Source organism: Olleya namhaensis, from assembly GCF_900114005.1.
Classification (GTDB): domain Bacteria; phylum Bacteroidota; class Bacteroidia; order Flavobacteriales; family Flavobacteriaceae; genus Olleya; species Olleya namhaensis.
Genome location: NZ_FORM01000012.1, coordinates 1 through 52593, shown reverse-complemented (window position 1 = coordinate 52593; position 52593 = coordinate 1). Strand labels below are relative to the sequence as shown.

The 52593-nt window shown below is 32.0% G+C and carries 46 protein-coding genes and 1 other RNA gene; 19 read left to right on the top strand and 28 right to left on the bottom strand.

Going from position 1 to position 52593, the window contains the following annotated elements:
* Positions 1–8309, bottom strand: an 8309-nt coding sequence (locus BMZ09_RS15280; protein ID WP_143067842.1) for an Ig-like domain-containing protein, incomplete at its 3' end; no start/stop codon positions are given.
* A gap of 393 nt (positions 8310–8702) precedes the next feature.
* Here BMZ09_RS15280 and BMZ09_RS15275 point away from each other — a divergent pair.
* The 4 genes from BMZ09_RS15275 (at position 8703) to BMZ09_RS15260 (ending at position 12828) form a co-directional block, all read left to right on the top strand.
* Positions 8703–9191, top strand: a complete 489-nt coding sequence (locus BMZ09_RS15275; RefSeq protein WP_245741156.1) for a SixA phosphatase family protein — start codon at positions 8703–8705, stop codon at positions 9189–9191.
* A gap of 40 nt (positions 9192–9231) precedes the next feature.
* Positions 9232–11292 carry a polyphosphate kinase 1 gene (gene ppk1 / locus BMZ09_RS15270; RefSeq protein WP_090842234.1) on the top strand — a complete coding sequence of 687 codons (2061 nt, stop codon included), beginning with the start codon at positions 9232–9234 and terminating at the stop codon, positions 11290–11292.
* Positions 11285–12196, top strand: a complete 912-nt coding sequence (locus BMZ09_RS15265; RefSeq protein WP_090842232.1) for a Ppx/GppA phosphatase family protein — start codon at positions 11285–11287, stop codon at positions 12194–12196. Before ppk1 ends, BMZ09_RS15265 begins: the two co-directional genes overlap by 8 nt.
* Positions 12197–12291: 95 nt before the next feature.
* Positions 12292–12828 (top strand): porin family protein, encoded by a 537-nt coding sequence (locus tag BMZ09_RS15260; protein ID WP_090842231.1) that lies wholly within the window; start codon positions 12292–12294, stop codon positions 12826–12828.
* Between the two features lie 67 nt (positions 12829–12895).
* On the opposite strand, the gene miaE is transcribed toward BMZ09_RS15260, so the two are convergent.
* Genes miaE through dnaX form a run of 3 tightly spaced genes read right to left on the bottom strand, consistent with a single transcriptional unit; the run spans position 12896 to position 15743 of the window.
* Positions 12896–13477, bottom strand: coding sequence for a MiaE family protein (gene miaE / locus BMZ09_RS15255; protein ID WP_090842229.1), 582 nt, complete (start codon positions 13475–13477; stop codon positions 12896–12898).
* Between the two features lie 17 nt (positions 13478–13494).
* On the bottom strand, positions 13495–14031 hold the full coding sequence (locus tag BMZ09_RS15250; protein ID WP_090842227.1) for a hypothetical protein: 537 nt from the start codon (positions 14029–14031) through the stop codon (positions 13495–13497).
* Positions 14032–14033: 2 nt separating this feature from the next.
* The gene (gene dnaX / locus BMZ09_RS15245) at positions 14034–15743 is read right to left on the bottom strand and encodes a DNA polymerase III subunit gamma/tau (protein WP_090842225.1); all 1710 of its coding nucleotides are present in this window, start codon (positions 15741–15743) and stop codon (positions 14034–14036) included.
* A 193-nt stretch (positions 15744–15936) separates the two neighbouring features.
* Between dnaX and rnpB the strand changes: the two genes are divergently transcribed.
* Positions 15937–16244: RNase P RNA component class A (rnpB, locus tag BMZ09_RS15240), an RNA gene on the top strand.
* Between the two features lie 36 nt (positions 16245–16280).
* Here the strand turns inward: rnpB and BMZ09_RS15235 are convergent.
* From BMZ09_RS15235 to BMZ09_RS15225, 3 genes are read right to left on the bottom strand one after another with little or no spacing between them, the layout of a single operon-like run.
* Complete coding sequence (locus tag BMZ09_RS15235; RefSeq protein WP_090842223.1) at positions 16281–16838, bottom strand: RsmD family RNA methyltransferase; 558 nt, start codon at positions 16836–16838, stop codon at positions 16281–16283.
* The gene (locus BMZ09_RS15230) at positions 16838–17659 is read right to left on the bottom strand and encodes a DUF3822 family protein (protein WP_090842221.1); all 822 of its coding nucleotides are present in this window, start codon (positions 17657–17659) and stop codon (positions 16838–16840) included. Before BMZ09_RS15230 ends, BMZ09_RS15235 begins: the two co-directional genes overlap by 1 nt.
* Positions 17643–18386 (bottom strand): hypothetical protein, encoded by a 744-nt coding sequence (locus tag BMZ09_RS15225; RefSeq protein WP_090842219.1) that lies wholly within the window; start codon positions 18384–18386, stop codon positions 17643–17645. Before BMZ09_RS15225 ends, BMZ09_RS15230 begins: the two co-directional genes overlap by 17 nt.
* Positions 18387–18509: 123 nt before the next feature.
* On the opposite strand from BMZ09_RS15225, the gene BMZ09_RS15220 reads away from it, so the two are divergent.
* Genes BMZ09_RS15220 through BMZ09_RS15195 form a run of 6 tightly spaced genes read left to right on the top strand, consistent with a single transcriptional unit; the run spans position 18510 to position 23680 of the window.
* Positions 18510–19940, top strand: coding sequence for an ATP-dependent DNA helicase (locus tag BMZ09_RS15220; protein ID WP_090842216.1), 1431 nt, complete (start codon positions 18510–18512; stop codon positions 19938–19940).
* 35 nt (positions 19941–19975) lie between these two features.
* The gene (kdsB, locus tag BMZ09_RS15215; protein WP_090842214.1) at positions 19976–20704 is read left to right on the top strand and encodes a 3-deoxy-manno-octulosonate cytidylyltransferase; all 729 of its coding nucleotides are present in this window, start codon (positions 19976–19978) and stop codon (positions 20702–20704) included.
* Positions 20695–21399 (top strand): HAD family hydrolase, encoded by a 705-nt coding sequence (locus BMZ09_RS15210; protein WP_090842213.1) that lies wholly within the window; start codon positions 20695–20697, stop codon positions 21397–21399. Before kdsB ends, BMZ09_RS15210 begins: the two co-directional genes overlap by 10 nt.
* 2 nt (positions 21400–21401) lie before the next feature.
* Entirely contained in the window at positions 21402–22019 is a 618-nt protein-coding gene (locus tag BMZ09_RS15205; protein ID WP_090842212.1) for a CatA-like O-acetyltransferase, read from the top strand.
* A 28-nt stretch (positions 22020–22047) separates the two neighbouring features.
* Positions 22048–23130 (top strand): iron-containing alcohol dehydrogenase family protein, encoded by a 1083-nt coding sequence (locus BMZ09_RS15200; protein WP_090842210.1) that lies wholly within the window; start codon positions 22048–22050, stop codon positions 23128–23130.
* 1 nt (position 23131) lies between these two features.
* Entirely contained in the window at positions 23132–23680 is a 549-nt protein-coding gene (locus BMZ09_RS15195) for a 1-acyl-sn-glycerol-3-phosphate acyltransferase (protein ID WP_090842208.1), read from the top strand.
* 188 nt (positions 23681–23868) lie between these two features.
* Here the strand turns inward: BMZ09_RS15195 and BMZ09_RS15190 are convergent, their stop codons facing one another.
* A complete protein-coding gene (locus BMZ09_RS15190) occupies positions 23869–25323 on the bottom strand; it encodes a nicotinate-nucleotide adenylyltransferase (RefSeq protein WP_090842206.1) in 1455 nt (484 codons plus the stop codon).
* 93 nt (positions 25324–25416) lie between these two features.
* Between BMZ09_RS15190 and BMZ09_RS15185 the strand changes: the two genes are divergently transcribed.
* The gene (locus BMZ09_RS15185; protein WP_090842204.1) at positions 25417–26178 is read left to right on the top strand and encodes an MBL fold metallo-hydrolase; all 762 of its coding nucleotides are present in this window, start codon (positions 25417–25419) and stop codon (positions 26176–26178) included.
* A gap of 12 nt (positions 26179–26190) precedes the next feature.
* A complete protein-coding gene (locus BMZ09_RS15180; RefSeq protein ID WP_143067841.1) occupies positions 26191–26688 on the top strand; it encodes a hydrolase in 498 nt (165 codons plus the stop codon).
* Between the two features lie 15 nt (positions 26689–26703).
* Here BMZ09_RS15180 and BMZ09_RS15175 read toward each other — a convergent pair whose 3' ends face one another.
* From BMZ09_RS15175 to BMZ09_RS15155, 5 genes are all read right to left on the bottom strand, one after another.
* Positions 26704–27333, bottom strand: a complete 630-nt coding sequence (locus tag BMZ09_RS15175) for an FEKKY domain-containing protein (RefSeq protein ID WP_090842200.1) — start codon at positions 27331–27333, stop codon at positions 26704–26706.
* 114 nt (positions 27334–27447) lie between these two features.
* Positions 27448–28095, bottom strand: a complete 648-nt coding sequence (locus tag BMZ09_RS15170) for an alpha/beta hydrolase (RefSeq protein WP_090842198.1) — start codon at positions 28093–28095, stop codon at positions 27448–27450.
* A gap of 2 nt (positions 28096–28097) precedes the next feature.
* On the bottom strand, positions 28098–28427 hold the full coding sequence (locus BMZ09_RS15165) for a hypothetical protein (RefSeq protein ID WP_090842196.1): 330 nt from the start codon (positions 28425–28427) through the stop codon (positions 28098–28100).
* A gap of 4 nt (positions 28428–28431) precedes the next feature.
* Positions 28432–29682 carry a dihydroorotase gene (locus BMZ09_RS15160; RefSeq protein ID WP_090842239.1) on the bottom strand — a complete coding sequence of 417 codons (1251 nt, stop codon included), beginning with the start codon at positions 29680–29682 and terminating at the stop codon, positions 28432–28434.
* Positions 29679–31607: a vWA domain-containing protein gene (locus BMZ09_RS15155; RefSeq protein ID WP_090842194.1), complete on the bottom strand. Its 1929-nt coding sequence runs from the start codon at positions 31605–31607 to the stop codon at positions 29679–29681. The genes BMZ09_RS15160 and BMZ09_RS15155 overlap by 4 nt, the downstream gene beginning before the upstream one ends.
* A gap of 153 nt (positions 31608–31760) precedes the next feature.
* Here BMZ09_RS15155 and BMZ09_RS15150 point away from each other — a divergent pair, with 153 nt between their 5' ends.
* Both BMZ09_RS15150 and BMZ09_RS15145 read left to right on the top strand, forming a co-directional pair.
* Positions 31761–33650, top strand: a complete 1890-nt coding sequence (locus BMZ09_RS15150; protein ID WP_090842192.1) for a M61 family metallopeptidase — start codon at positions 31761–31763, stop codon at positions 33648–33650.
* A 104-nt stretch (positions 33651–33754) separates the two neighbouring features.
* Positions 33755–34078, top strand: coding sequence for a DUF6799 domain-containing protein (locus BMZ09_RS15145; RefSeq protein ID WP_090842190.1), 324 nt, complete (start codon positions 33755–33757; stop codon positions 34076–34078).
* A 50-nt stretch (positions 34079–34128) separates the two neighbouring features.
* Here the strand turns inward: BMZ09_RS15145 and BMZ09_RS15140 are convergent, their stop codons facing one another.
* From BMZ09_RS15140 to BMZ09_RS15115, 6 genes are all read right to left on the bottom strand, one after another.
* Positions 34129–35325: a sensor histidine kinase gene (locus BMZ09_RS15140; RefSeq protein ID WP_090842189.1), complete on the bottom strand. Its 1197-nt coding sequence runs from the start codon at positions 35323–35325 to the stop codon at positions 34129–34131.
* Between the two features lie 60 nt (positions 35326–35385).
* Entirely contained in the window at positions 35386–36150 is a 765-nt protein-coding gene (locus tag BMZ09_RS15135; protein ID WP_090842187.1) for a TIGR02757 family protein, read from the bottom strand.
* 5 nt (positions 36151–36155) lie between these two features.
* A complete protein-coding gene (locus BMZ09_RS15130) occupies positions 36156–36728 on the bottom strand; it encodes a hypothetical protein (RefSeq protein WP_143067840.1) in 573 nt (190 codons plus the stop codon).
* Between the two features lie 62 nt (positions 36729–36790).
* Positions 36791–37336 (bottom strand): CPBP family intramembrane glutamic endopeptidase, encoded by a 546-nt coding sequence (locus tag BMZ09_RS15125; RefSeq protein ID WP_090842183.1) that lies wholly within the window; start codon positions 37334–37336, stop codon positions 36791–36793.
* Positions 37337–37339: 3 nt separating this feature from the next.
* Positions 37340–37999 carry an ABC transporter ATP-binding protein gene (locus BMZ09_RS15120; protein WP_090842181.1) on the bottom strand — a complete coding sequence of 220 codons (660 nt, stop codon included), beginning with the start codon at positions 37997–37999 and terminating at the stop codon, positions 37340–37342.
* Positions 38000–38050: 51 nt separating this feature from the next.
* Positions 38051–40513, bottom strand: coding sequence for a DUF5916 domain-containing protein (locus BMZ09_RS15115; RefSeq protein ID WP_090842179.1), 2463 nt, complete (start codon positions 40511–40513; stop codon positions 38051–38053).
* Positions 40514–40686: 173 nt separating this feature from the next.
* Between BMZ09_RS15115 and msrA the strand changes: the two genes are divergently transcribed.
* The 3 genes from msrA to BMZ09_RS15100 are packed head-to-tail and all read left to right on the top strand — an operon-like array spanning position 40687 to position 42194.
* Entirely contained in the window at positions 40687–41253 is a 567-nt protein-coding gene (gene msrA / locus BMZ09_RS15110) for a peptide-methionine (S)-S-oxide reductase MsrA (RefSeq protein ID WP_090842177.1), read from the top strand.
* Positions 41243–41839: a GTP cyclohydrolase I FolE gene (folE, locus tag BMZ09_RS15105; RefSeq protein ID WP_090842175.1), complete on the top strand. Its 597-nt coding sequence runs from the start codon at positions 41243–41245 to the stop codon at positions 41837–41839. Before msrA ends, folE begins: the two co-directional genes overlap by 11 nt.
* A gap of 52 nt (positions 41840–41891) precedes the next feature.
* Positions 41892–42194 carry a hypothetical protein gene (locus BMZ09_RS15100; RefSeq protein ID WP_090842173.1) on the top strand — a complete coding sequence of 101 codons (303 nt, stop codon included), beginning with the start codon at positions 41892–41894 and terminating at the stop codon, positions 42192–42194.
* A 46-nt stretch (positions 42195–42240) separates the two neighbouring features.
* Here BMZ09_RS15100 and BMZ09_RS15095 read toward each other — a convergent pair whose 3' ends face one another.
* Positions 42241–43008, bottom strand: a complete 768-nt coding sequence (locus BMZ09_RS15095; RefSeq protein WP_090842171.1) for a CDP-alcohol phosphatidyltransferase family protein — start codon at positions 43006–43008, stop codon at positions 42241–42243.
* A gap of 293 nt (positions 43009–43301) precedes the next feature.
* Positions 43302–44018, bottom strand: a complete 717-nt coding sequence (locus tag BMZ09_RS15090) for a LamG domain-containing protein (RefSeq protein WP_177183552.1) — start codon at positions 44016–44018, stop codon at positions 43302–43304.
* Between the two features lie 169 nt (positions 44019–44187).
* Here BMZ09_RS15090 and BMZ09_RS15085 point away from each other — a divergent pair, with 169 nt between their 5' ends.
* Complete coding sequence (locus tag BMZ09_RS15085; RefSeq protein ID WP_090842167.1) at positions 44188–45393, top strand: MalY/PatB family protein; 1206 nt, start codon at positions 44188–44190, stop codon at positions 45391–45393.
* Between the two features lie 40 nt (positions 45394–45433).
* Here BMZ09_RS15085 and BMZ09_RS15080 read toward each other — a convergent pair whose 3' ends face one another.
* The 7 genes from BMZ09_RS15080 to BMZ09_RS15050 form a co-directional block, all read right to left on the bottom strand.
* Positions 45434–46147, bottom strand: coding sequence for a DUF2071 domain-containing protein (locus BMZ09_RS15080; protein ID WP_090842165.1), 714 nt, complete (start codon positions 46145–46147; stop codon positions 45434–45436).
* A gap of 207 nt (positions 46148–46354) precedes the next feature.
* Entirely contained in the window at positions 46355–47053 is a 699-nt protein-coding gene (locus BMZ09_RS15075) for a hypothetical protein (protein ID WP_090842162.1), read from the bottom strand.
* Between the two features lie 141 nt (positions 47054–47194).
* Positions 47195–48280, bottom strand: a complete 1086-nt coding sequence (locus BMZ09_RS15070; RefSeq protein WP_090842160.1) for a WG repeat-containing protein — start codon at positions 48278–48280, stop codon at positions 47195–47197.
* Positions 48281–48400: 120 nt separating this feature from the next.
* Positions 48401–48925: a hypothetical protein gene (locus BMZ09_RS15065; protein WP_090842158.1), complete on the bottom strand. Its 525-nt coding sequence runs from the start codon at positions 48923–48925 to the stop codon at positions 48401–48403.
* A gap of 2 nt (positions 48926–48927) precedes the next feature.
* A complete protein-coding gene (locus BMZ09_RS15060) occupies positions 48928–49410 on the bottom strand; it encodes a hypothetical protein (RefSeq protein ID WP_143067838.1) in 483 nt (160 codons plus the stop codon).
* A gap of 146 nt (positions 49411–49556) precedes the next feature.
* The gene (locus tag BMZ09_RS15055) at positions 49557–51305 is read right to left on the bottom strand and encodes a DUF4209 domain-containing protein (RefSeq protein ID WP_090842154.1); all 1749 of its coding nucleotides are present in this window, start codon (positions 51303–51305) and stop codon (positions 49557–49559) included.
* A 139-nt stretch (positions 51306–51444) separates the two neighbouring features.
* Positions 51445–52062, bottom strand: a complete 618-nt coding sequence (locus tag BMZ09_RS15050; protein WP_143067837.1) for a hypothetical protein — start codon at positions 52060–52062, stop codon at positions 51445–51447.
* Positions 52063–52593: the final 531 nt, after the last annotated feature.

The window sequence follows — 52593 nt, the reverse complement described above, 5'->3', positions numbered from 1 at the left end:
AAAGCATCTGTAATAGTTATTGAGTTAACCGATACTGTACCCGTATTAGTTACAGTGAAAGTATATGTTACTTCGCTACCAACTACTAAACACGCTTCACCGTTTGCAATTGCAGCCGACTTAACAATGTTTAAACCATTAGTAGGCGTACAGAAAGTTAACTCTGTGTTGTTTTCATCAATTACGTATGTATCATTTGCTTCTATGCTTGTTGTTCCGTCAGGCTCTAATCCACTTACTGTAACACTGTTCGTGATTATACCGGTATCAACGTCCTCTTGTGTTACGGTATAATTTGGAGCTGTATAAACCCAAGTTTCAGAAGGATCAAGTAAACCATCGTTATTGGTGTCTCCTGTCAAAGTTACATCAGCAGTAATATCACCACCTAATAACGTATCAGCAATTGTTATAGAGTTAATAAGTAAATCACCAGGATTTGTAACTGTGAATATGTATGTTACTAAATCTCCAGCTACAATACAGTCATTTCCATTAGCATTAACCGCAGATTTCACAACATTTAATCCTGCTAAACCATCAATTGTAATATAAACTGTAGCTGTATCACAAGCTTGGTCAGCATTATCATCACAAATAGTATAAGTGAAAGAATCCGTACCAGAAAACCCTGGGTTAGGAGTATAAGTAAAGTCACCATTTTCTTCTATAGTCACTATTCCATTAGTAGGGTCTGTATTAGCAGTTACTATTTGAGTATCACCTTCAATATCATTATCATTTACTAATACATTAGCTACTAAATCAGTTGTTGGTGTTGTAAAGTAGGCATCATCATTAGCATTAGTTGTATTAGGCGAATCAGTAGGTTGTACAGTTACTGTTACAGTTGCAGTATCACAAAGTGCAGGATTAGCATCATCACATATAGTGTAAGTAAAAGTATCCTCACCAATAAATCCATCATTAGGAGTATAGATAATTTCACCTGTAGGACTAATAGTAACTGTTCCGTTATCCGGAGTAGTCGTATTAGTTACAGTAATTGTATCACCATCAGGATCAAAATCGTTAGAAATTACAGGAATAGTAATCGGTGTTCCTTCTGGAGTTGTCGCAGTATCAGCGTTAGCGATAGGCGCTTCATTTTCAGGACCACTTACAGGTAATACTTCAATGTATACAGTAGCTGTATCACATGCTTGTGGGTTACCATCATCACAGATTGTGTATGTGAAAGTATCCTCACCAGTAAATCCAGCGTTAGGAGTATAAGTATAGTTACCAGCAGCATCAATAGTTACTGTTCCGTTAGCAGGATCAGTATTAGCAGTTACTGTTTGGTTATCACCTTCAAAATCTTCATCATTAGTTAATACATTACCAGTTACTGGTTGGTCTTGGAATGTATTATTAATATCTGCGATAGCATCAGTAGTATTAGCAATACCACCCACTGTAATATAAACTGTAGCTGTATCACAAGCTTGGTCAGCATTATCATCACAAATAGTATAAGTGAAAGAATCTGCACCAGTATACCCAGGGTTAGGCGTATAAGTAAAGTCACCAGAAGGAGACATTGTTACAGTACCATTAGTTGGGTTTGTATTAGCAGTTACTGTTTGATTATCACCTTCAATATCATTATCATTTACTAATACGTTTTCTGTTACATCAGCTCCAGGAGTTGTAGTATAGGCATCATCATTAGCATTAGTTGTGTTAGGCGAATCAGTAGGTTGTACAGTTACTGTTACAGTTGCAGTATCACAAAGTGCAGGATTAGCATCATCACATATAGTGTAAGTAAAAGTATCCTCACCAATAAACCCATCATTAGGAGTATAGATAATTTCACCTGTAGGACTAATAGTAACTGTTCCGTTATCCGGAGTAGTCGTATTAGTTACAGTAATTGTATCACCATCAGGATCAAAATCGTTAGAAATTACAGGAATAGTAATCGGTGTTCCTTCTGGAGTTGTCGCAGTATCAGCGTTAGCGATAGGTGCTTCATTTTCAGGACCACTTACAGGTAATACTTCAATGTATACAGTAGCTGTATCACATGCTTGTGGGTTACCATCATCACAGATTGTGTATGTGAAAGTGTCTTCACCAGTAAATCCAGCGGTAGGAGTATAAGTATAGTTACCAGCAGCATCAATAGTTACTGTTCCGTTAGCAGGATCAGTATTAGCAGTTACTGTTTGGTTATCACCTTCAAAATCTTCATCATTAGTTAATACATTACCAGTTACCGGTTGGTCTTGGAATGTATTATTAATATCTGCGATAGCATCAGTACAGTTAATAAGTATTTCAGTAGTTACTGTTGTTGTACATCCATTTGCATCTACTACTGTTATTGTGTAGTTAGCTTCAGGTAAGCTAGCAAATGTACCATCTGTTTGGTAGTTAGCTCCACCGTCTATAGAATAGGAGTAAGGAGCAATACCTCCGGCACCTTCTATTATAATTGTACCTAAACCTTCACAAACAATATCTGTTTGAGTTGTAATAGTTGCAGAAACACTAGTTGCGGGTTCTAATATTGTTGCTGATTGTGTTGTTTCACAACCTTTAGAATCCGTAATAGTTACAGTATAAGTACCAGCAACTACATTAATTAAATCTTCAGTAGTTGAAGCGTTAGTGTCATTCCATAAAAAAGTATAACCTCCATTACCACCATTAACCGCTAAGTCTAAAGAGCCAGTAGCATCATCCTTACATAGTATGTTAGAAACAGCAATAGCAGAACTTAAGATGTTTGGTTCGTTAATTGTTATCGTTGTACTTGTAGTACATTGTGTTACAGTATCCGTTACTGTTATAGTATAATCTCCAGCAGGTAAATTGCTAACAGAAGTTGTCGTATTAGGAATAGTATCCCAACTATAATTAAAGTTTCCAGATCCACCAGTTACTGTAGCTGTTATACTTCCATTGCTTTCGCCAAAACATATTGCAGGATTAGAAGCACCTGTTACAGATAGATTATTACAAGTCCCCGGGTTAACAGTTACTGTAGTAGAATCTGTACAACCGTTAGCATCTGTTACAGTTATAGTATAATCTCCAGCACTTAATCCTGAGATTGCATCTGTAGTTTCTCCTCCAGGAGACCAAGAATAACTATAAGGTTCAACACCTCCAGTAACCACAGCTGTCGCTGTACCGTCACCTGTGGTTGGTCCAGACTCATCCGTTGTTGTAGCTGTTACGTCTAGCGCATTACTTGGTTCTGTAATAGCAATTGTTTCTTCCACCGCTTGACATACGGTTCCATCAATCGTTACACTTACAGAATATACACCTGAAGATAAACTAGCTAATGTACTAGATGTTACAGCTGTATCAGTTTGTATGTCAGAAACCCCATCGTTCCAAACAAAAGTAAAAGTAGCACTTGGATTAGCATCAGAGTTAGCTGTTACCGTTCCAGAACCAGTTGTGTCACCTGTACAAAGTACATCGGTAACATTTGTAATTGCAATTTCTGCATCACAAGTATTAACACATTCAATTACTATACTTTGAGTTATTGTACAATTATTAGCGTCCGTTATAGTTACACTGTGAGTTCCATCAGATAATCCTGTAGCATTTGCAGTCGTTTGACTTCCAGCAGAAGCACTCCATAGGTATGTGTAATTTGCTGTACCACCAGATACTATGGCAGTAGCTTCACCGTTAGAACAACCTTGTGCAGTTGTCGCATCTACTTTAGTTATATTTAAACTTAAAGCAGAAGTAGGTTCAGTAATTGTAGCGCCAATAGATGTAGTACAGTCGTTAGCATCTGTAATAGTTACATTATATGCACCAGCTATTACATTTGATAAATCTTGACTAGTTGAATTACTTACATCATTCCAAACATATGTATAAGGAGCTGTTCCTCCTGTTACTGTAATATTAATACTTCCGGTTGCTTCACTGTTACATAATACATTTGTAACACTTGTTATTGAAGCTTCTAAAGCAGCTGTAGGTTCTGTTATTGTAATCGGTTGATTAAATGTACATCCATTTGCATCTAATACGATAACAGTATAATTTCCTTCTGAAAGATCATTAAAAGTTCCTGAAGTCACATAATTAACACCATTATCTATAGAGTAGGTGTAAGGCGTAATACCACCAGCACCTTCAACAGTTACTGTTGCAGAATTAGTACCAAAGCAATCTACGTTAGTTTGACTTGTAATTGAAGCTGAAACAACAGCAGCAGGTTCTAATATTGTTGCTGAGTTTATTGTTTCACAACCTTTAGAATCCGTAATAGTTACAGTATAAGTACCAGCAACTACATTAATTAAATCTTCAGTAGTTGAAGCATTAGTGTCATTCCATAAAAATGTATAACCACCATTACCACCATTAACAGCTAAATCAAGAGATCCAGTAGTGTCACCTTTACATAATATATTAGTAACTGCTATTGCCGAACTTAAAACATTAGGTTCGTTTATTGTTATAGTTGTGTTTGTAGTACATAGAGTTACATTATCTGTAACTGTAATAGTATAATCTCCAGCAGGTAAATTGCTAACAGAAGTCGTCGTATTAGAAATAGTATCCCAAGAGTAACTAAAGTTTCCAGATCCACCAGTTACAGTAGCTGTTATACTACCATTACTTTCGCCAAAACATATTGCAGGATTAGAAGATCCTGTTACAGATAGATTATTACAAGACCCTGGGTTTACAGTTACACATGTAGTATCTGTACAACCATTAGCATCGGTTACAGTTACACAGTATTCTGCTGCACTAAGCCCTGTAAGAGCATCAGTAGTTTCTCCATTAGGAGTCCAAGAATAAGTATAAGGGGCTACACCGCCAGTTACTATTGCAGTAGCAGTACCATCACCAGTGGTAGGACCAGATTCGTCAGTAGTTGTAGCAGTAACATTTAAAGCATTACTAGGTTCTGTAATAGAAATAGTTTTAGCAACAGCTTGACAAACTGTTCCATCAATTGTTACGCTTACAGAATATACACCAGCAGATAAATTGGCTAATGTACTAGAAGTTACAGCTGTATCAGTTTGTACGTCAGAATTTCCATCGTTCCAAACAAAAGTAAAAGTAGCACTTGGATTAGCATCAGAGTTAGCTGTTACCGTTCCTGTACCAGTTGTGTCACCTGTACAAAGTACATCGGTAACATTTGTAATTGCAATTTCTGCATCACATGTATTAACACATTCTATTACTATACTTTGAGTTATAGTACAATTATTAGCATCTGTAACAGTTACACTATGCGTTCCATCAGATAATCCTGTTACTGAAGCAGTAGTTGCACTACCTGCAGATGCACTCCATAAATAAGTGTAATTTGCTGTACCACCAGATACAATTGCAGTAGCTTGTCCATTTGCACAACCTTGGGCAGTTGTAGCATCTACTTTTGTTATGTTTAAACTAAGAGGACTAGAAGGTTCAGAGATTGTAGCTCCAACACTTGTAGTACATCCATTGTCGTCTGTAATTGTTACATTATATGCACCAGCTAAAACATTTGATAAATCTTGACTAGTTGAATTACTTACATCATTCCAAACATATGTATAAGGAGCTGTTCCTCCTGTTACTGTAATATCAATACTTCCGGTTGCTTCACTGTTACATAATACATTTGTTACAGTTGCGATAGTAGCTCCTAAAACAGGTTGTGTTACGGTTAACGTTTGTATGTGCTCTGTTGTAAGATTACATTCATCAGTAGCAATCCAAGTCCTTGTAATTGTTATTGTTCCAGTACAAATATCACCCGTAGTAGTTTCACTAAAAGTAACATTAGCATCTCCGCAATTATCTGTAGCAGTTAATGTTGGAGCATTAGGAATAGCATCATAATCTACAGTATCATTAGCAGGTAAATTTTCATTAAAAGTAGGAGGGGTCGTATCTTCTATAGTTAATATTCCTGTTATTAGTGTAATATTTCCACAATCATCAATTACGGAGTATTCAGCTTCTATTGTCCCACCTCCACAAGCGTTAGCTACAAAATCAGAATAATTAAAATCTGAAGTTACATTGTTTGCAGAGTCCGTGTTACAATCATCAGTACCACAGATTCTTAATGCTGCTATGTTAGCATTATTCCATTGGAAAGCTTCAGATTGATTTGAAACATTATCACATTCTATAGTCTTATTAATGTCTGCGCAATTAGCTAAATCTGGACCTGTAGTGTCTTCTATTGTTATTGTTGCACTTGTTGTTGATGTATTATTACATTCATCTTTAACAGTATAAGTTACAGTTATACTACCACTAGTTCCACAGTCATATATAAAATTAGAGTAAACATAGTTAGATGTTACCACTAGGTCTGCAGAGTCAGTACAATTATCGGTACTACAATTTTGTAATAAGTTAATATTATCAGTATTCCAAGTATCTATTATAGTTTTGTTATCAGAACTTGAGCACTCTTCGTTTGTTTGTGCAATTAGGTTACAACTAGATAAATTAGGTGCGGTAGTATCCTTAATTGTAATTGTAGTAATAGCAGTTGAAGTATTACCACAATCATCTGTTGCAGTAAAAGTTCTACGAACTACTATAGTACAATTAGCGTTAGATGTTATAGTATCTATATAGGTTACAGATTGTACTTGTGTATCATCTGATGTATTATAATTTGAAAGTGTACCAAAAGTAGTAAGGACATTATTAGAAACTGAAGTACTATAATTAAACTCAGTATTAGCAGCTGTTATATCGTTTGCATTACAACCTTCTATACTTAATGTACTAGGTACTGTAATTACAGGGTTAGCATTGTCTTGAGAACCAACAATAATATTATCCATGTAAGCCTCGCAGCCATTAGCGTCTGTTACTAAAACACTATAGGTTCCGGTTGGAACGTTATTTAGGTCTTGTGTTAGAGCACTGTTACTCCATGCGTAAGTATATGGACTTGTACCACCAGAAATTGTAATGTCAATAGCTCCGGTATTTCCTGTATCACATGCAGCATTAGTTAAGGCAACATTAGATATCTCTAAGGCACTATTAATTGTTGTAGATGTAAAGCTAGTACACCCAAGTGTGTTAGAGACTAATACAGTATAACTTCCTGAGGCTAAATTATTAAATGTTGGAGAACTTTGATAAGGACTTCCATTAATAGAGTAGGTGTATTGACTTCCAACAGGGGACGTTACCGTAATTGTACTAGTATCATTAGTATTATTACAACTTATATCTAAAACTGGACTAGCAGGTAAAGGTTGATAATTTAACGTAACTGTTGCTACATCACAAACGGATTGGTTTGGTGAAGGTAGACATACTTGATATTGAAAAGTAACAGTTCCTGTAAAACCAGGTGTTGGTACATAACTGTAATTTCCGTTTGAGGCTAAAGAAAAAGATTGCCCAGCTGGACTAGGTCCAGATACTAAACTGTATGTAGAGTTATCTGGTGCAGTTGCTATTTCGCTTAATTCACCTCTAGCGGTATCATTTACACACTCTTCGAAATCGCCATCAAGCGCATATTTTTGAAGTAGAAAAAATTTACCATCACCATGATCTCGTGTTGCAGCAACAAATTCTATCTTAGTAATTTTAGATCCTGTAGGAGCAATAGAGTTTAAATAAAATAATCCAATACCAATAGTTTGTCCGTTTTCATTACAACGTCCAGATTTCCAATAATCGGTATTAATGTTTATTGGCGGTCCAAAAGAACAATTATCTCTATAATCACCAGAATTTCTAACAAATGTATTTCCTAATTGTTGCTCCGGACCTCCACCAACTGGTGTACCCCATACTTCAACATAAAAACAGTTGTTTCCACCTCTTTCTGTAACCGCTAAAATACCACCTTGATTAGATGGTATAGGATTACTATAAAAAATAGTTTGTCTTTGTGCATTGGAGATTTCTGCTTTGGTAAAGTTACCACACATATTTTCTCCATTTGGATTGGCAGTAAAATAATGATTTAAGTTTTTGTCTTGAAAAGCACTCAAAGCTTTAGTGTTCCAGTTTGGATCACTACTTGCATTTGCCAAAAGAGCTCCGTTTTCAAGAATTTTGTTTGGCGAGTGGCCATCAGGACCTAGAATTGTCATCTCATAAGATGTCGGTACAACAAACGTATTATATACGTCTCCGTTTACAGTAACAGAATTTATTGTAGCAGGATTATTAAGGTTCCCATTTTGGGCATCCGACCACTGGAAGGTAACACCAGTTCGGATAGAAGGCGATTGCGTTTGCGCAAATGCAAAACAACTAAACATCAATCCGATTAGCATAGCTAACACTGATTTTGAATATTTCAAATTATTTTCTATTTTTCTCAAAATTTATAATTTTTTAACTTATATCTTATTTTTTTTGTAAAATCTATAACAAACACAAAACCACCTACCGCATTAAGCTGTAAGTGTATTACGATTAAATAGTAAAAGAGAATGTTGTATTCCCATAACATTATATGTCTTTACTGCGTTATATTATATATTTTTAACTAATCATTTCAGCCAAAATATGCTACAGTTTAAGGGAGGTGCCACATAGTGACAAACGTAGGTATTCTGTAATTACTTAGATTCAGGGACAAATTTAACTAATTCTTTAACAAAAGAAAGCTGATTTAGGTGCCTAATCAAATATATATGTTATAGCACATATAAAACCGATAAAAGGTATTACTTAAATCGGTAAACGTAAAAATACGTATTTTAACGACAACTATGAGTAAAATTTTACAATTTATTAGACACTCTAAATCTTCTTGGCAATTTCAAGTGGATGATCATGACAGACCATTAAAAAAAAGAGGAGTAAATGATGCGATTTTAGTCTCTAAACACTTAAAAACTATTCTTTTAAAGCCAGACGTAATTTTTTGTAGTTCTGCACAAAGAACAAAATCGACAGCAACGTTGTTCGTCGATATATTGGAATTGAAAAACGTCAATTTTGAGGTGAAAAAAGCACTTTATGACTTCTCAGGACCATCGGTTTTAGACGCTATTAAAACATGCGATGATTCTGTTACCGTTTTAATGCTTTTTGGACATAATTATGCTTTAACAAATTTATGTAACTCTCTAGGAAACATAAGTATTGACAACGTAACAACGTCAGGTTTTGTACAAATAGAATTTGATCAAAACTCATGGAAAAATATACAAAATGGTAAAACTACAAAAATTGTATTTCCAAAACATTTAAAATAGACAATCTAATTAGATATATTTGTAGTAAATTCTGAAAATAATGACTAACCATATTATCGATAATAAATATGTAAACAGAGAATTAAGTTGGTTACAATTTAATCATCGTGTGCTTCAAGAGGCTGCAGACGAGTCTGTTCCATTAATAGAGAGACTCCGTTTTTTAGGTATTTTCTCTAATAATTTAGACGAATTTTTTAAAGTACGTTATGCAACTGTCAAACGTATTGATTATGCAGGAAAAGCTGGTAAAAGTCAGTTAGGTGGTATTAAGGCTTCAGAGCTTTTGGATATTATAACAAACACGGTTATTAAACATCAAACCGAAAGTCTGAAAATATTACATGATATTCAGAAAAAATTAGAAGCAGAAAATATTTTCATTTTAAGAGAAACTAAAATCTCAAAAACTCAAAAGCAATACCTTAGAAGTTACTTTTTAGAAAAAGTGAGTCCTGCGTTAGTTACTATTGTTTTAAATTCTGAAATAAAACTACCAAATCTTAAAGACAGTGCAGCTTATCTTGCTGTTAATATGTATATGGAAGATGGTAGTAATCAATATGCTTTAATAGAAATTTCAAAAAGCATGGATCGTTTTGTTGTATTACCCAAAAACGGGGATACAGACAATATTATAATGTTGGATGATTTGTTACGTTTATTTTTAGACGATATATTTAACATTTTTGATTACAAAAAAATTACAGCTCACATGATTAAAATTACTAGAGATGCCGAGTTGGATCTAGATAGTGATTTGACCAAGAGTTTTATGGAAAAAATCAGTGACAGTGTAAAGGATAGACAAGAAGGAGAGCCGGTTAGATTTGTTTACGATAAAACCATTGATAAACCTACATTAGCATTTTTAATGGATAAAATGGGGATTGATAATACGGATAGTATTATTCCTGGAGGTAGATACCATAATCGCAGAGATTATATGGGGTTTCCTAGTTTAGGACGTAAAGATTTATTGTACGAAAAAATTGTGCCATTAAAAGTAAAAGGATTGAGTCTAGAAGGTAGTATTTTTGAGGCAATTGCTAAAAAAGATTATTTGCAATATGCGCCTTATCATACCTTTTCTTATGTGGTTAAATTTTTAAGAGAAGCTGCTTTAGATCCTAAAGTAAAAGCAATTAAAATTACTATATATAGATTAGCTCAAATTAGTCATGTTGCAAGTTCTTTAATTAATGCAGCAAAAAACGGTAAAAAAGTGACGGTTTCTATGGAGATTCAAGCACGTTTTGACGAAGAAGCTAATATCGCTTACGCGGAACAAATGCAGCGGGAAGGGGTTAATTTAATCTTTGGTGTGCAAGGATTAAAAGTGCACAGTAAAATGTGTTTGATAGAAAGAGAAGAAGATAATAAATTAAAACGTTATGGTTTTATAAGTACTGGAAATTTTAACGAATCTACAGCAAAAATTTATACAGATTACACCTTGTTTACTGCTAATCAAAAGATTTTAAAAGACGTAAATAAAGTGTTTAACTTTTTTGAAGTCAATTATAAAATTTACAGATTTAAACATATAATAACGTCTCCTCATTATACAAAAAATAAGTTTTTTCAACTAATTGACACCGAGATCAAAAATGTAAAAGAAGGAAAACCTGCCTACATTAAATTAAAAATGAATAGTATTTCTAGTTACCAAATGGTAGACAAGTTATACGAAGCAAGTCAAGCAGGTGTTAAGATACAGATGATTGTTAGAGGTATTTGCTGTTTGGTTCCTGGTGTAAAAGGGATTAGCGAAAATATTGAGGTTATTAGTATTGTAGATAAGTTTTTAGAGCACACAAGATTATATGTATTTTGTAATGATAATGCACCTAAAGTGTATATTTCTTCTGCAGATTGGATGACTAGAAATATTGAAAATAGAGTAGAAGTAAGTTGTCCTATTTATGACGAAGAAATTAAGGAAGAATTGATAGATACCTTCCACATTTGTTGGAAGGATAATGTAAAAGCTAGGATTTTAAACAAAGCACAAAACAATACTTATAAAAGAAATAACGAACCTAAATGTAGGTCTCAATTTGAAGCTTACACCTATTTAAAAAATAAATTAGATGCTTAATATTCAAAAATATGCAGCTATAGATATTGGGTCCAATGCCGTTAGATTACTTATATCTAATATAGTCGAAGAAAGAGATAAGCCAACGCGTTTTAAAAAAAGCTCGTTAGTTAGGGTTCCGGTGCGTTTGGGTGCAGATGTGTTTATTAAAGAGCAGATTTCAGAATACAACGTTAATCGTATGTTGGATACCATTCATGCGTTTAAATTGTTAATGAAAACGCACGGTGTTGTAAAGTATAAAGCATGTGCAACATCAGCAATGAGAGAAGCAAATAATGGAAGAGAAGTTGCTAAGTTTATAAAACAAAAAACAGGAATTCAAATAGATATTATTGAAGGCGAAGAGGAGGCTGCCATAATTGCAGCTACAGATTTGCAGTCGTATATAGATATTAATAAAACCTATCTTTATGTAGACGTTGGTGGAGGAAGCACGGAGTTTTCTGTAATTGATAAAGGTCAAAAAACAGCATCCAAATCGTTTAAAATCGGAACCGTCCGTTTATTAAACGATATGGTGAAAAAAGAAGCTTGGTTAGAACTTGAAAACTGGATTAAATCTGAGACTGTAAAACATGAGAAAATAGAGGTTATTGGATCCGGAGGAAACATAAATAAAATATTTAAAGTCTCTGGTAAAGCCATGGGAAAACCATTGTCTTATTTTTACTTAACCTCTTATTATAACATGCTTCAAACGTATTCTTACGAGGAGCGTATCTCTATTTTAGATTTAAATCAAGATAGGGCAGATGTTATTATTCCAGCAACACGTATTTATCTGTCAGCAATGAAATGGTGTGGTGCAAAAGATATTTATGTACCCAAAATTGGACTTGCAGATGGTATCATAAAAAGTATGTATAATGATACTGTTTCTAGTCATACAAAGTTAAAATAATACATTTTATCTATTTAATGTATCATATTATTGAAAAAAATATATCTTTACTTCTACAATCAAGTATTAAATAAACCAATTTAAGTTTTCAAAACATGAAAAAAACTATTTTACTATTAACTTTTGTTTTAGCCTCGTTTTATGGGTATGCACAAGACGCGTTATACGGTGTAAGAGCTGGATATAATATTTCTAATTTAGATTTTGATCCTAGTGTTCCTGCTGGAGTTGCAAATGCACATAGAAATGGATTTGCTATTGGTTTTTTTGGCGAATATAGTTTAACGGATGCATTTTCTTTTGCACCAGAAGTTCAGTTTTCTGCAGAAGGAGCAAAAGATCAAGAGTTACGTATCAATTATATTCAAGTGCCATTATTTTTTAAATATAAAATAGACTCAGCTTTATCTGTTGGTTTAGGTCCTCAAGCGGCTTTAAAAGGGCATTCTTATGAAGACGGATTGAGAAATTTAGGTTTTTCGGTATTAGGAGGTTTAGAGTATTTAATTACTGACGAGTTTTTTATCGATTTTAGATATTCGTATGGATTATCTAATGTTTTAGATGATAATGATGCTGGTTTAGAAGCAAAAAACACAAACATGCAAATAGGTTTTGGAGTAAAATTCTAAACATAATATATTATAATAAAAAAGCCCATTCTAATTTAGAATGGGCTTTTTTATTTAGCAATTTTATTTATCCGTGTATGGTTTCTTTTTTACTTAAATCTTGCATTATTTGTGCTTCATATTCTAGTAAATCATTCCATTTTTTATCAACTTCTGTACGATCTCCATATTGTCTTGCAAATCCTAAAAACATGGTGTAATGGTTAGCCTCACTAACCATTAATTTACGATAAAACTCAGCTAAAGATTTATCCTCTAATTCTTCAGACAATAATCTAAAGCGTTCACAACTTCTAGCTTCTATCAATGCAGCATATAAAAGTCTATGCACTAACTGTGTTGTTCTACTTCCTCCTTTAGGAAAAAAGGTAATCAATCTTAAAACGTAATCGTCCTTGCGGTCACGACCTAAAATCCAACCGTTTTCTATTATCAAATCATGTACCATTTTAAAGTGGCTAATCTCTTCTTTAACCAAAGCAACCATTTCTTGTACTAGATCCGTATATTCAGGAAAACTAACTATTAAGGAGATTGCTGTACTTGTTGCTTTTTGCTCGCAGTAAGCATGATCTGTTAAGATTTCTTCTATGTTTTTTTCTACTATATTTACCCAACGTGGATCTGTTGGTAATTTAAGTCCTAGCATGTCTTAGGTGTTAAAAGTTAACTCTGTTTTGTTATGTTGTAATCCCCATTTGCTTCAATAGTTAAATTGTATGTTGGGCAATTTTTTGATCTAGGAATACACTGGGATGCAATAATGTGTACAGTGTTTGTTTCCAAGCTTTTTTGTTGGTCTATATAAATCTCTGTGCTTACGTAGTCGCTAACTTTTTCAGACAGAAAATTGTCATCAATGACTTGCTTAAATATTGGTCTATCATCTTTGAAAACTTCAATTTCAGAGACAAATTCTCTATAGTAATTATTGTTAGTTATATAGTCTTCTTCAAAAGATTGTAACACAGCTTTAGTCATGTCTGTGTAACTTTTTATTGTAACTCTGTAACCATTGCTTAAAATGGTATCTGTGCTTGTTTCAGTATAGCTTTCTGGGAAGTATTGTGTCTGTTCTGCAAAGGATTGATATAGGTTTTTTTCAATAAGAATATCCCTTGGTTTTTTATTAACATGATGACGACCATCACAACTTAATAAAACAAGGATCAGCGCAAATAGTAAAAAAGCAAATTTGTTCATAGTTAAACATCTAAATCAAAGGTTTTACGCAATAGCTCTAAATTAGGATTTTTCTCCTTTAATTTTTCGTATTTTTCAAGAGGCGTATAGGCATATTTAGTATCTAATTCTTCATTAATAGTTATATCTAATGTGATATCGTAATTTTTTAAGTTTTTACGTAAATAAGACATAAGATCAAAAGACTGACGCTCCACTTCAACTTTGTTTGTAGCGTTTGGAAACGTTAGTTGAATAGAAAATCCATCAGGAGCCAAAGTAGGCTTGTCAATAGATAAGATAGAGGCTAAGTTAAATTTACCTTCGCCTTCAATTTTAGTTACAAAAGCATTCCAAACCTCAGTTAATTCATCCTGATTAAATGGTTCTCTTGGTAAGTTTTCTTCGTCTACAACAACATCTAATTGTCTAATTTGATGTTCCTTTTTGGCTCTGATACTTTTTAAAGATAAACCAGAAGTACGTTTTGTTTTAGAGGCTATTCCGTTTTCTAAAACAATTTTAGGTGTTACAGGTTTAGCTGGTTCTTGCGGTGTGGGGGTTGCTTTTACAACAGGTACAGCAGCTTGTGGTACATTAACCTTTACAGGAGTAATGCCTATTTTTTTAAAGTAAGATGGCGGAATTATGAACCGACTACTATTTTTTTTTTCTCCATCAAAAGTGATAGAGGCAAGTTGCATTAAAGTTAATTCGACTAAGAGTCGTTGGTTTTTACTACTCTTATATTTTAAGTCACAGTCGTTAGCTAAGTTAATTCCTTTTATTAAAAAGTCTTGACTTGCTTTTTGAGATTGTTCTAAGTATTTGTTTTTGGTGTCTTCACCAACTTCTAAGAGCTCTATAGTAGTTGGGTTTTTGCAAACCAGCAAATCTCTAAAGTGAGAGGCTAATCCAGCGATATAGTGATGACCATCAAAACCTTTTGCTAATGTTTTATTAAATTGTATCAACAGTTCAGGGATCTTATTTTCTAAGATATACTCTGTGCTTTCAAAATAGGTTTCGTAGTCTAAAACGTTTAAGTTTTCAGTTACAGCTTGCCTTGTAAGTTCTTTACCTGCAAAACTTACAACTCTATCAAATATAGATAGGGCATCACGCATGGCACCATCAGCCTTTTGAGCGATGATATGTAAGGCGTCATCCTCAGCATTTACACCTTGTTCTTTAGCAATATATTTTAAGTAGTTTTTAGCGTCTTTAACAGTAATACGTTTGAAATCAAAAATCTGACAACGTGATAAAATGGTTGGAATTATCTTATGCTTTTCTGTAGTTGCTAAAATAAAAATACAATGTTTTGGTGGCTCTTCTAACGTTTTTAAAAAGGCATTAAAGGCAGCTTGAGATAACATGTGGACCTCGTCAATAATATAGACTTTATATTTTCCCACTTGTGGTGGTATACGGACCTGGTCTGTTAAATTTCTAATATCATCAACCGAGTTGTTTGATGCGGCATCTAGTTCAAAAATATTAAAGGCGTAATCTTCCTCTCCAGTTTCGTTACCGTCACTGTTAATCATTTTTGCTAAAATACGTGCACAACTTGTTTTACCAACCCCACGAGGACCCGTAAATAATAAAGCTTGTGCTAGGTGATTGTTTTCAATAGCATTAAGTAGTGTATTGGTAATAGCAGATTGTCCAACAACATCCTTAAAGGTTTGTGGTCTGTATTTTCTTGCCGATACTACAAAGTGTTCCAATGCTACAAAATTTATTTTAGCGTCTTTTTGATGCTATTATTAAGATGTAACAAATTTAAAAAATAGAAGGCTAATTAAGAAGTCTAAACTGTGATTTTATTTATAGTTATCAACAAATCAGTATTAATCCTTAAAGTGGAAACAATTTAAAGATTATAGCTTTAAAAATGTCTAGTTTATTGTAGTTTTGCATTCAGTAAATTGCCTTATCGCTTTAAATTTATTTTAAAGAGGAAAGTCCGGACACCGTAGTGTAATCATAGTGGTTAACAGCCATCCGCCGAGAGGTGAGGAAAAGTGCAACAGAAAGAATGTACAGGTCATGCTGTAGTGAAACCAGGTAAACTCTATGAGGTGCAATACCATGTATACTAACGTTTGAGCGTACACGCGCGATTGTTAGAGGGTAGGTAGCTAAAGCGTGTTGGTAACAGCAAGCTCAGATAAATGATAGGGGCTTCTTAGGAAGTACAAAATCCGGCTTATAGATTTACTTACTTATAAAAAAAACCATCTAGAAATAGATGGTTTTTTGTTTTATTCTTCTTCGTCTGAAGTTGTATTTTCAAAAAAGCTAAAGGTGTTTCCGCCATAACTTTTAGAGTGACTATAATTTGATATGCCTGATAGGTCTGTATATTTAGAGTGTTCTACAATAAGTAAACCGTCAGTTTCTAAAAGATTATTAGCAAATATTAAATCTGGAATTTTAGTGAAATCTTCAACAGAAAAATCATAAGGCGGATCCGCAAAAATAATAGTATGTTGTTGTTTGCTTCGTTCTAAAAATTTAAATACATCACTTTTTATAGTTTGTATGTCCATTTCAAAGCTAGCAGCGGTCTCGTTAATAAACTTAATGCAACCATGATCTTGATCTACACTTAAAATATTTTCTGTACCTCTAGAGGCAAACTCGTAGCTTATGTTTCCTGTTCCTGCAAATAAATCCAATACAGAAATGTCATCTAAATAATATTGGTTATTTAAAATGTTAAACAAGGCTTCTTTGGCCATGTCTGTTGTAGGTCTTACGGGTAGCTTTTTTGGAGCAGTGATTCTTCTTCCTTTAAATTGTCCTGATACAATGCGCATTATAAGCTTTTTAGTAATGTGAAATTTGAGTGATTGTGTGTTGGTTTTTCCGCGAAAGCGTAAGTGTCCATTCTATTGCCAAAAGACACGTGTCTGATGTATTTATAAGCTATTTCAAACAACGGACTGTCCTTGGTTACTTCACCTAAAAACAATACTTCTATGGTTTCTGGGTTAAGCTGTAATTGCTCTAAGGTAAACAATAAATAATAAATAAAATCTTCTTTTGTTTGGTGTTCAAACGTATTGTACAGCGTTAGCTTTCCTTTATTGATAACAATAATTTCAAAATTTGTGTCTGACACATGGACATAAACTTTTGGAGTATTACTGTGTTTTTCAAAGGTCAATAATTGTTCTATTAAAATAGTAGAAAAATGATTGTAAGTAAAGCTGCCAAATTGATCAAATATAAAGTTATTAATATTAGTAAAAGGCACGTAAACATTAACACTGTCGTTTGGATGGATGTCATCAAACGTTATAAAATCAGTTTTTAAAATTTTAGTATTAAATTTTAAATAATCGGCTAAAGTGTCTTCATTAAATAATGGTTTTGGAACAACTGTGGACCAATCATTAACATGTATGACATTTATAGCTTTAAAAGGCTGTTTTAATACAGTTTCTGTATTAAAAAGATGTTTGATAGCATCTAATAATTCTGATGGCGTTTTCTTAACAGAAAAGCGTTCAGATTTAAGTGTAACTATAGTTTTTGTATTTGTATCTAAAACACAAAAAGAATGTCCACTCAAACTAATTTGAATGGACAATTCTAAGTTGGTTAATTCGTTATTATTACTATTCGTTACTGCCATAAGTTTTTGGCCAGTTTCCGATAGTTTTAACTTCATCCATAGATCCTACACGTAGTGCATCTCCATTTACTCCTTCAACAGATATTACTTGACTTTCTTTAAGTACTAAGTTTTTATCTTGATCAAATAAAATGTCTGATTTTTTTACAAAAGCTTCAAATACAGGAATTTTATTTCCTTTCTCGTCTTCAATCTCTCCAGCGTTCATTGTAAATTTAGTTCCTTCTTTTCCAAGAGGTACATTCATCATTTGCTTATATCTATCAGTACCTTTGAACAAACGATTTTTTACAGGTTCAAATCCGATAGTATCTGTTATAACAATTTCCTTAGTTGTTGTTACACCACCATAACGTTTTGTAGCTTCAACATCAATAACTGTTGAATCTCTTCTGTCTATTAATGTGAATTTACCGTTTTCAATAAATTTAATTAAAGTATCATAACTTTTTGTAAACTTACCTGTAACAGTTCTGTGTGCTAATTGAGAATCTCTAATGTCTACTAAACGTTCAATTGCAGCTCTGTATCTTTTTTCTTTTAATTGGTTAAACTTAATTTCTCCATATACAGAGTTAAAAGTTAAGTATCCTAAATAAGCAATAAGTGCCCAAAGTGCGATGGTAATAAATGGTTTTGCTTTTGTTGGAATAAATTTGTCAATAAGCCAAACAATCAAAATTGTAAGTAAAATTGCTCCAAGTATAATAAGTGCTAATTTTATCATAAGTATTTTATTAAATTTAATTAAGGTCTGTGACAAATCTACAATTTTTTTTTATTCGTAAAAACCATTGTTGGTAAAAATGATTTATATATTTGATAAAAAGTTTTCAATCCACACTATTTAATGACCAGTTCTCAATTTTATTCCCTTATAAGACAGCATTTTCCGTTCAATCCAACCTCAAAACAAGATATTTTACTTTTACAACTTTCTGAGTTTATTTTAAATGATAAAGAAAATGGCGTGTTTTTGTTAAAAGGTTACGCTGGTACTGGTAAAACCACCATTATTGGTACGATTGTGACAAATTTGTGGCACGCAAAAAAAAGTGCAGTTTTGATGGCTCCAACGGGTCGAGCAGCTAAAGTTATCTCCAATTATTCTAAAAAAGAGGCGTTTACTATCCACAAAAAAATATATTTTCCGAAAAAAGAAAAGGGTGGAGGCGTAAAATTTGTGTTACAACCAAATAAACATAAAGACACTATTTTTATTGTTGATGAAGCTTCGATGATACCAGATTCGCCAAGTGATTCTAAACTTTTTGAAAATGGATCGCTATTGGACGACTTAATGCAATATGTGTATCAAGGTCAAAGATGTAAATTACTTTTAATAGGAGATACAGCCCAATTACCTCCAATAAAATTAGATTTAAGTCCTGCATTGGACGAAAACACACTAAGTCTAAATTACAACAAGTCTGTGACTAAAATGGAATTAGATGAAGTTGTAAGGCAAGGTGAAGGCTCTGGTATTTTAGAAAACGCAACTATTTTAAGAGAAACTATCGCCGATGGCTTTTTTGATAGCTTTAAGTTTAATTTAAAGTCTTTTAAGGACATCGTTAGGCTTGTAGATGGTTATGAGATTATGGACGCTATAAATGATGCGTATAGTTCTTTTGGATATGAAGACACAAGTATTATTGTAAGAAGTAATAAACGCGCTAATTTATACAACCAGCAAATACGTAGTCGTATTTTGTTTAGTGAGAACGAATTGTCTTCTGGAGATTATTTAATGGTTGTAAAGAATAATTATTTTTGGTTAAAACCTACATCCGAAGCTGGTTTTATTGCTAACGGAGATATTGTAGAAGTTTTAGAAATTTTTAGCATTAAAGAATTATATGGCTTCAGATTTGCAGAAGTAAAGGTTAGGATGGTTGATTATCCTAAAATGCAACCTTTTGAAACTGTTTTGATGTTAGATACTATTGAGGCAGAAACACCGTCTTTACCTTATGAAGAGTCTAACAGATTATATCAAGAGGTTCAAAAAGATTACGAAGATGAAACCAGTAACTATAAAAAGTTTTTAAAAATAAAGGGCAATAAGTTTTTTAATGCCTTACAAGTAAAGTTTAGTTATGCAATAACATGTCATAAGTCTCAAGGTGGACAATGGAATACTGTTTTTGTAGAACAACCTTATCTTCCTAACGGAATTGATAAAGATTACTTAAGATGGTTGTATACAGCTATAACTAGAGCTAAAGATAAATTGTATTTAATTGGTTTTAAAGACGATTTTTTTGAAGAAGACCATTAAATTATTATATTTTTATGCTCCAATTTAATTCTTAGATGAAAATAATAGCAATGATTCCGGCACGATATAGTGCCTCACGTTTTCCTGGTAAGCTAATGAAAGATTTAGGCGGAAAACCGGTAATTACTCGTACTTATGAAGCTACGGTAGAGACCAAACTATTTGATGACGTTATTGTGGTTACTGATAGTGATATTATTTTTGACGAAATCACTAAAATTGGTGGTCATGTTTTAATGAGTACTAAGCAACACGAATGTGGAAGTGACCGTATTGCAGAAGCAGTAGAGAATTTAGATATAGATGTTGTTGTAAACGTGCAAGGTGACGAGCCATTTACTGATACAGAATCTCTTAAAAAACTAATAAAAGTCTTTAAAGAAGATACAGATAAGCAAGTCGACTTAGCATCATTGATGGTGCATATTACAGATTGGGACGAAATTAAAAACCCTAACACGGTTAAGGTTATTGTTGATCAGCAAAACTTTGCGTTATATTTTTCAAGAAGTCCAATACCGTATCCAAGAGACGAAGCAGTGCCTGTTAAATACTTTAAACATAAAGGCGTTTATGCTTTTAGAAAAGAGGCCTTAATGGATTTTTATAGGTTACCAATGTTGACTTTGGAAGCTTCAGAAAAAATTGAGTGTATAAGATATTTGGAATACGGAAAGCGTATCAAAATGGTAGAAACAGATATTCAAGGTGTAGAAATAGATACTCCTGAAGATTTAGAGCGCGCAAAAAAACTATGGAAGTAGATTACAGAGATATTAAAGTTATTGGTTTTGATGCTGATGACACGCTTTGGGTTAATGAAACCTATTTTAGAGATGCAGAAGTGCAGTTTGCTAAATTGTTAAGCCAATTTGAGACTGAAAACAAAATAGATCAAGAGCTGTTTAAAATGGAGATGAAAAATCTTCCAGTTTATGGTTATGGTGTTAAAGGGTTTGTGCTGTCAATGGTAGAAATGGCTTTGGAACTATCCAACAATACAGTCTCTAATCAAACCATATCTAAAATTTTAGATATTGGTAAAGAAATGATTAATCAAGAGGTAGAGTTGTTAGATGGCGTGGAAGAAGTCTTGAAGCAATTATCTCAAAAATATAAATTAATAGTTGCAACTAAAGGCGATTTATTAGATCAGGAACGTAAACTTGAAAAATCAGGATTATTAGATTATTTCCATCATATTGAGGTTTTAAGCGATAAAAAAGAAGCTAATTACTCTAAATTATTAAATCATTTAGAGATTAAACCTTCAGAGTTTTTAATGGTAGGTAACTCTTTAAAGTCAGATATTTTACCATTAATTAATATCAAGGCAAGTGCAGTACATGTACCTTTTCATACAACTTGGTTGCATGAACAAGTAAATGTAAATCAAGAAGAGTCTAAACAATACAAAACAATAAAAAGTCTTAAAGACTTGCTTAAAATTTTACAGTAAAAGTGAAACTATTAGATATTAATACATGGGACAGAAAGCAACATTTTGATCATTTTTCAAAGCTTAAAGATCCCTATTTTGGTGTTACTATTCCGTTTAATGTGGAACATGCTTATCAGTATGCAAAAGATAATAAAGTAAGCTTTTTTGGTGTGTATTTACATGCTTGTATGACGGCTATTAATGCGGTAGAAAATTTAAAATATAGAATTGTAGATAATACGGTTCAAATTTGTGATACAATACATGCATCGGCAACAATTATGCGATCCAATAATACTTTTGGATTTTCATTTATAGATTATGATAAAGACTTACATGTGTTTTTATCTAATTTATCTGCGGAAAAACGAAGAATAGAGCATACACCGGATCTGTTTCCACCGGTTAATGGTTTAAATTGTATACATTGTTCTGCGTTACCTTGGCTTGATTTTTCAGGTCATAAAGAACCTGTATCGGGTCAAATGGATTCAGTACCAAAATTAGCATTTGGTAAAGCAGTAAAACAACAAAGTAATCTGGTAATGAATGTAGCTATTAATGTTAATCATGCTTTAGTAGATGGTTATCATATTAGTTTATTTTCAGAAATATTTCAGAAAAACTTAAATAAGTAATAAATTTACAATCTAAGACGAAAAGTCAATGAGTTATAAAAATTTTCCAATGGTGTCCAAAGTTATATTTGGACGAGGTAGTTTTAATCAATTAAGCGATATTTTAGAGCCTAATAGGTTAAACACTAGCGCACCATTTATCTTTTTTGTGGATGATGTTTTTAAAGGTAATCCTTGGTTAACCTCGAGAATACCGTTATCCTATCAAGATAAAGTCGTTTATGTTTCAGCTAATGAAGAGCCAAAAACAGAACAAATAGATGCTTACGTAGAAGATATTATTGTTTCCTTTAACGAAAGACCTTCTGGTATTATAGGTATTGGTGGTGGATCTTTATTAGATATCGCTAAAGCTGTTGCTATTATGATTAATAATGATGGTGAAAGTAAAGACTATCAAGGATGGGATATCGTTAAAAATCCAGCGGTATATCATGTTGGTGTACCAACTATTTCAGGAACAGGAGCAGAGGTGTCTAGAACCACTATTTTAACTGGGCCAGAACGTAAACTTGGTATTAATAGTGATTACACACCATTTGACCAAGTGCTTTTAGATCCTGAATTAACAAAAGATGTCCCAAAAGACCAATGGTTTTATACAGGTATGGATTGTTATGTACATTGTATTGAGTCACTTAACGGAACATATCTTAATGCATTTAGCCAATCTTATGGCGAAAAAGCGTTAGAATTATGTGAAGAGATATTTTTAAATGATGATTTACCATCTGAAGAATCTCAAGATAAATTAATGATGGCTAGTTGGCACGGTGGGATGAGTATTGCTTATTCTCAAGTAGGTGTTGCACACGCTATGAGTTATGGTTTGGGATATTTATTAGGTGTTAAACATGGTATCGGTAATTGTATTGTTTTTGATCATTTAGAAGCGTATTATCCAGAAGGTGTTGCTGTTTTTAAGCAAATGAAAGCAAAACATAATATAACGTTACCGCAAGGTATTTGTGCAGATTTATCTGATAAGGATTTTGATATTATGATTAATGTCGCTCTTAGTTTAGAGCCACTTTGGGAAAATGCAATTGGTAAAAACTGGAAAAAAACGATTACTCATGACACGCTAAAAGCGTTGTATAAAAAGATGTAACATGCATTGGTTAGCTAAATTTGTTTATTTTAAAATCATGGGTTGGAAAGTTGTAGGTAATACTAACTTTTCAAAGGATACTATTAAAAAAGCTATCATTATTTCTGCGCCGCATACTAGTAATTTAGATTTTATAATCGGAATCTTGTTGCGAAAAATCACACAGGTAAAAACAAATTTTATTGGTAAAAAAGAGCTTTTCACATGGCCTTTCGGCTATTATTTTAGAGCAGTAGGTGGTGTGCCAGTTGATCGAAAAAATAAAGAGAATAAAGTACAGACAATTGCCAAGTTGTTTGAAAATAAAGAGGAGTTTAGATTAACGCTTGCGCCTGAAGGGACAAGGAGTAAGGTAGACGAGTGGCGTACGGGGTTTTACTATATAGCAAAGCAAGCTAACGTGCCCATTATAATGTTTACATTGGACTTTGGAAATAAACAAAATACTATTTCTGAACCTTTTTTTCCTACCGATAATATTGAAGAAGATTTTAAGTTTATGAAATCTTTTTTTAAAGGTGTAAAGGGTAGGATTGAAAAAAATATTTAGTTTTTTTATTAAAATTAGAATCTTGGTATGACATTTGATTTATAATAAGTGTAGTACACAATGAAACATAAAGTAAACTATAAGTCCCTAAAAAGAAACATTTATCTACTACAACACAACGCTATAATAAAAAAAGCGACTTTAATTATAAATTAAAGTCGCTTTTTTGTTACTAATTAGATTTGAATCTAATTTTTATTATGAATTTCTTCAGTTTCGCAACCAAATAAACTCTGCTCAGAGATTAGTTTAGAGACTCCTTCTGGTAGCATTTGTTGCCATCCTTCTTCGCCTGTAGCAATCATTTTTAGTACTCTTCTAGAGAATACATCTAAAGTTGCAGGATCAAAGTCTGTAATGTCTACAACCTTTCCGTTATATTTGAAAAACTTGTAAAGCTCCTTCATTCTAGGATGTACTTTTAAAGTATCGCTTGTTGTAAGTGTACCATCCGATTCTTTCATTGGATATAAGTAAACACGTAAATCTTTAAAGAATAATTTACCAAACGCTTCTAAAATACCACCACTTAAATGTCTGTAGTATTTTTCATCAAAGATATCCACTAGGTTATTGACACCCATAGCTAATCCCATTCTACTCTTAGAGTATTGAGAGAAATATTCGACTAACTTATAATATTCTTGGAAGTTAGAGATTAATACAGTGTGACCTAAAGAACACAGTAATCTTGCACGATCCATAAAATCCTGTTCGTCAATTTCACCTTCGGCTCTTAAGTTTGAAAGGGTAATTTCAAAAATAACTTGCGTGTTATTTTCATCAACCTTATTTTCTTTGATAAACATGTCTAACGATTTCTCGTACATGTCAATATTTACTTTGGTTACGGGTCTAAAACTACCACGTAAGGCTAATATGTTCTTTTTATATAATACTCTTGCAGGTAATACGTTATTTCCGTCAGGAGCAAACATAATAGCATCAGTCATACCATTTTTAACCAATTGTAAACTCATTAAACGGTTATCAACGTCTTTAAAAACAGGACCTGAAAAGTTAATAGTATCAATTTCAATTTGATCTTTATCTAAATGATCGTATAAGTAACGTAGTAATTTTCTAGGTTCGTTATACTTATAAAAAGCACCGTAGATAAGGTTTGTTCCTAATATACCAAGTGTTTCTTGTTGTAATCTTGCATCGTTTTCTTTAAAACGTATGTGTAATACAATTTCATTATATTCTTCTTCTTCAGGATCAATTTGGTATTTAATACCAACCCAACCATGTCCTTTATACTTTTTTGCAAAATCTATGGTAGCCACAGTGTTTGCAAAACTGAAAAACATTTTATGTGGATTTTTTTCACGATCAATACGCTCTTCAATCAATTTAATTTCATGAGAGACCATTTTACGTAAACGCGCTTCCGTTACATAACGGCGGTCGTTTTCAATACCATAAATAGCATCACTAAAATCTTTATCGTAGGCAGACATTGCTTTCGCAATAGTACCAGAAGCACCTCCAGCTCTAAAAAAGTGACGAACAGTTTCTTGTCCAGCTCCAATTTCAGCAAACGTACCGTAAATATTTTCGTTTAAGTTAATACGTAATGCCTTGTCTTTCAGAGAGGGAATGTTTTCAAACTCTTTATCTCCTTTTAGCCTAATTTCCATATAAAAATCACAATATTGTTAAGTTTTACAAAGGTATCAAATAAGTATATCAAACAAAATAAATAACTTATTTTTGTGTAAAATCTTCGGCAATTGAAAATTACATTTTTAGGCACAGGTACATCACAAGGTATTCCCATTATTGGAAGTACACATCCTGTGTGTTTAAGTACTAATTCTAAAGATAAACGTTTACGAGTATCTATAATGGTAGAGTGGGATGACAAGATTTTTGTTGTAGACTGCGGACCTGATTTTAGGCAACAAATGTTATTGGCTAATCCAGAAAAGATTGATGCGCTTTTATTTACACATGAGCATGCAGATCATACTGCTGGCTTAGATGATATTAGACCGTTTTGTTTTAGACAGGGCGATTTACCAATATATGCTCATAAACGAGTTATAGAACAGCTTAAAATAAGGTTTGAATACGTTTTTGCAACAGAAAACAGATATCCAGGTGCGCCAACGGTTTCTGTAAATGAAATTAAAAACGAAGCTTTTACTATTGCTGGAAAATCAATTATTCCTATTGAGGCTTTGCATTATAAATTACAAGTCTTTGGTTTTAGATTTGACAATTTTGCTTATTTGACGGATGTTAAAACTATTACGCAAACAGAATTGGATAAGCTAAAAGATTTAGATGTTTTAGTCATCAATGCCTTGAGAATTAAAGAACATATTTCGCATTTAAATTTGGAACAGGCTTTAGAGATTATTGCTTTGCTTAAGCCTAAACGCGCTTACTTGACTCATGTTAGCCATTTATTAGGGTTTCATGACGAGGTGGAAAAACAATTACCAGAAAATGTTTTTCTGGCTTATGATCAATTAAAAATTACAATCTAAATTATTATTAGAATGAAGAATAAAATATTTATGTACCTGTTTATTTTTGCCTCACTAATCGTGGTGTTTCAATATGTAAATTCTAAAAAAATACTAGATGCAGGCGAAAAACGTATGGGCATTTTTATTGCTAAAAACGAAGCACTTAAGGACTCTTTAGCAAACCAGAAAGAGGAGTTGTCTGATTTGTCTTTGTTTGATTTGCGCTATAACCAAGAGGCTCAAGATTATTTTTATAACAAGAAACTAGATAGCGATTCATTAATTCCGTTTATAAAAAACGAATTATATAAATTAAATGAAACGGATGGTCAACATCCTTTAATACCATTTGCAGCGTCAGAAGGGAGAAAAATGCAATTTAACACCATTAAAATGCTTAATCACAGATGGATTGTTGCCGATTTCTCTGATGGTCAATATTGGGGAGAAATATTAATAAAGTATTTTGTAACGGGTGCTGAAGAAGTAGAATTTGAGGTATTAGACTACTTATTGTATACTAGATAATCTTTAGTATATAATTTACTTAACGCCTAAAGGTTTGTTTTTTAGTGTGTTTTTCCAATTCTCACCATAAGTTCTACTTAAAAATGCTGAAATAATTTTATTGTTTTCAACAGCCACACCAAAAGCTAGTTGATCGATAGCACAGTTTTCAATAATAAAACCAATATTGTATTCTTTTTTAAATGGAATGTATTCCTCGGAGATGTTATCAGTAATTCCGTTAGCTATAAAATTTACGCTTCCTGACTTTATTAGGTCTGCAATGTCTTTGTCCGAAAGTTTATCCTGCTTAGTTAAGTTTTTTTGTAATGAATATTTATTTTGAAACGCATTGTTTTTCGCAATTAATCTAATGTAAATTACATTCTTATTTTTAGTGATTTTTTTAGGATAGGATATGGAGGAGATGAAATTGTAGGTTGAAAAACTAAAATTATACTTTCCTTTTTTGGGTAGTGTAATATTAAAACTATCTGTGCTAGTTACTAATACTTTGGTATTTGTTTCAGAGATTATAAACTGACCGGTGTCAAATGGGGTATCTGATAAGTTTTCAAAAACCACCTCTGCGACTATCTCTTTATTTGATGCGCTGGAGGTGGTTATAGTAAATAATAGGATTGTTGTTAATAGTAGATGCTTCATAATACTGAATTTATTTTATTCAAATATTACAAATTAGTAGTATCCCAAAAACTTACAATTAGTTAAAACCTGTTTTTGATTAGGGAACCATACGTTTTACTTAGGGAACAAAATCTATATCAAAGTATCTAACCAATTTTTGAACTCATAAAAATTTTGAGGTGCAACACCATGACCAACAGGAAACTCACTAAATTGGTTTTTAATGTTTAAAGCATCTAAAAATTTTGGTGCTTGTCTTGCCCAATCTACAGGTATTACTTGATCAACACTTCCATGAGAACAGTAAAAATTTAAATGCTTGTAAGCAGACTGATCTTTAACGTCAAATAAATCTTCGTTAACATAACCGCTTAGTGCAATAATATTGTTGATTTTTTCTGGGTAGGTTAGGGCTACTGCGTAGCTTAATATACAACCTTGACTAAATCCTAAAAGTGAGACACTGTCTTTGTTTACAGGATAATTGGCTATAGCTTGGTCTATAAAAGTAGCTATTAAATCTCTAGATTTTATGGCTTGTTCATTATCGCTCCATTTACCTTTGTCCGCATCAAAATTGATAGCATACCAAGCATTTCCGTAAGGTTGCATTGGATATGGTGCTCTTACCGAGATTATAAATAATTCTTCCGATAATTCCGTTGCAAAACTAAAAAGGTCATTCTCGTCACTTCCATAACCATGAAAGAGTATAAGTAAAGGGGCGTTTTCTTTTAAAGACGATGGCCTTGTGATGTGATGTAAGTTAAAGTTTTCCATTATTAACCAATTGCTTTAAATAGTTTTTGAAATAGAGGTCCAATAACGGGAATAGGCTTCATTGATCCGTTTACTGCTGTCATTACGCCTAAAAATAATAAGGCTCCCATACTTACCCAAAAGGCAAGTGATATTTGCATATTATCAAATTGACTAACAAAATAACCAATTAACATCCATAAAAGACACAAGCCTAAGCCTTGTCTGTTATGGAAAGTTGTAAATTCGTTTTTCTTTTCGCCATTCATTATTATAGCTATTACACTTCCAATTATGGTAAGGTAACTAACTACAGCGTATATTTTTCCTTCTTCGATTGTCTCTTGATTCATTATTTTATAATACTATTTTATTATTTGCAATTATACCGTATGCTTTTCCTTTTAACGCTTGTCCTAAAAACGCACTGTTCTTAGATTTTGAAACGATATCAGATTCCGCGAAAGCGTATGTGCCAGTTGGATTAAACAACGTAATATTTGCCATTTCTCCTTCATTTATACTACTTGTTTCTTGACCAAATCTAGTTTTCCCTTTAGTTAACAATTGGATTGCTTTTTTAGTAGATACCACTGTGTTTAAAGCGCCAAAAGCACTTTCTAGTCCTATGGTTCCAAAAGCAGCATGGTCAAACTCCACCTTTTTATCTTCAATAGTTTTTGGATTATGATCACTAGTAACCATGTCAATCGTACCGTCCTTTAGACCTTCTATTAAAGCGTCAATATCCTTTTGTATTCTAAGTGGTGGGTTGACTTTATAATTGGTATCAAACTCTACTAAAACATCATCCGTTAAGCATAAGTTGTGGATTGCTACACTACAGGTTACATCCAACTTTTTACTTTTAGCAGCTCTAATAAGGGCAACACTTTCTGCAGTAGAAATTGTTGGAATATGTAATTTTCCTCCCGCATATTCTAATAAAAACAGATCACGCGTTACTTGCAAAGCTTCGGCTAAATTAGGGCTTCCTTTTAAGCCTAGCGATGTACTATTAAACTCTTCGTTTACAATTCCTTTTCCAGAAATTTTAGTTTCTAATGGGAATGAGCACACTAAACCATCAAAATTACTAGCATATTGCAATGCTATTTTTAAAAGGTTAGGATTACTAATTGGTTTTTTATAATCAGAAAAAGCAACTGCTCCGGCATTTTTCATATCAAAAAGCTCTGCCAAATCAACACTTTCGCTATTTTTAGTTAACGCACCGATAGGTAATAGTTTGACAGCATGGTTTTGCGCTTTTGATAATACAAAAGCAACATTTGCATTAGTATCTATTACTGGATATGTATTGGCTTGAAGCGCAACAGTAGTAAAACCAGATTTAGCAGCTGTTTTTAAACCATTTTCTATGGTTTCGCGATCTTCAAAACCAGGTTCTCCAAAACAAACACTACTATCAAACCATCCTTGTGAAAGGTGCAGGTTATCTAAGCTTATTGTTTTGTAATTATTGGTATTGTCAATGCTTGTAGCAATTTTAGTAATCTTACCTTTTTCAATTAAGACGTCACAAATTTCGTTATGAAATTTGCTTAAAGGGTCAATGATTGTTGCTGTTTTTATTAAGACGTTCATTTCAAGTATTTTAAGATGAGCATTTCTATAATTAATAACACGAGCCCCAAAATTACAAACCATTTCCATAACTCGTTAACTTTGGTGTCGTTATTTATGTTTTCAAACACGGTAGAAATATTGTTGTTAACCGTCGCGTGTTTTACATCATCTAAATTAATGTAGTTTAAATTACTTTCTGCTCTATTATAATTATAGCTTACGTTTTGGAGGATTGTAGTATTGTTTTTTAAATCGTATATCCCTGATTTTTCGGGAATATCATTAGTCTTAATAACCACTTTGTTATTAAAATAATTTTGTTCTGGTATTATTTTGTCAGTACCATTAACTAAAGTTAAAACACGGTCTTGTTGGATATTAACAGGGACATCGTAACTATTACTTTGTCCAATTGTGTAATATAAAGTCGTAGTATTTAAACTTTGTTTTGCAATGTTGTAAAACGTTGGAACAATTAAATTTATATTTTTAAAATTAGAATTAGTCTTATTTATTGGTGCAGAAAAGACATAAACAGATTTGTTTTGAGATAAAAAGGGTTTGGCGTCTTCAAATTGTAAAACAGCGGTTGTTTTAGTATTTGTTTGCGGGTAATAACGATTAACTTTTGGGTATTGAAAATTATCTACTTGTTTTTCAAAAACGCCATTGGCGTACAATGGATGTGCATAATTGATGGTTGTGATACGTTTTTCGGCTGTATTTAAAGCTTCAAAAGGAGCAAAACCAAAACGTTGTAAAAACGTATTGTAATCGGATAATTTACCTTTTAGAGATGGTATTAAAACCACTGCGCCTCCTTTATCCGTAAAAACTTTTAAAGCGGTTACTAAGCTGTTTGGTAAAGTTTCCGTTTCATCAATAACTATTAAATTTTGTGTATCAAATAAACTGTAATCTAAATTGCTTGTTGTTTTTGTAGTTAATAGAAATTCATCTTCAGTAAAAATCCGACTTAAATACGATGTATTAGTATCATTAATGGCTAAAACATTAATTTTTGAAGTTTCATTAATATTAAAATATAGCGCATTATCAAACTGTAATTGCTTGTCTTCAATAGTGACTTTACCCTTAATAATTTTATTATTAGGAATATTAAAAATAGCAGTTGCTTTTCCATCTAAATCTACAGAGGCTTTGGATAATAAATTACCGTTGTCAAATAAAGAAATCGGTAAATTTTTAACCTCTAAACCATTATTTTTTAAAACAACAGTTAACTCTAAACTATTAGGATCTTGTTTGGAAATAAATAAACTATCTACAGCAATGTTATTAGTGCTTACGGGTTTTAATTGTACTAAATTTATAGCGATAGCCGTATCTTGTTTAATGTTTAATGTTGCTTTTTTTTGCTGAAAATCAGATATAAATATTAAATTTTTAAGCGTGTTTTTGTCACTAGAAAAGGCCTTTTTAGATTTTAATAAAGCAGCGTCATAAGGCAATTGGTTAGAAACATAATCCAATTGTAAAAGCTCATTTTTTATGGCTTTAATAGTTGTATTTCTATAACTTTCTGTATTAGTTATTAAAGATAATGTTTCGGTTTCCGGTATGGTTTCAATTAGATCCTGAACTGCACGTTTTAACAAGTCTCCTTTTTCACCTTTTGCTTGCATACTAAACGAGTTATCTAGGTAAATAACGGTTTCGGTTTTAGTATTAAAGGTGTTTGTTTTTGATAAATAGGGTTGGGCAAAAGCAATAATAATTGCTGCTAATAATAGCAATCTAGTTAAAAGCGTTAACCACTTTTTAATTGTTGCACTTTTTCTAGTTTGTAATTGTACTTTTTTTAGAGCAGCTACATTAGTAAAATAAACTTTTTGAAATTTTCTAAGCTGAAATAAATGAACAATAATAGGAATAAGCAGTAAGAAAAGCGCGTAAAGAAGTTCTGGGTTTTTAAACTGCATTAATTTTAAAGTTTGTCAAAGATAATAATTGCATTCATAATAAGTGTATATCAAAAATAACATTTTAACAAAAACTTAATGTACGTATTGTGTAACAAATTTTACATTTGAGCGTCTTTTAAGCAGGACCATTAACAAACACAAAGATTTAATATGAAAAAACTTCTAGTAACAACTATTGCAACAGGCCTATTATTAGTGGGTTGTAACAGTACCAAAACATCGGATAAACTTGCATCACAGTCGCCAATAGCAACGTCTATAGATTTATCTAAAGTAGTAGATGATAAAGCACCTGTAACTATTAATCCAGGACGTTTTACAACACAAACCGTAACGTATAGATTGCCTAGAGTTGTGCAAGGAACATATTCTGTGAGTGATTTTGGGAAGTATATTGATGATTTTAAAGCAGTAGATTATAAGGGTAACACGTTGCCTGCAACTAAAGTAGACACTAACACATGGACTATTGCAAACGCAACACAGTTAGACTACATTACGTATAATGTTAACGATACATTTGATCAAGAAGTTACAGGTGGAATAGGTGGAGAGGCACCATTTTCTCCAGCAGGAACAAATATAGAGCCGACTAACTATGTATTAAATTTGCATGGGTTTATTGGTTATTTTGATAGTTTAAAAGACAATCAATACAGTTTAGACGTGACTGCTCCTGCAGACTTTAAACGTACATCCGCATTACAAGAAACGGGTAAAAAAGTAAGTCAAGATGGTAAGTTTGCAACGTCTAGTTATTTTGCACCTCGATATTTTGATATTACAGATAACCCAATGTTTTATGGAGATTTGGATGTTGAAGAATTTCAGGTTGGAGACATCAAGATTGTATTAAGTGTTTACTCGCCAAATAAAGTACACACAGCAGCAAGTATTAAAGCTGTAATGGAAAAAATGATGCAAGCGCAAAAAGCATATTTAGGAGATGTAAATAGCACACCGCGTTATGATATCTATTTGTATTTATCTGAAGGAAAGCCAGACTCTCCAAAAGGTTTTGGTGCTTTAGAGCACCATACGTCTACAGTTGTTGTTTTAGAGGAGAATTCGCCTTTTGAAGCTTTAGCCGAAAGTATGATAGATGTTGTATCACATGAGTTTTTCCATATTGTAACACCGTTGAGTGTTCATTCTGAGGATGTTCATTATTTTGATTATAATCAACCAACATTCTCTAAGCATTTATGGATGTACGAAGGTGTAACAGAATATTTTGCTACATTATTTCAAGTTGATCAAGATTTAATTGACAGTGAAGAATTTTACGGAGATATTTTAGGTAAAATCCAAACATCAGCTAATATGGATGATAGTATGAGTTTTACTACAATGAGTGAAAACGTATTAGATCAACCCTACGCGCCACAATATTATAATGTATACATGAAAGGTGCTTTAATTGGTATGTGTGTAGATATTTTAATGCGTGAAGAGAGTAACGGAAACAGAGGTATTTTATCTTTAATGAAAGAATTATCTAATAAATATGGTAAAAACAAGCCTTTTGAAGATGATAAATTAATAGAAGAACTTACTGCAATGACGTATCCAAGTGTTGGTGAATTTTTAAATACACATGTTGTAGGTGGTACACCAATTGATTACGCTGTGTTTTTTGAAAAAGTAGGTTTATCTTTAGATAAAGGACGCGTTAAAACTAATTATATCCAGAATGATGGTGCTTTAATCTTTACACCAAATAGAGAAACAATGACTATTCCTTTTGGAGAAGCAGTTAAAGACAACAGTTTTTGGGCAGAAAACGGGGTATTACCGGGAGATGTTATTAAAACGGTTGATGGTAAAGAATTAAATATGGGAACTGCTCAAGCTATTATTACAAGTATGTATATGTGGCAGCCAGGTACTGATATTAATGTTGTATTAGATAGAGGTGGAAAAGAAATTGTTATTAAAACAAAAACGACACAATCCTATACAACAGGGACTAAATTAATTGAAAATCCAAATGCTACTGCTGCTCAAAAGGCAACTAGAAAAGCGTGGTTAAAAGGTTAATTTAATTACAAAAAGTTTGGCATAGAAGTTGAATTAACTAACTTAGAGAATGATTTATAGCAGTTATAAATTGTTTGGGCTAATAAACTTTAAAACATATTACAATGAAAAAATTAATTCTTATTGCTTTTACTTTATTTTTAGGAGTAAATACAGCAATGGCACAGGATGCTAAACAAATTGAAGATGCTAATTACGTTATTCTTTTAGACAGTAAAGTGTTTCATTATACAGCAAATGGTGTTGTACAATTAGATGAAGCAATAACGTTACATGATGGGACGGTTGTAGAGACAAACGGAACTTATGTAAACGGTAAGAAAACAGGTAAGCTTGAAGATGGACAATGTTTAGGTATGAGTGGTACATTGTATAAAGACCAAGAAACATTAACAAAGAAGCTTATTAAACTTATGAGGAAATCATAGCTTTTAATACTGATATAAAAAAAGCCTAATCTTTAGATTAGGCTTTTTTTTTATTTTGAAATAGTAAAAGTAAACGTGCTTCCTACATCTATTTTGGACTGTAAAGTAATAGTCCCGTTTAATTTTTTTACTAAGTTTTTTACTGTAAATAAACCAATTCCAGTTCCTTTTTTACCTGAGACATCAGTTTGGTTATTGTTATTAAACAATTTAAACACTTCGTCTTGCTGATTAGCAGGAATTCCATTTCCGTTATCGGTAACAGAAAAGATATGAAAATTTGAGTCTTCAGAATAATTTAAAACAACCTCAGGATTAGGTTTGTTGTTATATTTTAATGCATTATCAACCAAGTTTATTAATACTTGTGTTACAGCTGCTTTATTAATAAATATTAGAGCTGAATTTGGTGTTGTTTTAAAATGCTTATCATCTAATAAATGGATGCGTTGTACACTAGAAAATAGAGTGTCTATTGGAATATATTCTTTATCTACATTTAAAAGTTCGTTGGCTTTATAATGGATTAAGATACCATCTATGTAATTTTTAAGCGACTCAGCAGATTCTTCAATATAATTAATATACTCTACAGAGGCTTCTGTTAAAGTATTGTCTTCTTCCTCTTTTAAAAAACTAGTTAAAGACATGATATTAGCTAAAGGCGATTTTAAATCATGTGAGACATGACTAGCAAATTTATTTAGCTCAGCATTACGATCTAATAATTCTTGTTTAGAGTCGGCTAAAAGGCGATTATTCAACTTTAAATCAAACAAATTAATAACTTGTTTAGCAATTGTAATTAATGCCTTTTTTTGCAGTTTAGTAAGTTGTCTAGGTTTATGATCATAGATGCATAAAGTCCCTAACGCTAATCCGTCTGTATTTCTTAAAGGCACACCGGCATAAAATATAGCTTTAAAACCGTCAACTAACGGGTTATCTTTAAAACGAATGTCTTCTCGGGCATCTTCTACAATAAAAATATCGTCTTCGTGTAAAATAGCGTGCCCACAAAAGGAGATATCTCTTGGAGACTCCTGTATATCTATACCATGATGAGATTTAAGAAAATTACGATCAGTATCTAATAGCGTAATTAAAGAAATTGGTACATCACAAATAGTTGCAACTAAACTAGTAATATTATCAAAATCACTTTCAGGAAGTGTATCTAATAAATTGTACTTTTTGACACAGGATATGCGCTCCAGTTCATTTTTAGGAAAATCAGGTTTGATCATTAAAAGAAATAAATATTACACTATTTTTCACGAAAATACTGATAATTTGGACTTTAAGTGTTAAAATTTTTCAAAAACACCTAAGCCGAATAACGCAAAATCATATTTAACAGGATCATCGCTATCCAAAGCTCTTAAAGCAGTATCTAATTCGGCTAAAGCCTTCCCATCATTTTGTTTGCGTTTTAATAACCCTAGTTTACGTGCTACATTACCAGAGTGTACATCTAACGGGCATGATAGCTGTGCAGGGTTAAGGGTAGTCCAAATACCCAAATCTACATTTGTATTATTGGGTCTAATCATCCAACGTAAAAACATGTTTATTCTTTTAGCTGCACTATTTTTTAGCGGATCACTAATGTGTTTTTGTGTACGTTGCAAGTGTTCTATTTCAAAAAAAGTTTGCTTAAAGTAATGGATAGACTGCTGTAAGCTATCGTTTTGGGCGTGTTTATTAAATACAGCTTCTAGACCGTCGTGGTTATTATAAATGTGTTGCAATCCTTTTATAAAAGTTATAAAATCTAAGCCATTAAATGTACGATGCACAAACGCTTCTAGCTTTTCTAAATCAGACTCTTGATGATTCATAACAAAATCAAATGGTGATTGGTCTAAAAAATCCATCATTTTATGACAATTAGTAATAATGCTTTTACGGTTTCCCCAAGATATTGTAGCACTTAAAAAACCAGAAATTTCAATGTCTTCCTTTTTTGTAAATAAATGCGGAATTTGTATTGGGTCACTTGTAATAAAGTCAGGTTTATTGTACTGTTCTACTTTATTATCTAGAAAATCTTTAAGGTCTTTTTTATTCATTTATGTTATTCTATGATATAAGTGTTTGATACTGCTGTAAATGTTTCTTGATTAGAGTTTTGTATAGCTACTGTTAAGTTAAAAGGGCTATCTGATTGAATGGTTTGATCAAAAAATAAAACGATTGAATCAGGAGCTCTTGACAATGTGTTTTCTTCACTATCTGTAGTGTTGTAAAATTGACTAATATCTAACGGATTGTCTATATTATAATAAGCAAATTTCATGATGCTATTTAAACTTTGACCAGCAGCAATACCATTAATTTCTTGGTCTGCGGTAATATTTAGATCTGTAAATTCTGATTGATATATGTATACATTGTCAGGACAACTTGTTGCTACAGCAGTATTAAAGTTGAATGATGATGCGTTTATTACACTAACATCATCGTAGTCATAAATTATATTAAGATAGACTATTAAGTCTTCTGACGTCGTAGTAATTGGATCTTCTGTGTCGTTAAAAATTTCAATAGATTGTAAATTAACCAAATAAGTTTTTTCTCTACAACAGGAAAACAATACAAATTGAAGACTTAGAAAAAAGAGTAGGGAATAAGCGGTTTTTTTTAACATTGCTTTTATTTATAGATGTCAAAACTACACTTTGGTTGCGTGAAAAAATCTGATTTTAATTTTTAAGACATAAATATTACAGACGGAATAATTAAAACAGCATTATAACACGCATGTAATAACATGGAATATATCAAACCTAATCGGACACGTACATATCCAAAAACTAATCCAACAACAATCTGTGGAGCGACTAATAATGGTGATAAAAGTATAAGTTGTGGCGTTATTTCAAAATTAAAAAGATGGACATACCCAAATAACAGAGAAAATGTATAAAATGCTATTTTAAAATACTTTTTACTAAAAAGTGTAATAGGTCCTCTAAAAATTAATTCTTCTATTATTGGTGCTAAAATTACTGCTGAAGATATAATATAAAGTGGTGTTTCTTCTTCAAATAATTTTGATACCGCGTGATCATCGGGACTATAAACACCTAAAGCTTCTAAGAGCGCAATTATAAGACCAAAACCTAGTCCTAAAGCTATACAAATAGGGACACATGCTAACACAATGCCTACTTTTTGTTGTACAGTAGCGTGTTTAAGTTGTTTTAAACGTGGGTTTTTTACATACTTTAAGATAGAGGAAAATAACTGCTTCATATGTTATATTATTTTTCCGTCTACCATAGTTAATTTTCGGTCTGCTAGATTTGCTAATTCTTCGTTATGTGTAACAATTACAAAGGTTTGTCCAAATTGATCTCTTAATTTAAAAAATAAGTTATGAAGATTCTCTGCACTTTCACTATCTAAATTTCCAGAAGGTTCATCAGCAAAAATAAGTTCGGGATTATTTACTAACGCTCTAGCTACTGCTACACGTTGCTGTTCTCCTCCAGATAACTCGCTTGGTTTATGATTGTAGCGATGTGATAAGCCTAAAAAGTCAAGTAATTCTTTAGCTCTGTTTTCAGCTTCAGCTTTATTTGTTCCTTTAATAAAAGCAGGAATACAGACGTTTTCCATTGCTGTAAATTCAGGTAATAACTGATGAAACTGAAAGATAAACCCTATATGTTGATTTCTAAATTGTGCAAGTTGCTTGTCTGATAATCCAGTAATTTGTTTACCATTAATTTCAAGCGTACTTTTTGTTTTATTATCAATAAAATCTAAGGTTCCTAATATTTGTAACAATGTTGTTTTTCCTGCTCCAGAAGCCCCAACAATAGATACTATTTCTCCTTTTTTAATATGGACGTCTACACCTTTTAAAACGTGTAAATCGTCATAATATTTATGTATATTTTTTGCTTTAATCATAGTTACTTATAAAGTACGGAAATTACTACTTTATATATTCTTAGGCAACAATTAACTGGTTTTGCTTTTCTTTTTGAATACGTTCTTTAAATCGTTATAATCAATAAAGTAGACTAATTTTAACGAAAACGTATTACGTTGCTCTTGTTTAAACAGGTCTCCTGTGCTATCAAAAAAGCTAGCTTCAGAGTCGTTAGAAAAATTAAATATTTGATTTCTATATAAGGCAGTCAGGTTACTTCCTGGCGCAAATTGCCAAGTATAACTTAAATCTAAATTCCATGTGTTAAAGTTAATGTCTGGATCAAAATCGGGATCACTGCTTATGTTGTTTTTGGTATATATATCAGATCTGTTTAAAGTCCCATTGTCTTGTAATACATACAAACTATTGTCATAGGTTACTGTACTTAAATAGTTTCTAAAACTTAAGGTTAAAGCATTAAAAGAGTTGAAGTTATAACTTCCAGAAATACTAGCAGTCATATCCACACGGTCACGCTGCCCAAATAAAATTCTGTCGTCAATTTCTTGACCATTAACATAACCTCTATCTGCAGTATAGTTGTCATAATCAAACCCAAGTACCATTAAAAATTTGTCGTTAAATTTAAATCTAGGATTTAAACCAAACCATATATTATTGAAATTTTTACGAGTATCGTTAAATAAACGTCCGTACCCTAAATTAGCATCTAAAGCAAAAAACAAGTTGTAGTTACTAGAAATCCACATATTAGCTTGCGCATAATTTTCTGTAACAAAATAGCTGTCAAATCCGTTTCTAGGCTCAAAATAGTCATATTGTTTTCCAAAATTCCAATTACCGTTTATTCCAAGATTGTGTAGTGTTTTTGTTTGTCCATTAAAATTAAACCCAGTATTAGCCCCAGTAAATGTATTAGGATTAGCCAATTGATTGTAGTTTATCCAAGTCCCTAAATAGGTGTTATTAAAGTTTTTTGAAGGCTCAAAAGTACGATAGCTAACCTCTGCATTAAAATTGCTGTAATTGTTTCTAAACAGTATCCCTAAGTCGTTGATATCATAGTTTTCATCAGCATAGTCATAAGTTGCACTATAACGTAAATTACCACTGTTTTTACCTAAACCAAGACGTGCAGTGTAACCATTGTCTTTATTTTGAACATCATTAAATGTGCTCATTTTAACTTCGGCTATAGCCCCATAAGTATTGCTTTTATTTACTAAATCTAATAATAGACCAGTAACATTGGCATCTCTAAAATCACCATCTCTAGTCACATTAGTATTAATTAAGGTAATAGCAGAGTTTTTATTAAACTGTTGGTCTAATACCATAATGTTATAATTGGCAAGAGGCTCTATAACTTGGCTTCTTTTAAGACCAGTATCTTCATTTGTAATGGATACTTCGGTTTTTTCGGTAACAGCATTAAAAAAACCAATTCCTAATCCATTTTTAGTACGTCCAGAAACCTTAACAGCATTTAATAGCTGTATTTTTTCAGGAAAATCGCCAACTGACTCATTATCGTCTAAACTTAATCGTCCTGAGGCACGGTCTCCAATACGTCTAGAGTAAAATAGATTTCCTTTGCTAAATAAATCGACACCTTCAGTAAAAAATTGACGTTGTTCAGAGAATTGTTGTTCAAAAGGCCCCAAGTTTAATTGTACATCGTCAAATCCGGCTTGACTAAAATCGGGGATTAATGTAGCATCTAAAGTTAAGTTTTCGGTTAAACCGTATTTAATATCCATTCCGGCAGCAAAATCACTATCTGTTTGGCCATCAAAAGTACTTACCAATCCAGAAGCATAAGGGAAAAAGCTAAGTCGGGTAGGAGGTGTGATGTTTTTAATTCCTTTCAACTCGGCATTATACAATCCAATATTACCTTTTGTAACATCAATTGCACTCCACGTCATTTGCTCACGTGTTTTTCTGTAATGTCTATGAAATTGAATTCCCCAAGTTGGATCTTCTTGTTGCGTAAAACGTAAAGCACGGTACGGAATTTTAATCTCTACAATCCAACCATCATCCACTAATTTGACGCTACTTTCCCAAACCGCATTCCAACCAAAGTCTTCACCATAATTTGGACTTTCAACAGCGTCAGCTTGTGTTCCGGAGCTAAACACAAAAAATTCAGTATTATTTTGGGCGTCATTATTAGGATTAAAAATTAAACCAAAAAAGTCTGACTGTCCAAAATTATCACGTTGTGTAAATTGACGCATAATATCTTCTGGGTTGTCATAACAATATGCAGCGACATAAATACCAGTATCGTCATAGGTCATTTGGACCTTTGTCTTTTTATTATCGGGCGCTGTATCTCCTACATCTGGTTTAAACTCTGTAAAGTCTGTTGCTATTTGTGCATCACTCCAGGCTTTATCATCTAAAACGCCATCTATTTTTGGAGGATAGTCGGTACGTTTAATTTGGTAAGATTTTTTGTCTTGGGCTAAGGTTTGAAAAGAGATTAGTAATGCAAAAAAAGTGATTAAAAAAGGTTTCATTAAATTTTGATTGATGGTTTCTGTAGTAAAGACAGTAAAATTATTCCTTTGTTACAGTTTTAGATTACAAATCTAAATTTGATGTTAAAATAAACTCCTAATTAAACGTTAAAAATTTATTTTGACTATTGTCGAATAAAGAAAAGCTATGCGGAATTAGTTATTTTTATACTATGAAAGAAGAAAATTTACAAATAGCCACATTTGCTAATGGCTGTTTTTGGTGCACAGAAGCTGTGTTTTTAAGAATAGAAGGTGTGGAAAAGGTTGTGTCTGGTTATACAGGTGGGACTATTAAAAACCCTGCTTATAGAGAAATAGGTACAGGAAGAACAGGACATGCAGAAGGTATTCAGATATTTTATGACGAAAATAAGGTTACTTTTACAACGTTATTGGAGTTGTTTTTTGCAACGCACGATCCAACAACATTAAACAGACAGGGACATGATGTGGGGACACAATATAGATCTGCTATTTTTTATAATTCTGAAAGTCAAAAAGAACAAGCGGAAGCTTTTATTGATTTATTAGAAAACGAAGCTGTTTTTGATAGTCCTATTGTTACAGAAGTTACTGCGTTAGGACCATTTTATATAGCAGAAGCCGATCATCAAATGTATTATGACAGAAACCGAGAAACATCTTACTGTCAGTTTGTTATAGATCCAAAAATTAATAAGATAAAAAAGTATTACAGTACTAAATTAAAAGAAAACACGCCTAAAGATGCCATATAAAAAGTTTGAAGAGTATAACGTTAAAGTTACAGATGATGTTAAAAACCGTTATAAAAATATTATTGAAGATTTAGGTGAAGACACACAACGTGAGGGGTTATTAAAAACACCAGAACGTGCTGCAAAAGCGATGCAATATTTAACGCAAGGGTATGATCAAGATGCAGCAGAAATCTTGAAAGGTGCGATGTTTAAAGAAGATTACAATGATATGGTTATTGTTAAGGATATTGAGTTTTATTCGCTTTGCGAACATCACATATTGCCATTTTTTGGAAAAGCGCATATTGCTTACATCCCTAACGGACATATTGTAGGTTTAAGTAAATTACCAAGAATTGTAGATGTGTTTTCTAGACGTTTGCAAGTACAAGAGCGATTAACACATCAAATATTAGATTGTATAAATGACACATTACAACCGGAAGGTGTAGCTGTAGTAATAGAAGCAAGTCACATGTGTATGCAAATGCGCGGTGTGCAAAAACAAAACAGTGTCACGACAACTTCTGGGTTTAGAGGTGCTTTTCAAAACATAGAAACGCGTACAGAGTTTTTAAATTTAATAAGTTCTAAATTAAGCTAGATTTTTGGAATACTATTTGCTTTATATTAAATAGAATTACAAAATATTATAAATGATTTTTAACGACACAAACAAATACACAAAACTATTTTTAGGGCTAATTTTTGATGCTTTAGGATATGTTTCTTTTATTATACCTGGTATTGGCGAATTTGCTGATATTGTTTGGGCGCCTGCGTCCGCATGGTTAATGACTAAATTATACAAAGGTCGAACCGGAAAAATAGCTGCTGTTTTCACCTTTATTGAAGAAGCATTGCCTGGGTTTGATATTATACCATCCTTTACCTTAATGTGGTTATATACGTATGTCTATAATAATAAGTCTAAAGAGGAAACCATAACGGTTAAATAAAAAAACAAGTAACAAAAAAGCTGCATCTTATTAAGATGCAGCTTTTTTATTTATAGTATAGTTTTCTAATGGCAATAAAAATTAAAATCATCCCAGAGTAACCAACAAAAAACGGTATGATGTAGTCTTTTAATCCTAAAACTAATAACACAGCAATTATCAATAACTGAAAACCTAATCCAAAAGTAGAAATTGAGGTCATTAACCATTTAGGCACTATTTTACCGTACGCAGCTCTTGGGTCTAGAAAATAGATGGTTTTATCAAAACCGCCATATAAGGCTGTGTATAATTTAAAAAGAATATTGACATGGCGTTGTTGTTCTCCTTTTAAAGCAGTGGGTATTTTAGTTTCAAAAATACGACTGGTTGTATCACCATCAAATTTGTTTCTTAAAATAACGTAGTAATAATTGTATAAAGTACCTTGTAATTGTATGCCTAAAAAGGCTAATAGTGTTAACCAAATTGAGGTATCCGTTATATACCAAATAGCTATAAAAATTATGGCATTTAATAATATATCTGCAACCGAGTCTAGGTAGCGTCCCGTATAAGATGGTGTTTGTTTTACTCTAGCTAACTCGCCATCCGCTGCATCCAAAATTGATTTTAGAATTAAAAAAAAAGCAGCCCACCAATAATTGCCATTAATTATAAAATATATAGCTATTAAACCGGATATAATAAAGGCTAAAGTAACATGAATAGGCGTAAAAGAGGTGTTTTTTAAATTGTTGGCAATAATTTGAGCAATAGGTCTTCCATAGTCTGAAAGATCTATAAATTTATGCGCTTTTGGTAATTTTGACATGTAAAGTCATAAGATAGATAGGTGTTGCGGAATATACCAAGTTGATACTTAAAATAGAAACTTCCAATTATAGTAAAGTATGCAAAGATAAGACTTTATAGATTGTACTGTATTGCTAAATTGTTGATTATAATATTTTAGTTAATAGTTCGATATTCTTTTTAATTATAATTGAATACAAGAAGTTGCAACGTATAGGTTTTAACTAAATCATAATTTACTATTGCGTGATACCGTTTAGAATAATATCACGCTCTAAGATTGAATAATTACCGTAACAATTATAACTTTAGTTACAAGTTGTTTTGCAAAGCTAAAATTTCAGATGCAGTTAAAGCCACATTGTAAAGCCTTACTTCGTCAATAATACCTTTAAAAGTATTACTTTCTAATCGTAACCTTGAACCAATTAATAAAGGGAATGAATTTGTATTACTTTCTCCATTAATAATGACAGAATCTTCCAGGACTCCATTTACGTATAAAAACATCTCAGAATCCTTTAAGACTCCCGTTATTAAATACCATTCATTTATTTGATACCCTTGCTTACTGACGTGGTTTATTGTTGCTCCATTTTCTGTAGTAGCGGTAAATGAGATGGCTCCTGTAGCGGACATACTTAATCCATAAGGCACAGTTCCTATTCCATTTACGGCAGCTCCTTTTCTTATAATTGTTTGCGATTTGATTTCTTCAGGATTAACAAGTGCTGAGATTGTAAATTCATTTGTTAAATTTAATGCCGCACTGTGGTTAATTTCTATAATATCATCTATACCATTAAATCTAAAAGCACTGTTGTCTATCCCTTGGTTGTCAGTACTTAAAATGGCACCTTTAACCAAACTAGTATTCTCTAAATTTATTTGGTCTATAGCATTACCATTAAAAGGAAAATAAGCGACTAAATTTTTATTACTTGTATCAATGGTTTGCATATCATCATCGTTATTACAACTAGTTAATATTAGAAATAATAGTCCAAAAAGTAATGTTGTGTTTTTCATAATTGATAAGTTAGGTTTAGTCTCTTTTTCTAACATATATTGTGCCACTTTAGATTTTTTTTAATTTATATTTTTAGAGATTTAATTAGACACATAGTCCTCATCTACATAGAGAAAATCTTGTTTAATTCTAAGGTTGTACTTTTACTTAGCTTAAATTTTGAAACAAATGTCATCTACCAAATATCAATTTAATCAAGTATTAGAACGTAAAGGAACAAATGCCATGTCTCTTGAAGGTTATAGAGGGTATCTTTTTGATCCAGATGAAGACCTTAGTGGTAAATATCAAGAGACAGATTTTATCAAAATGTGGGTTGCAGATATGGAGTTTGCTATTGCTCCAGAAATTATTAATGCTATGAAAGCGCGTTTAGAGCATCCATTATTGGGATACTCTATGGTTGCTGATCCTTCTTATGCTTTAAGTTTTAAGCAATGGTGTATTAAGCGTTATAATTGGGCGATTGACACAAATCATTTAGTACACGCCAAGGGTGTTGTCCCGGCTTTATATGATTTGATTGGTCATATTTGTAAATCAGATCAAAAAGTATTGATTATTACGCCTTCTTATGCCTTTTTTAAGCATGGAACGGATTATAATGAGGTAGCGTTGGTCTGTTCTGATTTGCTAGAAGAAAAAGGTGAATTTAGAATGGATATCGATGATATAAAAATTAAAGCTTCAGACCCTAAATGTGTTTTAGCAATATTTTGTAGTCCACATAATCCTTCGGGAAGATTATGGTCTAAAGAAGAGCTAGTAGCGTTTGGCGACGTTTGTTTAGAAAATGGCTTGACTATTATATCTGACGAAATTCATTGTGATGTGCTCCGAAAAGATAAAATTTTTACACCATTGGCTAGTCTTTTTCCTAATTCGGATAAGATTATCACTTGTATGGCACCAAGTAAAACATTTAACCTTGCCGGGAATATGTTTGCTAACATTATCATTCCTAACGAAACATTACGCCTTAAGTACAACGAAAATTATTTACCTGTAGAAAATCCATTAAGCATCGTAGCAGCTAAGGCTGCTTATTCAGAAGGGCATGCTTGGTTGGTTGAGTTGACAGATTATTTAGATGAAAACTTTAAGTACTTAAAAACACAATTAGATACCTATTTACCTAGGGCGACATTCAATATTCCGGATGCAACGTATTTGGCTTGGGTAGATGTTAGTTATTATTTTAATGATAATGAAAACCTTACTTTATTCTTTGCTAAAAATGCTGGTGTTTTATTGGAAGGAGGTAATATGTTTGTTGCTAATGCTGATGGTTATATTAGATTAAACCTAGCGTGTCCTAGAGTAATATTGGAGGAGGGCTTACGCCGAGTAATAAAGGCGATATTAGAAAAGTAATTGTTTTTATGTGGTATTTCTACTTTGTTTTTAGATTGAATCAGTTTTTGATTTTTGACAACCCAATCCATTCGTGTTCAATATCCTTCATTAATAAAGCATTATCAAATTTGACAGAGCCTTTTGGGAAAATACTCTCATTTTCAAAAAAACTGGATCTTACGTGCTCAACTTCTAAAAGTGATACTTTCCAATTATAGACTTTTAATTCAAGGCCATCAAAATTATTTTTGTCGGGAGAATAGCCCACTGCACCATTTTCAAAGAATTTAGAAGCACAGTCTAAATTTTCAAATACACTTTCGGTATTCCAAGTGTTTGTTTCTTTTGCTGTTATGGATAGTGCAGTACCGTCATGACTTATAAAAGCGACTTTGTACTGTCCGTCTTTTTCATTTATTGTGAAATTTGCTAAATGATGAATGCCAGGAAATATAGTTCCTCCAGCTAATGCATTTAACTTGGAAGACGTATCTCTTCTTGGTATATAAACACCTTCTTTTTTCTTATCATTTTCAGTCCATACAACAGCAATACGATGTGCGCCATTTTCAGATGAAATTCCGATTTGTTTAGGCAAACCTTTTGGTCTGATGTCCTTTAATCTTATCAAACAGATTCCTGCAATACCTTTTCCATTTACTAATTTAGGTTTAAAAGGTTTTGGTAGATAATTTTCTAAGACCGCTTTGTCAATTTGATAATTGATTAAAATTCGTCGGTCTATAATTCCTTTTATTTTTGGTATTTTCATCTGAGTGATTAAATTTAAAAGGCAATTTTGAAATTAGTAGTCTGTTTAGATACCTAACTTAGCAAATAAAAACCAAATGGAAAATCTACTTAGATTTTTATCAGTAGGCGTAAACTAGTAATATTTAATTTCGCAAGGATAGATACAGTTTCTTTTTATTGAATTACAGATTTCTTAAAACCGTATTACTCTTATTGTAATTTTCGATTAGCAGATTAACAATAACCGCCTGTTGCCCTCTTTTTCCTTAGGTGCGCGATGTATACAAGGTAGGACTTGGCTTCTTGGGTGATCAACTGCTAGCTTCCATAAATGACCAACGCCTAGGTTTATAATATTAGCATTAGGTTTGGGCTGATAGTGTAAATCAAAGAAATACTCGCTTAAAAACGATTCAAAACCATCATCAGCGCCATCATATAGTTTTTTTAATTCCTGACGTATTTCTGGTACCAATATTTTCTGATTAGCTTGTGCATTGGGTAATATCTCACTAGGTTCTCCGTGATAAGTGCATAAAAAAGTATTAGTTGGTATAGGAGAACGGTCTACATGAAAAGAGTACACATCCGTTGGAAAAAGGGGATAGGCATCGTCTCTTTGATAACTCTTGATCACATTAAGTATTGGAGAGGCACCTTGTGCTTTTAGCGTCTCTAAATCATTTAAAATAATATTACGAGCAAGTTGTCCCTGTTTACTTAATTTTAGATCTAGTAGCTCTTTTTTATTAAGTTCTACTATAGTTTCGTTTTGTTCTACTTGCTTAATAATTTCAGAAAAATCACCCACTAGATTACGAGTCCAACAACTTGCGTTGATTTCCGCTTGAAAAGGTATAGATATAAGATCTTTAAAATTTGTGACATATCTAATTTGTTTCTCAGCTTGAGATAAATCTATCATATTGGTGTATAATGTGATTGTATTCGATTAATTAAGTGTTTAAACGTCTAATTTAGGGAATAAAAACCAAATAGAAATCCGCAAGAATGCTCGAATAGTCTAGAACTAGAAATCAATTAAACATGGAGTTATGTGCAGTTTTTATTCCTCGTTGTATTCATAAATTCGTTCGGTTTTTCCATTTAATTTTCGGAAATGACCAATTATATTTTCAAATTTTGGTTCGATTTTAAAAGTACCATATTGGTCGATAAACCCCCATTTACCATTGATTTTTACAGGTGCTAAATCATATTTAAAACTTCGTGCATCGTCAAATTTGAAATCAATAATTATGTCCCCTTTATTATTAATATAGCCATATTTTCCATTTTGTTTTGCTATTGCCAATCCATTATGACTAAAATAAGAAAGGTTCTCATAAATTGGTTTTATTAGAATAGTTCCAGTTGTATCTGCTAATCCATATTTCTCGTTAGTTAAATACCACATATATTTTCCTTGTGGATAACCAAAAGCTCTGTATTTCTTTTGCATTATGGTATCTCCAAATCTATTTAGTTTTCCTAAAGTGTTTGTGTATGCAGAACCAATTAATGGAAATTTTCTTTCGTTCTTTTTATATTCAATTGTGTCAATTATTTTTCCAGACTTATCTATTCTACAATCATAGAATTTTGGCTCTAACATGATATATTTTGGATTAACAGTTGTCGTGTCAGTAGTTTCTATTTCGACTTCCGCAAGGCCATTTTTAAATTCGTAAGCAAGAGAAAATAATGTGTCTATTTCTAAATTTCCATTAACATCTATATATCCCCATTTTCCGTTTTTGATAAACTGAACAGAAGCCAACTCTTCAGAAAATTCTTCTGCATCTGAGAAGGAAGTTTTAGATATTAATTTACCTTTTAAATCCGCAAAATTGTAGTGGTTTTCTGTTTGAACTAAAACTCTCTCGTTTTCAACATGCCCAATGAAATCATAGTCATAATCAATCACTAATTTTCCTTCGATATCTATTAATCCTTGTTTTCCGTTTTTATATGTGTCTGCAAAACCATTGTAAAAACTATTTATAGAATCGAAAGTTGGTTCAATAAGCCACTTTCCTTTAGAATTTATTGCTCCGTATTTACCATTATATTTTGCTGGAACTATTTCAGTTTTGTCTACCGAACAGCTTGTTAAAAAAAACAGAATTATAATGTAATTGACGGTTTTCATAAATTGTAGGCAACGGTTTTTATATGATTTGTTGCGTGGTTTAAGCACTAAGTTTAGCAAATATAAACTCAATAGAAAATACGTGAGTGTTTTAGTAAGTAGGCTAGAACTAGCAATGAATTATACACGTTGTTGTAAAACGTTTTTATTCAGTAACTCTTTTTCAATACTTGTCCGAAATCCAATATAAGTTATTTCGGCAATATTTATTTTCTTATTTTCAATCCATTCCGCATCTTCATTTATTAATTTTAATTCCGCTTCATTTTCTGTTAGATTTTTAATTTGTCCGACAAAATATGAATCATCATCAGCTTCTGTAAATACTGCAATCAACTCTTCGTTTTCCAATTCCGATAAACATTCGAACATATTGTTCATTTTTTCGAGTGGTAGTTTTCCGATAAATTCAGCGTAATTGTTATTCTTTATTTCACTTAATTCTTCTTCGTCCCATTCTCGATATTTTTCAATTTCGAATTTTCTAATAATTGCAAAACCATCAAATTCTTTTGTCTCGTCATTAAAACAGATAAATATGAAGATATTGTCGTTAGATTTTAGGCAAATTCCTGAATAAACTTCGTCACGATTTGATACTAAATCAACGTGAATAGGAATCCCATTTTTGATGGTTTCTTGCATTTTTATTTAAGTTTACTCAATTCAGTTATTCTCTCTAACGCACTTATAAAGTTTTCTTGTTTTTCCTTATCACACCAATCAAATAAATAAATATTATAAGAATTTGTCATTTCAAAAGTTATATTTCTTTTGTCAGAATATTGAATAACAGAATCTTTTTCAGTTGCTTTAATGTTTATTTGTTTCATTGTATCTGTCAGTGAATGAATAAAATTTATATCCACATAAATATCTTGTAATGGAATTTCCCACTTCTGAAAGAATTCTGTTTTAGATTTACCAATAAAGAAAGTTAAAGTAGAATCGGTTGGATTGTATTTCGCTTTAGTGTGAACTTCTAATTGATTTGCGTCAGTACACTCAAACATATAGTTTTCTATAATTCTACCTAAATAAGTCATATCAGTACTTTTTTCAATCTTGTCTTTTTCGGAAGAGCAAGAAAGAATTAAGAAGAATGTTAGTATGCTGATTGTCTTTTTCAAATGTTTTACAACGGTTTTATGTATGATTTCGTTGCGTGTTTTAAGCATTAAAGGTAGCAAATAAATCACAGATAGAAAGTCCGAAGGAATTTCCCAAGTGAGCCAGAACTAGCAATTAATTTTATACGGTGTTGTGCCCAGTATTTTTATTTCGTTATAGTTTTCAATTTATAGTTTCCTAGTTTAAAAAATGCACAAATCAGTAGCCACATAATTGCAGCAGAATAATCTTTTGACTTAAAAAAGCAATGAGCAATATTGTTCCTTAAATTCATTCCTTCTGAAGTGAACAAAAATCTAAATAAAGCGATATCATCTTCTGGCACCAATTCTTTAAATTTTTCGTTTTCTAATAATTTTTCAAAGGAAATTCTTTCTTGTGTTCCGTTTTCCTTAATGTCAATTGTCTGTGCTCCATTATATCTAGAAAACTCTCTTAAAATACCTTCAAATTTTAAAACTAAAGAATCAATAGATAAAATATAACCAGATGAACTGTTTGTATTTGTTTTAATGTCAATCTCTGATTGCTTGAAATAACTATCTAGTGCAGGTGTTAAAAGTTGTAACCAATTATAAGTTTCTGTTTTACCTGCAGGATTTTTTATCGAAAATTCAACTCCATACCAGGTATTGTTTTTTAAAAAATCTTTTAATGAATCAAAACTGATTTTTCCATTTTTCAATCCTTTAGAAAACACTAACCAAAGATGGCGTAATGTGAAATTTTGAATATGAATGTAGTATGAATTAATTCCACCTTTATTGCCACTCACATTTCTATTAATATCAAAACTCATTGTACTAACTAAATCCATCATTACGGAATTAATTTTCTCGTCTAGTACTTTAGCTTTCGGAAAAATTTGGTCAGAACACATCAAATACTCGTAGATATCTTTGCTTTCTCCTTTTTCAACTAGGTTTGTTGTCATTTCATTAAGCGCATCGTACCACTTTTGTAATTCAGGGCTAGAATGTTCAGTCTTTATTGATTTAAAATTTAGATTATCTTTTGCTTTCTCAATTAAAACGGTTACTTCTTCAATCTTTTTTTTATTTCCAGCTTTTTGATATTCCTTAAGTGCTTTTAGATAAAAATCGTGCACTACAAAACTTTCTTTATGTTTTGAAGAATCAGCAATATGACAATCGCCTAATTTGTTATGAAAATCTCTTTGTGATTTCCCTAGTTTTATTGATATATCAATTAATAATTGAAGATACTCTTTGTTTAAATCTGGATATAATTCCTTGTCTATTACTTCTTTTGAATAAGCAAAGAATTTGTTGGTGTGGGCTTTTTCTAATTTTTTACCATTTTTAGTGATAAAATCCATTAATGAATATTTTTGAAAACCATTGATGTCTTCTGCGTCTAGCTTAACTATTAAGAATTTTATTGAATCCTCTCTTTTGTAATTTATTGTTTGTGCTAACACAAACAAATTTTCAAACATTTCAGAAAATCCTCTGTTTGATAAATTGTCGTCTTTAGGTAAAAGAACAGATTTAATAAAATTGAAATAATTATCTATTGCTTTTTTCGCGTAATCAATGTGTTTGTGAGAACTATCCCAAAGCAAATGGTTGTACTTCGCTAAATATTTTGGACTTATAGAATCATTTAAACCTGCTCGATCTTTAATATATTCAAAATCTTCAAATAAAGATTTTGAAGGATAACTACTTTCATTATTTGAAAATAGAGGAACATAATTTCCTCGTTTAAAATTAAAATCTGAAAAGTAAATTTCGAATGTGCATTTTTTCTTTTCAACACTATCTTCAATGCTATCTCGTAAAGACGTTAAATTACTTGAAATTCCGAATTTTTGGTCAAAACCATTATCGTTTTTTATGTAATCGTAATAATCTTTTAAACTCTTAAACATTCTTTGATTGACGGATTTTCATATTGGGCACAACGTGATTGTGTATGGTTAGTTGCGTGATTTATGGAACTAAGTTAGCAAATAAATCACAGATAGAATATTCCGCAGGAATGTTCGTAAGTAGGCTAGAAGGAAGCAATTAATTATACACGGTGTTGCCCACAGTAATTATTTCTACTTTCGCTAATGAGTCAATTTCTTTTTGATTCAGTTCAGTTTTATTATTTGTATATATTTTCAAATTAATTTCGTTAATTCTGTCAGGATTCATTCTCCAACCTTTCCAATTTTTCGGTGTTTTAAGTTCAACTTGATAATTTCCTTTAAATTCTGATGGAATAATTATAGAATTTTCATTTAATTCCACACTTTTACTAAAGGGAAAACTCCAATTCAATTCAGAGTTTTCTAAATTCCCATTATTATAAATAATAACGAAATATTCAGTTTTATATTCAGTCAAATCAACATACAGTTTTTTGTTGTCGGACAAATAGAATAGCAAAATAATTCCAATAAATACAAATTCAAAAATCGAAAGTTTGAATGGTTTTATTTTATTCACTAAAATTCTGTCAATTACTAAAAATGGAATACAAATAAAAACTCCAAGTAAAACTAAAACTCCACCTAAACTTGCTCCACCATTCAAAGTCAATCCATAAATCCCAAACGGAATTCCGATAAACAAAACAAAAATTCCAACTACCAAAAATAGAGTTGGTTTTTTCCTTAAATTCTCTTTGAAGTTCTTCATTTTTTTATTGTGGGCAACGTGCTTGTGCATGACTTAGTATGCGTTGTTAAGTCAACTAAATTAATAAATAAAAACTACCCATTAGTGAAATTCGGCAGAATTTCACGATACGCATAAAACAAGCATATTAATTATGCACGTTGTTGCCAGGCGTGGAATTTCGCTAATTATTTCACATAATCAATGTCATTCCGTTTGAGTGAAATTCAACACAACAGTTGGAATTCGGCAATAGATTCATCCGCTTTCAATTCGGATTTGAGTGAGGTTCAATAGTCTGAATTTCACACAAGGCTGCTTAAATTCCGTAAACTATATAAATTCCGTTTGATCAGAATTCCGCAAGAGTGAAATTCAGTTTACAGTAAGTTTTTCGGAGTTTGAGTCGGCAGGAATTCGGTTATTTTAAAGTCCTATTTTTTCAGTTAGAGTGGAATTTGTATTATACTGATATAGGTTGACCTTTTTTTGTTAATATTTTCTAGTTCAAAAGATTTTTTTTAGACGTTTAGAAGGTAAAAAAAATAGTTT

Bases quoted from the DNA above. Each gene is read 5' to 3' on its own strand.
- ppk1 (WP_090842234.1), top strand. From the start codon at position 9,232: ATGACTAACCATATTATCGATAATAAATATGTAAACAGAGAATTAAGT.
- BMZ09_RS15075 (WP_090842162.1), bottom strand. From the start codon at position 47,053: ATGATAGATTTATCTCAAGCTGAGAAACAAATTAGATATGTCACAAAT.
- BMZ09_RS15120 (WP_090842181.1), bottom strand. From the start codon at position 37,999: ATGATTAAAGCAAAAAATATACATAAATATTATGACGATTTACACGTT.
- BMZ09_RS15140 (WP_090842189.1), bottom strand. From the start codon at position 35,325: ATGATCAAACCTGATTTTCCTAAAAATGAACTGGAGCGCATATCCTGT.
- miaE (WP_090842229.1), bottom strand. From the start codon at position 13,477: ATGCTAGGACTTAAATTACCAACAGATCCACGTTGGGTAAATATAGTA.
- folE (WP_090842175.1), top strand. From the start codon at position 41,243: ATGCCATATAAAAAGTTTGAAGAGTATAACGTTAAAGTTACAGATGAT.
- BMZ09_RS15090 (WP_177183552.1), bottom strand. From the start codon at position 44,018: ATGAAAAACACAACATTACTTTTTGGACTATTATTTCTAATATTAACT.
- BMZ09_RS15145 (WP_090842190.1), top strand. From the start codon at position 33,755: ATGAAAAAATTAATTCTTATTGCTTTTACTTTATTTTTAGGAGTAAAT.
- BMZ09_RS15230 (WP_090842221.1), bottom strand. From the start codon at position 17,659: ATGGCAGTAACGAATAGTAATAATAACGAATTAACCAACTTAGAATTG.
- BMZ09_RS15085 (WP_090842167.1), top strand. From the start codon at position 44,188: ATGTCATCTACCAAATATCAATTTAATCAAGTATTAGAACGTAAAGGA.
- BMZ09_RS15220 (WP_090842216.1), top strand. From the start codon at position 18,510: ATGACCAGTTCTCAATTTTATTCCCTTATAAGACAGCATTTTCCGTTC.
- BMZ09_RS15125 (WP_090842183.1), bottom strand. From the start codon at position 37,336: ATGAAGCAGTTATTTTCCTCTATCTTAAAGTATGTAAAAAACCCACGT.
- BMZ09_RS15165 (WP_090842196.1), bottom strand. From the start codon at position 28,427: ATGAATCAAGAGACAATCGAAGAAGGAAAAATATACGCTGTAGTTAGT.
- BMZ09_RS15160 (WP_090842239.1), bottom strand. From the start codon at position 29,682: ATGAACGTCTTAATAAAAACAGCAACAATCATTGACCCTTTAAGCAAA.
- BMZ09_RS15055 (WP_090842154.1), bottom strand. From the start codon at position 51,305: ATGTTTAAGAGTTTAAAAGATTATTACGATTACATAAAAAACGATAAT.
- BMZ09_RS15050 (WP_143067837.1), bottom strand. From the start codon at position 52,062: ATGAAGAACTTCAAAGAGAATTTAAGGAAAAAACCAACTCTATTTTTG.
- BMZ09_RS15235 (WP_090842223.1), bottom strand. From the start codon at position 16,838: ATGCGCATTGTATCAGGACAATTTAAAGGAAGAAGAATCACTGCTCCA.
- BMZ09_RS15260 (WP_090842231.1), top strand. From the start codon at position 12,292: ATGAAAAAAACTATTTTACTATTAACTTTTGTTTTAGCCTCGTTTTAT.
- kdsB (WP_090842214.1), top strand. From the start codon at position 19,976: ATGAAAATAATAGCAATGATTCCGGCACGATATAGTGCCTCACGTTTT.
- BMZ09_RS15250 (WP_090842227.1), bottom strand. From the start codon at position 14,031: ATGAACAAATTTGCTTTTTTACTATTTGCGCTGATCCTTGTTTTATTA.
- BMZ09_RS15130 (WP_143067840.1), bottom strand. From the start codon at position 36,728: ATGTTAAAAAAAACCGCTTATTCCCTACTCTTTTTTCTAAGTCTTCAA.
- BMZ09_RS15065 (WP_090842158.1), bottom strand. From the start codon at position 48,925: ATGCAAGAAACCATCAAAAATGGGATTCCTATTCACGTTGATTTAGTA.
- BMZ09_RS15200 (WP_090842210.1), top strand. From the start codon at position 22,048: ATGAGTTATAAAAATTTTCCAATGGTGTCCAAAGTTATATTTGGACGA.
- BMZ09_RS15115 (WP_090842179.1), bottom strand. From the start codon at position 40,513: ATGAAACCTTTTTTAATCACTTTTTTTGCATTACTAATCTCTTTTCAA.
- BMZ09_RS15135 (WP_090842187.1), bottom strand. From the start codon at position 36,150: ATGAATAAAAAAGACCTTAAAGATTTTCTAGATAATAAAGTAGAACAG.
- BMZ09_RS15095 (WP_090842171.1), bottom strand. From the start codon at position 43,008: ATGTCAAAATTACCAAAAGCGCATAAATTTATAGATCTTTCAGACTAT.
- BMZ09_RS15210 (WP_090842213.1), top strand. From the start codon at position 20,695: ATGGAAGTAGATTACAGAGATATTAAAGTTATTGGTTTTGATGCTGAT.
- msrA (WP_090842177.1), top strand. From the start codon at position 40,687: ATGAAAGAAGAAAATTTACAAATAGCCACATTTGCTAATGGCTGTTTT.
- BMZ09_RS15175 (WP_090842200.1), bottom strand. From the start codon at position 27,333: ATGAAGCATCTACTATTAACAACAATCCTATTATTTACTATAACCACC.
- BMZ09_RS15100 (WP_090842173.1), top strand. From the start codon at position 41,892: ATGATTTTTAACGACACAAACAAATACACAAAACTATTTTTAGGGCTA.
- BMZ09_RS15180 (WP_143067841.1), top strand. From the start codon at position 26,191: ATGAAGAATAAAATATTTATGTACCTGTTTATTTTTGCCTCACTAATC.
- BMZ09_RS15265 (WP_090842232.1), top strand. From the start codon at position 11,285: ATGCTTAATATTCAAAAATATGCAGCTATAGATATTGGGTCCAATGCC.
- BMZ09_RS15150 (WP_090842192.1), top strand. From the start codon at position 31,761: ATGAAAAAACTTCTAGTAACAACTATTGCAACAGGCCTATTATTAGTG.
- BMZ09_RS15155 (WP_090842194.1), bottom strand. From the start codon at position 31,607: ATGCAGTTTAAAAACCCAGAACTTCTTTACGCGCTTTTCTTACTGCTT.
- BMZ09_RS15070 (WP_090842160.1), bottom strand. From the start codon at position 48,280: ATGAAAACCGTCAATTACATTATAATTCTGTTTTTTTTAACAAGCTGT.
- BMZ09_RS15225 (WP_090842219.1), bottom strand. From the start codon at position 18,386: ATGATAAAATTAGCACTTATTATACTTGGAGCAATTTTACTTACAATT.
- BMZ09_RS15275 (WP_245741156.1), top strand. From the start codon at position 8,703: ATGAGTAAAATTTTACAATTTATTAGACACTCTAAATCTTCTTGGCAA.
- BMZ09_RS15170 (WP_090842198.1), bottom strand. From the start codon at position 28,095: ATGGAAAACTTTAACTTACATCACATCACAAGGCCATCGTCTTTAAAA.
- BMZ09_RS15195 (WP_090842208.1), top strand. From the start codon at position 23,132: ATGCATTGGTTAGCTAAATTTGTTTATTTTAAAATCATGGGTTGGAAA.
- BMZ09_RS15190 (WP_090842206.1), bottom strand. From the start codon at position 25,323: ATGGAAATTAGGCTAAAAGGAGATAAAGAGTTTGAAAACATTCCCTCT.
- BMZ09_RS15080 (WP_090842165.1), bottom strand. From the start codon at position 46,147: ATGAAAATACCAAAAATAAAAGGAATTATAGACCGACGAATTTTAATC.